The 57671-nt window shown below is 40.8% G+C and carries 51 protein-coding genes and 1 pseudogene (2 of these 52 running past the window's edge); 27 read left to right on the plus strand and 25 right to left on the minus strand.

Going from position 1 to position 57671, the window contains the following annotated elements; all coding sequences use genetic code 11:
• The 7 genes from AC4CU0_RS04765 to ahcY all read right to left on the minus strand — a co-directional run.
• On the minus strand, window positions 1–387 hold the 5' portion of the coding sequence (locus AC4CU0_RS04765) for a GNAT family N-acetyltransferase (protein WP_490742582.1). The gene continues 51 nt to the left of window position 1, outside the view; only the first 387 of its 438 coding nucleotides appear in the window; the start codon lies at window positions 385–387; its stop codon lies off the left edge, out of view.
• Window positions 388–557: 170 nt separating this feature from the next.
• Window positions 558–1793, minus strand: coding sequence for a multifunctional CCA addition/repair protein (locus tag AC4CU0_RS04770; protein ID WP_490742583.1), 1236 nt, complete (start codon window positions 1791–1793; stop codon window positions 558–560).
• An 81-nt stretch (window positions 1794–1874) separates the two neighbouring features.
• The gene (locus AC4CU0_RS04775; protein ID WP_490742584.1) at window positions 1875–4154 is read right to left on the minus strand and encodes an NADP-dependent malic enzyme; all 2280 of its coding nucleotides are present in this window, start codon (window positions 4152–4154) and stop codon (window positions 1875–1877) included.
• 140 nt (window positions 4155–4294) lie between these two features.
• Complete coding sequence (locus AC4CU0_RS04780; RefSeq protein WP_490742585.1) at window positions 4295–7171, minus strand: bifunctional diguanylate cyclase/phosphodiesterase; 2877 nt, start codon at window positions 7169–7171, stop codon at window positions 4295–4297.
• Between the two features lie 182 nt (window positions 7172–7353).
• Entirely contained in the window at window positions 7354–8067 is a 714-nt protein-coding gene (locus AC4CU0_RS04785; protein WP_180008364.1) for a 16S rRNA (uracil(1498)-N(3))-methyltransferase, read from the minus strand.
• A 32-nt stretch (window positions 8068–8099) separates the two neighbouring features.
• The gene (gene metF, locus AC4CU0_RS04790; protein WP_168378282.1) at window positions 8100–8936 is read right to left on the minus strand and encodes a methylenetetrahydrofolate reductase [NAD(P)H]; all 837 of its coding nucleotides are present in this window, start codon (window positions 8934–8936) and stop codon (window positions 8100–8102) included.
• A gap of 192 nt (window positions 8937–9128) precedes the next feature.
• Window positions 9129–10511, minus strand: a complete 1383-nt coding sequence (gene ahcY / locus AC4CU0_RS04795; protein WP_180008360.1) for an adenosylhomocysteinase — start codon at window positions 10509–10511, stop codon at window positions 9129–9131.
• A gap of 271 nt (window positions 10512–10782) precedes the next feature.
• Between ahcY and AC4CU0_RS04800 the strand changes: the two genes are divergently transcribed.
• Together AC4CU0_RS04800 and AC4CU0_RS04805 are read left to right on the plus strand one after the other, a co-directional pair.
• The gene (locus AC4CU0_RS04800) at window positions 10783–11730 is read left to right on the plus strand and encodes a DUF4424 family protein (RefSeq protein WP_490742586.1); all 948 of its coding nucleotides are present in this window, start codon (window positions 10783–10785) and stop codon (window positions 11728–11730) included.
• 65 nt (window positions 11731–11795) lie between these two features.
• Window positions 11796–12320 (plus strand): cysteine peptidase family C39 domain-containing protein, encoded by a 525-nt coding sequence (locus tag AC4CU0_RS04805; protein ID WP_490742587.1) that lies wholly within the window; start codon window positions 11796–11798, stop codon window positions 12318–12320.
• Window positions 12321–12384: 64 nt separating this feature from the next.
• On the opposite strand, the gene AC4CU0_RS04810 is transcribed toward AC4CU0_RS04805, so the two are convergent.
• The 6 genes from AC4CU0_RS04810 to radA all read right to left on the minus strand — a co-directional run bounded on the left by AC4CU0_RS04810 (window position 12385) and on the right by radA (window position 18151).
• Complete coding sequence (locus AC4CU0_RS04810) at window positions 12385–12897, minus strand: tetratricopeptide repeat protein (protein ID WP_180134620.1); 513 nt, start codon at window positions 12895–12897, stop codon at window positions 12385–12387.
• 102 nt (window positions 12898–12999) lie between these two features.
• A complete protein-coding gene (locus AC4CU0_RS04815) occupies window positions 13000–13338 on the minus strand; it encodes a DUF3325 family protein (protein ID WP_490742588.1) in 339 nt (112 codons plus the stop codon).
• On the minus strand, window positions 13335–15086 hold the full coding sequence (locus tag AC4CU0_RS04820) for a PepSY-associated TM helix domain-containing protein (RefSeq protein WP_490742589.1): 1752 nt from the start codon (window positions 15084–15086) through the stop codon (window positions 13335–13337). Before AC4CU0_RS04820 ends, AC4CU0_RS04815 begins: the two co-directional genes overlap by 4 nt.
• A gap of 1 nt (window position 15087) precedes the next feature.
• Window positions 15088–15435, minus strand: a complete 348-nt coding sequence (locus tag AC4CU0_RS04825) for a hypothetical protein (protein WP_180109446.1) — start codon at window positions 15433–15435, stop codon at window positions 15088–15090.
• Window positions 15436–15637: 202 nt separating this feature from the next.
• Window positions 15638–16639 (minus strand): Tim44 domain-containing protein, encoded by a 1002-nt coding sequence (locus AC4CU0_RS04830; protein ID WP_249706077.1) that lies wholly within the window; start codon window positions 16637–16639, stop codon window positions 15638–15640.
• A 123-nt stretch (window positions 16640–16762) separates the two neighbouring features.
• Entirely contained in the window at window positions 16763–18151 is a 1389-nt protein-coding gene (gene radA / locus AC4CU0_RS04835) for a DNA repair protein RadA (RefSeq protein WP_180026689.1), read from the minus strand.
• A 185-nt stretch (window positions 18152–18336) separates the two neighbouring features.
• Here radA and AC4CU0_RS04840 point away from each other — a divergent pair.
• A pseudogene (locus AC4CU0_RS04840) lies at window positions 18337–18693 on the plus strand (hypothetical protein); the annotation flags it as partial.
• Between the two features lie 243 nt (window positions 18694–18936).
• Here the strand turns inward: AC4CU0_RS04840 and AC4CU0_RS04845 are convergent.
• Window positions 18937–20298, minus strand: a complete 1362-nt coding sequence (locus tag AC4CU0_RS04845) for an alanine/glycine:cation symporter family protein (protein WP_490742590.1) — start codon at window positions 20296–20298, stop codon at window positions 18937–18939.
• Window positions 20299–20630: 332 nt separating this feature from the next.
• Between AC4CU0_RS04845 and AC4CU0_RS04850 the strand changes: the two genes are divergently transcribed.
• The 7 genes from AC4CU0_RS04850 to AC4CU0_RS04880 all read left to right on the plus strand — a co-directional run bounded on the left by AC4CU0_RS04850 (window position 20631) and on the right by AC4CU0_RS04880 (window position 27280).
• A complete protein-coding gene (locus tag AC4CU0_RS04850) occupies window positions 20631–22034 on the plus strand; it encodes an amino acid permease (protein WP_078192075.1) in 1404 nt (467 codons plus the stop codon).
• 344 nt (window positions 22035–22378) lie between these two features.
• Window positions 22379–22588, plus strand: a complete 210-nt coding sequence (gene lptM / locus AC4CU0_RS04855) for an LPS translocon maturation chaperone LptM (protein WP_373685428.1) — start codon at window positions 22379–22381, stop codon at window positions 22586–22588.
• Window positions 22589–22612: 24 nt separating this feature from the next.
• A complete protein-coding gene (lysA, locus tag AC4CU0_RS04860) occupies window positions 22613–23857 on the plus strand; it encodes a diaminopimelate decarboxylase (RefSeq protein ID WP_180089065.1) in 1245 nt (414 codons plus the stop codon).
• Between the two features lie 13 nt (window positions 23858–23870).
• On the plus strand, window positions 23871–24716 hold the full coding sequence (gene dapF, locus AC4CU0_RS04865; protein ID WP_111883917.1) for a diaminopimelate epimerase: 846 nt from the start codon (window positions 23871–23873) through the stop codon (window positions 24714–24716).
• An 84-nt stretch (window positions 24717–24800) separates the two neighbouring features.
• A complete protein-coding gene (locus AC4CU0_RS04870) occupies window positions 24801–25634 on the plus strand; it encodes an enhanced serine sensitivity protein SseB C-terminal domain-containing protein (RefSeq protein ID WP_490742591.1) in 834 nt (277 codons plus the stop codon).
• A 71-nt stretch (window positions 25635–25705) separates the two neighbouring features.
• Window positions 25706–26629, plus strand: a complete 924-nt coding sequence (locus AC4CU0_RS04875) for a tyrosine recombinase XerC (protein ID WP_180008330.1) — start codon at window positions 25706–25708, stop codon at window positions 26627–26629.
• Between the two features lie 279 nt (window positions 26630–26908).
• Window positions 26909–27280 carry a hypothetical protein gene (locus tag AC4CU0_RS04880; protein ID WP_490742592.1) on the plus strand — a complete coding sequence of 124 codons (372 nt, stop codon included), beginning with the start codon at window positions 26909–26911 and terminating at the stop codon, window positions 27278–27280.
• Between the two features lie 501 nt (window positions 27281–27781).
• On the opposite strand, the gene AC4CU0_RS04885 is transcribed toward AC4CU0_RS04880, so the two are convergent.
• Window positions 27782–28276 carry an Lrp/AsnC family transcriptional regulator gene (locus AC4CU0_RS04885; protein WP_078190405.1) on the minus strand — a complete coding sequence of 165 codons (495 nt, stop codon included), beginning with the start codon at window positions 28274–28276 and terminating at the stop codon, window positions 27782–27784.
• Between the two features lie 113 nt (window positions 28277–28389).
• On the opposite strand from AC4CU0_RS04885, the gene AC4CU0_RS04890 reads away from it, so the two are divergent.
• The 8 genes from AC4CU0_RS04890 to AC4CU0_RS04925 all read left to right on the plus strand — a co-directional run bounded on the left by AC4CU0_RS04890 (window position 28390) and on the right by AC4CU0_RS04925 (window position 36737).
• The gene (locus AC4CU0_RS04890) at window positions 28390–28995 is read left to right on the plus strand and encodes a LysE family translocator (RefSeq protein WP_078190404.1); all 606 of its coding nucleotides are present in this window, start codon (window positions 28390–28392) and stop codon (window positions 28993–28995) included.
• Window positions 28996–29520: 525 nt separating this feature from the next.
• Complete coding sequence (locus AC4CU0_RS04895; RefSeq protein ID WP_180126403.1) at window positions 29521–30273, plus strand: electron transfer flavoprotein subunit beta/FixA family protein; 753 nt, start codon at window positions 29521–29523, stop codon at window positions 30271–30273.
• Window positions 30274–30291: 18 nt separating this feature from the next.
• Window positions 30292–31224 carry an FAD-binding protein gene (locus tag AC4CU0_RS04900; RefSeq protein WP_490742593.1) on the plus strand — a complete coding sequence of 311 codons (933 nt, stop codon included), beginning with the start codon at window positions 30292–30294 and terminating at the stop codon, window positions 31222–31224.
• 401 nt (window positions 31225–31625) lie between these two features.
• Entirely contained in the window at window positions 31626–31901 is a 276-nt protein-coding gene (locus AC4CU0_RS04905) for a hypothetical protein (protein WP_490742594.1), read from the plus strand.
• Window positions 31873–32259: a hypothetical protein gene (locus AC4CU0_RS04910; protein WP_490742595.1), complete on the plus strand. Its 387-nt coding sequence runs from the start codon at window positions 31873–31875 to the stop codon at window positions 32257–32259. The genes AC4CU0_RS04905 and AC4CU0_RS04910 overlap by 29 nt, the downstream gene beginning before the upstream one ends.
• 290 nt (window positions 32260–32549) lie before the next feature.
• Window positions 32550–35534, plus strand: a complete 2985-nt coding sequence (gene gyrA / locus AC4CU0_RS04915; RefSeq protein WP_249732983.1) for a DNA gyrase subunit A — start codon at window positions 32550–32552, stop codon at window positions 35532–35534.
• A 91-nt stretch (window positions 35535–35625) separates the two neighbouring features.
• The gene (locus AC4CU0_RS04920) at window positions 35626–36096 is read left to right on the plus strand and encodes a hypothetical protein (protein WP_490742596.1); all 471 of its coding nucleotides are present in this window, start codon (window positions 35626–35628) and stop codon (window positions 36094–36096) included.
• A 197-nt stretch (window positions 36097–36293) separates the two neighbouring features.
• Window positions 36294–36737: a DUF3887 domain-containing protein gene (locus tag AC4CU0_RS04925; RefSeq protein ID WP_490742597.1), complete on the plus strand. Its 444-nt coding sequence runs from the start codon at window positions 36294–36296 to the stop codon at window positions 36735–36737.
• 67 nt (window positions 36738–36804) lie between these two features.
• Here the strand turns inward: AC4CU0_RS04925 and gltP are convergent, their stop codons facing one another.
• Window positions 36805–38100, minus strand: coding sequence for a glutamate/aspartate:proton symporter GltP (gltP, locus tag AC4CU0_RS04930; protein ID WP_490742598.1), 1296 nt, complete (start codon window positions 38098–38100; stop codon window positions 36805–36807).
• Window positions 38101–38560: 460 nt separating this feature from the next.
• On the opposite strand from gltP, the gene AC4CU0_RS04935 reads away from it, so the two are divergent.
• Entirely contained in the window at window positions 38561–39109 is a 549-nt protein-coding gene (locus AC4CU0_RS04935; RefSeq protein ID WP_490742599.1) for a hypothetical protein, read from the plus strand.
• A gap of 119 nt (window positions 39110–39228) precedes the next feature.
• Here the strand turns inward: AC4CU0_RS04935 and AC4CU0_RS04940 are convergent, their stop codons facing one another.
• From AC4CU0_RS04940 to AC4CU0_RS04955, 4 genes are read right to left on the minus strand one after another with little or no spacing between them, the layout of a single operon-like run.
• Window positions 39229–40347 carry an ABC transporter permease gene (locus AC4CU0_RS04940; protein ID WP_490742600.1) on the minus strand — a complete coding sequence of 373 codons (1119 nt, stop codon included), beginning with the start codon at window positions 40345–40347 and terminating at the stop codon, window positions 39229–39231.
• Entirely contained in the window at window positions 40344–41474 is a 1131-nt protein-coding gene (locus AC4CU0_RS04945; RefSeq protein ID WP_490742601.1) for an ABC transporter permease, read from the minus strand. Before AC4CU0_RS04945 ends, AC4CU0_RS04940 begins: the two co-directional genes overlap by 4 nt.
• The gene (locus AC4CU0_RS04950; protein WP_490742602.1) at window positions 41474–42637 is read right to left on the minus strand and encodes an HlyD family secretion protein; all 1164 of its coding nucleotides are present in this window, start codon (window positions 42635–42637) and stop codon (window positions 41474–41476) included. The genes AC4CU0_RS04945 and AC4CU0_RS04950 overlap by 1 nt, the downstream gene beginning before the upstream one ends.
• Window positions 42638–42658: 21 nt before the next feature.
• Window positions 42659–44146 carry a TolC family protein gene (locus AC4CU0_RS04955; protein ID WP_490742603.1) on the minus strand — a complete coding sequence of 496 codons (1488 nt, stop codon included), beginning with the start codon at window positions 44144–44146 and terminating at the stop codon, window positions 42659–42661.
• Window positions 44147–44493: 347 nt separating this feature from the next.
• Between AC4CU0_RS04955 and serC the strand changes: the two genes are divergently transcribed.
• Window positions 44494–45573, plus strand: a complete 1080-nt coding sequence (serC, locus tag AC4CU0_RS04960; protein WP_078190394.1) for a 3-phosphoserine/phosphohydroxythreonine transaminase — start codon at window positions 44494–44496, stop codon at window positions 45571–45573.
• A gap of 606 nt (window positions 45574–46179) precedes the next feature.
• On the opposite strand, the gene AC4CU0_RS04965 is transcribed toward serC, so the two are convergent.
• Window positions 46180–47112, minus strand: a complete 933-nt coding sequence (locus AC4CU0_RS04965) for a hypothetical protein (protein WP_180009976.1) — start codon at window positions 47110–47112, stop codon at window positions 46180–46182.
• Between the two features lie 267 nt (window positions 47113–47379).
• Here AC4CU0_RS04965 and AC4CU0_RS04970 point away from each other — a divergent pair, with 267 nt between their 5' ends.
• Window positions 47380–47868 (plus strand): YaiI/YqxD family protein, encoded by a 489-nt coding sequence (locus AC4CU0_RS04970; RefSeq protein WP_372491130.1) that lies wholly within the window; start codon window positions 47380–47382, stop codon window positions 47866–47868.
• Window positions 47869–47872: 4 nt separating this feature from the next.
• On the plus strand, window positions 47873–48778 hold the full coding sequence (locus tag AC4CU0_RS04975; protein ID WP_490742604.1) for a DMT family transporter: 906 nt from the start codon (window positions 47873–47875) through the stop codon (window positions 48776–48778).
• 7 nt (window positions 48779–48785) lie between these two features.
• Here AC4CU0_RS04975 and AC4CU0_RS04980 read toward each other — a convergent pair whose 3' ends face one another.
• Window positions 48786–49355: a PilZ domain-containing protein gene (locus AC4CU0_RS04980; protein ID WP_078192054.1), complete on the minus strand. Its 570-nt coding sequence runs from the start codon at window positions 49353–49355 to the stop codon at window positions 48786–48788.
• A 26-nt stretch (window positions 49356–49381) separates the two neighbouring features.
• On the opposite strand from AC4CU0_RS04980, the gene AC4CU0_RS04985 reads away from it, so the two are divergent.
• The 3 genes from AC4CU0_RS04985 to AC4CU0_RS04995 all read left to right on the plus strand — a co-directional run bounded on the left by AC4CU0_RS04985 (window position 49382) and on the right by AC4CU0_RS04995 (window position 53861).
• Window positions 49382–50617 (plus strand): lipoprotein-releasing ABC transporter permease subunit, encoded by a 1236-nt coding sequence (locus tag AC4CU0_RS04985; RefSeq protein WP_078190389.1) that lies wholly within the window; start codon window positions 49382–49384, stop codon window positions 50615–50617.
• Window positions 50610–51293, plus strand: a complete 684-nt coding sequence (gene lolD / locus AC4CU0_RS04990; RefSeq protein ID WP_180034388.1) for a lipoprotein-releasing ABC transporter ATP-binding protein LolD — start codon at window positions 50610–50612, stop codon at window positions 51291–51293. The genes AC4CU0_RS04985 and lolD overlap by 8 nt, the downstream gene beginning before the upstream one ends.
• Window positions 51294–51401: 108 nt before the next feature.
• The gene (locus AC4CU0_RS04995) at window positions 51402–53861 is read left to right on the plus strand and encodes a DNA internalization-related competence protein ComEC/Rec2 (RefSeq protein WP_490742605.1); all 2460 of its coding nucleotides are present in this window, start codon (window positions 51402–51404) and stop codon (window positions 53859–53861) included.
• A 35-nt stretch (window positions 53862–53896) separates the two neighbouring features.
• Here AC4CU0_RS04995 and AC4CU0_RS05000 read toward each other — a convergent pair whose 3' ends face one another.
• The gene (locus AC4CU0_RS05000) at window positions 53897–54865 is read right to left on the minus strand and encodes a lysophospholipid acyltransferase family protein (protein WP_490742606.1); all 969 of its coding nucleotides are present in this window, start codon (window positions 54863–54865) and stop codon (window positions 53897–53899) included.
• A 128-nt stretch (window positions 54866–54993) separates the two neighbouring features.
• On the opposite strand from AC4CU0_RS05000, the gene sppA reads away from it, so the two are divergent.
• Entirely contained in the window at window positions 54994–56019 is a 1026-nt protein-coding gene (sppA, locus tag AC4CU0_RS05005) for a signal peptide peptidase SppA (RefSeq protein WP_490742607.1), read from the plus strand.
• Entirely contained in the window at window positions 56016–56825 is an 810-nt protein-coding gene (locus tag AC4CU0_RS05010) for an alpha/beta fold hydrolase (RefSeq protein ID WP_490742608.1), read from the plus strand. Before sppA ends, AC4CU0_RS05010 begins: the two co-directional genes overlap by 4 nt.
• 75 nt (window positions 56826–56900) lie before the next feature.
• Here AC4CU0_RS05010 and purN read toward each other — a convergent pair whose 3' ends face one another.
• Together purN and purM are read right to left on the minus strand one after the other, a co-directional pair.
• Complete coding sequence (purN, locus tag AC4CU0_RS05015) at window positions 56901–57530, minus strand: phosphoribosylglycinamide formyltransferase (protein ID WP_490742609.1); 630 nt, start codon at window positions 57528–57530, stop codon at window positions 56901–56903.
• Between the two features lie 9 nt (window positions 57531–57539).
• Window positions 57540–57671 carry the 3' end of a phosphoribosylformylglycinamidine cyclo-ligase gene (gene purM / locus AC4CU0_RS05020; RefSeq protein ID WP_078190382.1) on the minus strand. Its footprint extends 939 nt past the window's final position, so the window shows 132 of its 1071 coding nt (coding positions 940–1071); the start codon falls outside the window, past its right edge; it ends in the stop codon at window positions 57540–57542.

Here is a 57671-nt window from a genome sequence, read left to right on the forward strand (position 1 = left end):
ATAAAAAGCATGTGCGGCATGTCGTTCCGGACGATTACCACTGTTGAGTAAAATACGTTTTAGACCTTGTCGCCGAGCGTTTTGCTCAATGGCTTGCATGAAGCGTCGCCCTAAACCTTGACCGCGGTAACGGTCATCAATGACAAAAGCCTGAATCCGAATAAATCTTTCCTCAAACTCCCAACTGTATTGTTGGATAAAACCTGCATAACCAATGACGCGGTCATCAGCCGTCATCACCAAGGTTTGATAATGCTGATCCAAATGAATCAACTGCCAATGCTGTTGGAGTCGCTCTAGTGGTATTTCATAACCCAATTGGAGTGTGAGTTGATGAATGTCGAGGAGATCTTTTGGGAGGTGTAGTGGACGAATTTGGGGATGCATATTGTCAGCTCGATGGTTTTTCTTAGAGCATAGATAAAAGTGCATAAAGGTGAATGCTGAAATTTTTCAAAGCTTATCTATATTTGAAAGGGTAAGGTGAAATATTGCAAAAGTTAAAGTTTTAAGAATATAGAAAAGGAAAATTAAAAAAGCACCCGAAGGTGCTCTAATTAAGCTTCAACTGCATATTGACTGGTTTTAAGTGCGGCAATGGCTTGGATACGTCGTTCAATCAGCATTTCACCAATATCCGGCCCTGATACATCAGGTGGAAGATCGGCAGCTTTAATATTACGAACCACTTGCATCGCATCTAAAACGTATTGAGCTTGCGGATAGGCACGATCCTCTAAACCTAAGCGACCACGTGAATCACATTCACAGGCTTGTACAAAGGCCTCTACGCGTTCAGGACGGCGTAGCACATCCATACGTTGTAACAGGCGCCACAAGGTACCCGGTTTTAAACTCAAGGCTTGATGGCATTTTAAATGCTCTTTACACACTGAGATGGCCAATTGTTTGGTATTGGTGGGTACACGCATACGGTCACAGACTTCGGTAACGGGTTTTACACCACGTTCTTCATGCATGATATGGCGCGGTAACTCATCCACTGGAGTGAGTGCTTTGCCCAAGTCGTGTACCAGTACAGCAAAACGAACATCCAAAGAATAATTGGCACGACAGGCTTGCTGCAACGACATCATGGTATGAATACCACAGTCTATTTCAGGGTGATATTCAGGACGCTGTGGAATACCGTATAACGCATCAATTTCAGGGAACAAGACTTTTAAAGCGCCACAGGCTCTTAAGACCTCAAAATATTCATCTGCGTGGTCTTCCATTAATGCACGAGACGTTTCCTTCCATACACGTTCAGGTGTAAGGGCTTCAAGCTCGCCAGATTTGGCAAGCTCTTGCATCAGTTCCAATGTTTCATCAGCCACTTTAAAATCTAAAGCTTTATAACGTGCCGCAAAACGTGCAATCCGCAGAACTCGCAAAGGATCTTCGACGAAGGCATCAGAAACATGGCGAAGGATGCGGCGCTCTAAATCTTGTTGACCATGGTAGGGATCATAAATTTGGCCAGCATCATCCATAGCAATCGCATTGATCGTGAGGTCACGTCGAATGAGATCTTGTTCGAGTGTGACATTGACGTCGGTATAAAATTCAAAGCCATGATACCCATGTCCAGACTTACGTTCTGTACGGGCTAAGGCATATTCGTCTTTGGTCTCTGGATGAAGAAAAACAGGGAAATCTTTACCCACAGGTTGATAACCTTGAGCAAGTAATTGTTCCGGCGTTGCACCGACAACGACATAATCTTTTTCGTGATAGGGGTGCCCGAGCAAGTGATCTCGAACTGCACCGCCTACTAAATAAACTTGCATGAAAAAACCTCTATTCTTAGAGCAATCATGCTACAGAACAGAGGTTTTCTCAAGTCACAAAGTGTGTTCAGGTCAACTAAATTAGAGTGCTAGTTTTTCGTTTTCTTGAATCTCTGCAACAGTTAATGCAGTCATATTCACTAAACGGCGAGTTGTCGCTGTTGGCGTTAAAATATGAACAGGTTTTGCAGCACCCAAAAGAATTGGGCCAATCGTCACGTTACTACCTGAAGTTGATTTCAACAAGTTGAACGAAATGTTCGCTGCATCCAGATTAGGCATAATCAGCAAGTTCGCAGAACCTTTAAAACGTGAGTTCGGGTATGCGAAATGACGAATATTTTCATCCAGTGCGGCATCACCATGCATTTCACCTTCAACTTCAAGTTCAGGTGCAATTTCTGACAAAATATCATAAACCTTCCGCATTTTTTGTGCGCTAGGATCATTTTGGTCAGAACCGAAACTTGAGTGAGAAAGCAATGCTACACGCGGCGTAATACCAAAACGGCGTACTTCTTCAGCCGCTAAAATAGTCATTTCAGCCAGCTGTTCAGCTGTTGGATTACGGTTAATGTAAGTATCGGCAATAAACAAGTTACGATCTTCAAGCATCAATGCATTCAAGGTAAAGAAGTTATTACGACCGTCTTTTAACCCAATCACATTGCTGACGAAGTCTAAGTGAATGTCATAGCTAGAATAAGTACCACATAGCATACCGTCAGCCACACCATGACGAACTAGCATTGCAGCGATCAGGGTAGAACGACGACGTGCTTCACGCTGAGCGTATTCAGGCGTTACACCTTTACGCTGCATGATGCTGTAGTAATCGTCAGCAAACTTATCGTAATCAGGGTTTTTCTCTTGATCGACGATAGTGATGTTCACGCCGTCTTCAAGACGTAGACCTAATTTCTTGATGTTCGCTTCAATGACTGCAGGACGACCGACAAGAATTGGTTTTGCTAAACCTTCATCAACAGCAATTTGCACCGCGCGAAGTACACGTAAATCTTCACCTTCAGCATATGCAATGCGTTTCGGATCAGTTTTCGCTTGCGCAAAAATTGGTTTCATCATAAACGCAGAGTTATAAACAAACTCAGATAAACGTTGACGATATGCAGAGAAGTCTTGAATCGGACGAGTTGCAACACCAGAATCCATCGCTGCTTGTGCAATTGCAGGTGCAATTTCAAGAATCAAACGTTGATCTAATGGGCGCGGAATCAGGTAATCACGACCAAATGAAGCAGATTTTTCACCATACGATGCAGCATCAGCTTCGACATGCGCCATGCGAGCAATCGCATGTACACAAGCAATCTTCATCTCTTCATTAATCGTAGTTGCACCAACATCTAGTGCGCCACGGAAGATATAAGGGAAGCAAAGCGCATTGTTCACTTGGTTTGGATAGTCTGAACGACCAGTTGCCATAATCACGTCTGGACGTGCTTCATGTGCATGTTCAGGAAGAATTTCAGGGTCAGGGTTAGCAAGGGCAAAGATGATCGGATCTTTCGCCATGACTTTAACCATTTCTTTGGTCAAAATACCTGCTGCTGAAAGACCGAGGAACATGTCCGCACCTTCCATTACATCAGCAAGCTGAGAGCCTTCGATGTCTTGAACGTATGCCTTTTTCGACTCATCCAAGCCTTCACGTTTAGTCGTCAATAAACCGCGTGAATCTGCCACAACGATGTTTTCTTTTTTTACGCCAAGTGCGCAAAGTAAGTTCAAACATGAAAGGGCAGCAGCACCTGCGCCAGAAGCGACAATTTTGATTTCTTCAATTTTTTTGCCATTGAGTTGAAGTGCATTCAGTAATGCAGAACCCACAATGATTGATGTACCGTGTTGGTCATCATGGAACACAGGAATATTCATGCGTTCACGAAGTTTTTGCTCGATGTAGAAACACTCTGGGGCCTTGATGTCTTCAAGGTTGATACCACCGAAAGTTGGTTCTAATGCTGCAACGATATCTACGATTTTGTCTGGATCGTTTTCAGCAATTTCAATGTCAAAAACATCAACACCAGCGAATTTTTTGAATAGAACGCCTTTACCTTCCATAACAGGTTTTGACGCTAAAGGACCAATGTTACCTAAGCCCAGTACGGCTGTACCGTTACTGACTACAGCAACAAGATTACCGCGCGCTGTGTAAAGTGCAGCAGTAGATGGGTCGCGTTCAATTTCTAAACAAGGTGCAGCGACACCTGGCGAGTATGCGAGGGCTAAATCGTGTTGGTTGACCAATTGTTTGCTTGGTGTAACGCTGATTTTCCCCGGAGTTGGAAATTCGTGATAATACAAAGCCTGCTGTTTTAAAGATTGATCGTCCATCTGTATCTCGATTGTGTTTTGTTTATCCAATATAAAGCTGCAATGCTTGCTTTATCCGCTTGAATATAACATTAGTTGCACAGTTGGGACAGTCGAAGTCGCGTCTTTTTCAGACAATCTTATAGCTCAGGCATAGTGACTTATATTAAGTAAGTATAAGCAGGCGAAGAGATATTATTTTCAAGGAACACGGTTGCCTCTTCTTGTGGCAGTGGCTTAGAGAAAAAATAGCCTTGAGCAATGTCACATTCTAAGTCTTGTAGATACTGTAACTGCTGTTCAGTTTCAATCCCTTCAGCGACTACCGTCATGCCCATCGCTTTACCCATGGCAATCATGGCACTAACGATGGCCAATTGTTTATTTTCACCAATTTTAGAGATAAAACTGCGGTCTATTTTTAAGATATCAATTGGAAAATCAGCTAGATAGGATAGAGAAGAATAGCCCGTACCAAAGTCATCAAGTGAAATATGGATCTTACGTTTTTTGATTTCATTCAATAGTTCACGTACTGAATCTAGATTTTCGACCAAAGAAGATTCGGTAATTTCCAGCTCCAGACTAGCACCATCAATTTGATTGGCATCTATCGCTTCATCGAGATCATTTAATAATTGTCCACGGCGCAGTTGCTGTGCAACAATATTGACGGATACACAAATATTTTGATAACCCAAATTATTCCAAAAGCGAATTTGCTGCGCGGTTTTTTGCAGGACAAAACGCCCGATATCGGAAATTAAACTGGTTTGTTCTGCTAAAGGAATAAATAAGCTCGGTGGTATTAAGCCTTTTTCAGGATGATTCCAGCGCACCAAGGCTTCAAAACCGTAAATATTTTTATCACGGAAATTGATCTTCGGTTGGTAATACACAACCAGCTCATTATTTTGAATGGCTTTACGTAAGTCTCGTTCCAAGAAGATACCTTGTTCTAATAATGCGGTATTTTCATTGGAATAATAACGTGTAGTATTGCCTCCCAAATTTTTGGCTTCACTCAGCGCTTGTTCCGCACAGTTATTTAGATAATCTAGCTGACGACCATGCTCAGGGTAGAACGCGACGCCCATCGATAAAGTGATGACATGATCTTGGCCAAAAATATTAAAGGGAATGCTAAAGGCTTTATTGATGCGTTCACAATGCTCTTGCACAGAAGGGCGGATGTGTGAAATTTCATACACAATCGCAAAATCATCGCCATTTAAATGTGAAACAAACAGAGCTTCGGCATTGGTCAGACGCAAACGCTGTGCGACTTGGCGTAACAGTTCGTCACCACCATTGTTGCTGAGATATTCATTTAATGGACGGAAACGGTCGATGTTTAAACGTATGACGGCCAACTGTTTAATCGAATCTTGTTGCGAAACTAAATACTGATGCAGTTGATAGTTGTAATAAAAACGGTTCGGCAAATCCGTTAAGGTGTCATAATTTTCTAAATAAGATAAACGTTGTTCTTGCAATTTACGTTCTGTTAAATCTGAGACAATTCCAATGTAATGGGTGACGCGATTTTGATCATCGGTAATCGCATTAATATGCATCCATAGCGTAAGTTCTTTACCTGAAAGAAATTTTTCGTGCAACTCACCATCATATTCACCAATTTTCAGCACTTGTTTAATGATCGAGTAGTGCATACTGCGTTGAATTGATTTGTAATTTGCTGTGATATCAAATAGATGTTTGCCAATAATTTGGTCGTAGTTAAAGCCGGTTAATTGTTCGTAAAACGGATTGACTTCGATATAGCACAGCTCTTCATTTAAAATGAAAATCCCTTCAGCAGCTTGTTCGAGTACGCTGGCTGCAAGTTTTAAACGTTCTTGAGACGTCCGTTCTTGATGGATATCACGACGAATACCGACCATGCGCAAGGGCTTGCGGTTATCTGGATCGCGTTGAATGACTCGCCCAATATCATGTACCCAACTCCATTTTCCTTGACTGTTTTGAATCCGATAGGTGGCCTCATAACGGTCTTTAAATCCACGAAGATGTTGAATCATTGCTGATTTAAAATGAGGAATATCATCAGGATGGATCACATGTTGTAACTGTTGCTGATGCTCTTTCGAATGTCTAAGGGTTTTTTCTTGCTTATAGTTGGTGACAACGATTTTACGGTCTTTGATATTCCAATCCCAAGGACGTAAACCGGCGATTTCATGCGCAAGGACTAAATTGGCTTGTTGGTTTTCTAAATCCTTGTTCATTTGCTCAATGTCGAAGGTTCGCTCTTTAACTTTCTGTTCAAGGATTTGGTTACCCAGTTGTAGCTGTAATTCGATGTCTCGTGATTTGTTGACTTCATCTTGGAGCTGCTGACACAGTTCATCAGTCCATTTGACTTGTTGCTTGGCACTATCGACCAGTAGGTTATTTTTAGCATGTAAGGTCGATACACGACGATGAATTCGATATGACGTCATGGCGCACATTAGAATCACAATGAGCCCAAAATTAATACTCAGGCTAAATAAGTGATTTGAACCATCTAAGAAAAAGAACTGTGCAATCAGATAGGGCACGATAGACGGGATAAAGGCTAAACAAAAATAATTGAGTTTTTGCGTCAAATAGGTCAAACCAAAGGTTTGCGTCACGATCAAGAGTAGGGCAGAGAGCGTCAGGGCTTGAATTGGTTCAAAGCTTTGATTGGTCGTAGGCAAATAATAAAAAATTAAAAAAATACCGCTCGCAATCAGTGTGCCGACAGAAAAACACTGAAATTGTAGCCAACGATGCGCAATCATCAGTGAATATTGTTCGGGTTTAAAATAAACGGTGCTCATCAGCCAGCATAAACTGACAAAAACTTCGGTAAAAATAAACCAAATATTGAAATACAAAGATGGTGATTTATAAAAAATTTGATATATCGAAAAAATATATAAGCAAATAATCAGGATACTGACTAAAAAATAGCGGCTATGGCGAATCGTGTTCGCAATTTGAGCAGTATGATTGTACTGCTTGATATATTCATCTTGTTTATACGTCATGAATATAAAAACCTGCCTTAACCAAATTTAGATCGTTGTATTTGTATTGTTCCTGAGAGTATTTGTTTATTCTTAGTAACAAATCATTTGTTTTTATTGACTCTAGGGTAATTGCGTTACAAATAAAAAGCAATATCAAGGATGCCATCATTGATGCTTTCAGATGAACTATCGAGTAAAAATTAAATAAATTTATAATTTAAAATTGAAAGTGCAACTACAGGTGCAGTTTCTGTGCGAAGGACACGTTCACCGATACACCAGTTCACAAAACCTTTCTCATTTGCGGCGCTGATCTCGGCTTCGCTCAAGCCACCTTCAGGGCCAATCAGTAAGGCAAAGTACGGGTCAGCATCAGCTAATACATCAACTTCATCTTTATTGGGTGCGAGTACCAACTTGGTTGTCGGCAGATCACTTTCCAACCATTTTTCAAGGGAAAGTGGCGCAAGTACTTTAGGGACAATGTTGAGACCACACTGTTCGCAAGCTGCAATAGCAATGCCTTGCCAATGGTCGAGTTTCTTTTGATCACGATCGTACTTCAAACGCATTTCACAACGTTCTGAAGTGAGTAGTTGAATTTCAGAAACACCGAGTTCCACCGCTTTTTGAATCGCATAATCCATGCGGTCGCCTTTGCTCATCACTTGACCCAAGAGCGCTGTAAAATGTGGTGTGCGATTGCTTGGATTGAATTGCAAAACTTGGACGGCAGCTGACTTTTTAGCGACTTCAACCAATTCAACATGGTATTCGCCACCTTGCCCATTGAACAAAGTGGCTGTTTCGCCTACTTGAGCACGTAAAACTTTTACCCAGTGATGAAACACTGTTTCCGTTAATTCAACAGTCGTATCAACAGTTAAATCAGCTTCAATATAAAAACGTGGCATTAAAGTTTTACTCTCAAAAAGGTCGAAATGTCTTATGCAAGACCGAGGTCTTTCACAAGTTGACGTGTAGGGTCAGTGGTGTTCATGGTGTAGAAGTGCAGGCTTGGCGCACCACCAGCAATCAGGCGTTCGCAAAGTTTTACAATCACTTCATGACCAAAGGCTTTGATTGACGCTGTATCGTCGCCATAAGTCGCAAGCTGTTTGCGAATCCAACGTGGAATTTCTGCACCTGTACCATCAGCAAAGCGAATTAAATTACTTGCATTGGTAATAGGCATGATGCCTGGAGCGACAGGAATGTTCACGCCTTCTTTTTGAATGCGCTCTACAAAGTAGAAGTATGCATCTGGGTTAAAGAAGAACTGTGTCAAAGCTGCATTTGCGCCCGCATTGGCCTTATCGCAGAAACGTTTGATGTCGAGATCAAAACTGTCTGCTTGCGGATGCATTTCTGGGTAAGCTGCAACTTCAATTTTGAAGTGATCGCCAGTGTGCTCACGGATGAAACGCACAAGATCTGTTGCATAAGGCAATTCGCCCAAGCCCACTTGACCAGACGGCAAGTCGCCACGCAGCGCAACAATACGGTCAATGCCTTGCGATTTATACAAATCCAGCAATTCAGCAATACGTTCTTTGCTGTCACCAATACAAGACAGGTGAGGGGCAACCGGTGTGCCTTTACCGTTGAAATCATTCAATGTAGACAAAGTGCGTTCACGGGTAGAACCGCCTGCACCATAAGTCACAGAGAAAAATTCAGGATTTAATAATTGTAGTTCTTGGTGTACAACTTTAAGTTTTTCCGCGCCCGCATCAGTTTTGGTTGGGAAGAACTCAAAGGAAATAGGAATCTGTTTTGACATGTTCAAATCCTTTTTTATAAATACTATTTGTTTACCCTCTCCCTGACCTCTCCCAAAGGGAGAGGAGTATTCATTACTGAATTATGCAGGGTTAAACACCCAGCTTATTAAATTGATAAGATTTTAATCCTGAATACAATTTAACGAAGCTGTCACCCTCTCCCTCTGGGAGAGGGATGGGGTGAGGGTCAATTAATATTTATAAGCCTCAGCTTTGAACGGGCCTTCAACTTGAACACCGAGGTAGTCCGCTTGTTCTTGAGTCAAAGTCGTCAATACGCCGCCGAAACCTGCAACCATTGCAGCAGCAACTTCTTCGTCTAATTTCTTAGGAATAAGTTCTACGCGGATCGCCGCTTGTTTTTGATCTTCAGGAAGATCAGCAAATTTTTCAGCGAATAGGTGCATTTGACCCAACACTTGGTTGGCAAAAGAACCATCCATAATACGTGAAGGGTGACCGGTTGCATTACCAAGGTTCACCAAACGGCCTTCAGAAAGAAGGATTAAGTAATCGTTTTCATTTTCTGTACGATACACTTGGTGAACTTGTGGCTTCACTTCAACCCACTTGTAACCACGTAAGTAATTTGTGTCGATTTCAGTATCGAAATGACCGATGTTACAAACTACAGCGCCAGCTTTTAATGAATCAAGCATTGCAGCGTCACATACGTGGTAGTTACCAGTTGTTGTTACGATCAAGTCAGTATTTTGAAGAAGATCAAGGTTGATGTCTTCTTTCTTACCCGTTTGAATGCCATTTTTATACGGAGCAACAACTTCGAAACCGTCCATGCATGCTTGCATTGCACAGATAGGGTCAACTTCAGTGACACGTACAATCATGCCTTCTTGACGAAGTGATTGAGCAGAACCTTTACCTACGTCACCATAACCGATTACAAGCGCACGACGACCAGATAAAAGCATATCTGTACCACGTTTGATTGCATCGTTAAGTGAGTGACGGCAGCCGTATTTGTTGTCGTTTTTAGACTTAGTGACAGAGTCATTTACGTTAATCGCTGGAACTTTTAAAGTACCGTCGCGGTGCATTTCGTAAAGACGTTGAACACCTGTAGTGGTTTCTTCAGTAATACCGTGGATTTTTGCAATCACTTCTGGGTATTTTTCGTGAACAAGTGCAGTTAAGTCACCGCCATCGTCCAGAATCATGTTGGCATCCCAAGGTGTACCGTTCACATTGATTTGCTGTTCAAGACACCACATGTATTCTTCTTCAGTTTCGCCTTTCCAAGCAAATACAGGAATACCTGCAGCAGCGATTGCAGCAGCAGCGTGGTCTTGAGTAGAGAAGATGTTGCATGAAGTCCAGCGAACTTCTGCACCTAATTCAACTAGAGTTTCAATTAAAACTGCAGTTTGAATGGTCATGTGGATACAGCCAAGGATTTTCGCGCCAGCAAGCGGTTTAGCCGCTGCATAGCGTTTACGAAGGCCAATAAGCGCTGGCATTTCTGCTTCAGCAAGTTTGATTTCTTTACGGCCGTAGTCAGCTAGTGAAATATCGGCAACTTTGTAATCTGTAAATGAAGCATTAACCGCGTTCATCACGATCTCCTTAATAAAAACAATTGATCATTCAGTTCGCGGATGCCGTTGTTGATTGGAACGAGTGTCCAACCGAATCGTCGAGCCTAGCGATCTTATATTTAGTGCCTATAAGAAAGTCGCAGCATCCCTCGACTAGCGGTGTATTGTACTTGGAATTACGTTTTGTTCCAATCTGAAATTGGTTAATATCTGACTTATAGATTTCTTGATATGTAAAATTACGTCGCGAATATTTAAATTTCATAAATCGGTCAGGAGTATAAGAATAATGATTAAACCCGTAATGGCTTTATTGATGTTTTGGCCTGTTCTTGCCATATCCAATGACTCAACGGGTTATGTGGCAACAGGCGGTGTGCAATACCTGAAAAATAAAGATATTCAAATGTTCAGTGAAGACCTGTTTATTAGTAAAAAAATTATTAAGGTTGATTACCAGTTTAAAAATTTAAGCAATCAAGATGTGACTGAAACGGTCTTATTTCCGTTGCCAAAAGTAGAAAACTTCTTTGAATCTGATTTTGCCAATACAGAAAAGCTGCTCAAAAGTTTTAAAGTTCAAGTGAATGGAAAAACGATTCAGCCTGAAATGCACGTGCGCACTTTTATTCAAAAAAATGAGAAAACAGCCCCGATTGATATGACGGAGAGTTTTAAGCAATGCGGGTTTACGGAAAAAAACATGCTGAATCCGTGGAGCAGGCAAGATGTTGAATATGAAACTTTCGAAACAAAACTCAGACGCTGTAAAAATGTAGCGCTGCAAAAAGTATTGCCCAAAGATCCGAATGAAACCATTTCATGGTCGTCTCAGGTGATTTATAGCTGGAAGCAAACGTTTAAAGCCAATGCGCTCACACGTGTACAGCATCAATATGCACCGCTAGTGGGTGGGTCTGTGGCTTTATATCCTGATGAATATAATAAAAGTTATTGTATGGATCAAAACTTTAAGGCAGGACTCAGAAAGGCTAAATCACAGCATGCACCATTTCAAGCGCTGGGCTATATCTTAAAAACTGGTGCCAATTGGGCAAAGCCTATTCAAGATTTTAAACTGACTATCGAGCGTGATGCAGGAGAGTTGGTTTCTTTTTGCTGGGCAGGTAAAGTGAAGAAAATCAGCGCTACGCAGTTTCAAATGGTTGAAAAGAATTTTGTGCCCAAACAAGATTTGGACATTATTTTTGTGCATGTGAAATCAGGTCTGGATTAAAACTTGCAGGCAAAACTGCTGCGATTTGTTTATCATCGTCCATAAGCAATTTTGAGTTTTGATATATGTCGATGGAAATACCTGATGAGTTGGCAAATTTAGAAGCCAATGGCGGCATTTATGCAGTGTGGATGTTGCTGCAGCATTTAGGTATTGATGCGGATGTTCAACAGTTGATCGAAGTTTGCGCTTATGAAGCTGACCATGGCACAACAACCATTGGTTTGGCTGTAGGACTGAAAAAGTTTGGCTTTCTAGTAAAGTTTTACACAGAGCATGATCCTGAGCTGCAAGACAGTGAAAAACGCAGTTATGCAGAAGCAGACCAATTGGAACTGCCTATATTGCCTGCAATTGGCTATGCACAAATTCAGCAGGCTTTTGAACAAAATCAGTTTGTGATTGTGTATTACGATACTCTAGAGGGCGTGGGGAACCATTCTTTGGTGTATGACATTGACGAAACTGAAATTAGTTTCTTTGACAGCTTTGATGCCATGCCAGCAGACGTATTTGAACAGCAGCGTGGAGCAGAAGGCATTTGCCGACAAGTGATTACTGTTGACGTAAATAGCTATGTAGCGAGCTGAGCCATTTTGTTAAAAGCAAAAAGCCCATCATGAGATGGGCTTTATTTTTTAGAAAATAATTGGATTACTGCTCAGCCACATTGGCTTTTTCATTCCAAAAATCTGCTTTTTCTTCATCAGCGTCGATGCCTAAGCCATTGGCATAAATAAAAGCTAAATCACGCATGGCTTGAACTTCACCTAATTTTGCAGATTGTTCAACCAGTTCAATGGATTTAGCAACATCTTTTTCCACCACATCGCCGCGACGGTAAAAATTGGCCAATTCTAAAATTGCAGCAGGATGGTCATGTTTTGCCGCTTGTTCTAACCAGCGGTGTGCATGCTCAAAATAGGTATTAGATTCTTCAGGATCTTCTTCGAGCATATCTTTGGCATAGACTGCATAACCTTCACCCAGCCAATACATCGCTTCTACATGACCTAACTGAGCTGCTTTGAGTGCCCATTCTTCAGCAAGTTCAACATGCTCATCATTTTCACTTTGCATATAAATTTCAGCCAGTTCAAATTGAGCATCTTTATTGCCTGCCATGGCACGGTTATATAAAGCAGGAGAGATCGAAAGTTCAGACATGTGTAATCCAAAAGAGCAGAATAGGCATAGCCTAATCGGTTGGCATGAAAAAAGCCAATCCGAAGATTGGCTTTCAATGTTTAGAGAATGTCGTCTAAAGAATTAAAATTTCAATAACACTGCTGACAATACAAAGATGACAACTAAAGCACCAATAATTTTCCAAAAATATTCAGCGATATAACTAATACATAGCCCGACAAATAAAGCCGCAATGGTCAGCGCGCCAAAGCAATAACTGATGTTATTGCTCGGCGTGCCAAGTGAAAGGCAAAGTAGTAAGGCGATGATCAATAGCGCCCAGCCGACTAGCGTGGCTAACCGTGTTTGGCCCACACTTAGTTCTTTGCTGTAGAACTGCTTTTGATGTTTAGACATGCTGCTTGCCAAGGCAAAAAAACCTAAGCTACTCAGTGCCCAAATCAGGAGAAAGAACTTCATGCTTCAACCTCCTTTGTGCTACGTGCTTTTTTAACAGGCAGTCCTTTATGCTTTTTCACTTTGTAAAATGAATAGGCAAACAAAACAGCTAATAGCCACATTGCAAGGTCAAAGGATGCAATTATCCATTGGCCATTTGCCATGGTATTCCAAAGCGGTTGACCTCCAGTCATGAAGTTTACAATCGGCAGTAAGGCAAAAATTGCTGTGGCAAAAGCTAAAAGTTCCAACCACGCTTGACGGTGCGTACGGAACATCGCATAAATAAGCGTTAGTAGCCAAACAATAAAGAAACTACGAATTTCTAATTCCGAGCGGTTTTCAAGCTGTGCTGGAATAAAACGGTTGGCATAGAAAAATGCTGCACAGGCAATCGGCAAACCAATAATCGCTGCAATATTGGTCACTTCAACCGTGCGGTAGCCAAATGATTTAAAGCCTTGTTTTTGCTGTTGCGGCGCACGTTTTACACACCACAGAATGAGACCTGTAGCGACCATCAGTGTGCCTACAATCCCTGAAATAAAAAGCAGCCAACGTAGTGCTAAATCTACACCGCGTGCTTCATGCAGCGTAGTCATTACATTGTAAATACCCATCGGTACAGAAGGGTGCTTTAACTTGGCACTTTCGTCAGTTAAGTCTTTGCCTGTTACGCCATCAAATTGTTTGCTTGCATAGACATTTCGATACGCGACACTTTCACCATGTAAGGCGCGTAGTTCAATTTTAGCTTGGTCTGCATTCGGTGCAATGATGCTAACGGTACTAATCGGATTAGTTTTCCATTCAGTCTGAACCGCAGTCACGATTGGCGCTAAGTTGGTCAACGGCGCAGCAACGACAGGTTGCTCTTCACGTTTAGAGCGACGATCTCCTCGACCTTCACCACGGCTCTCAGCACGATTTTCGCCTTGGTTTTGTGCAGAATTGGCACGGGCTTGCTGTGGGCGTTCACCACGTTCATCGCGTCCTTGAGTGGATTCACGTCCTTCAGGTTTATTTTCCTGAACCAAGGCACGATTTTGTTCTTGTAAAAATTGTCCACGGTTTTCATAAATACGCTCAATCCCCCAAGGCATGATCGTAAATAACAGCAGCAACAGGCCACTAAAGGTGATCATGATGTGGAAGGGAAGCGCAAATACTGCGGTTGCATTATGTGCATCGAGCCAAGAACGTTGTCCTTTGCCTGAACGGAAGGTAAAGAAATCTTTAAAGATTTTTTTATGAGTAATCACACCACTAATGATGGCAACTAACATCAACAGTGTGGCTATCCCGATAAACCATCGCGTCCACATACGTGGCATGCCATATAGTTCGAAATGGAAACGATAGAGAAAATTACCACCACGCGTATCGCGCGGCTCAAGCACTTCACCTGTGGCACTATCAATGTAGATTTGTTTACCACCACGGCGTGCGCGAGGGTCTTCACCTTGTTCACGAACGGTAATTAAGGTGGCATTTTGACGCGTATTCGGCAGCAAAATATTCCAAGCACCTGCATTCGGATGATTTTGCTGTAAATAATTCAGTGCGACTTCAGTTTGTTGGACTTGTGAACTGGCTGGAACAGATTGATGCAGCTCAGGTGTCATCCAAACATTGATTTCATTTTTAAAGAAGCTCAGGGTTCCGGTCAGGAAAATAGCATACAGCAACCAACCTAAGATAAGGCTAGCCCATGTATGCAGCCAAGACATGGACTGGCGAGGCCCCTCTACTTTTGCATCAACACGCATTTTAGCTTCCCATCATCATGTAAATGGCATACAAACACACCGCAGGGATCACAATGCCTAAAGTTGCTTTGAGGGTTTTATTCACCATAAAGACCCAAATAAATGCACAGCTCCACAGGATAAATGAAATTAAAGTTGCACTCATGGCTGCACTTCCACGGTCTTCGCTAAATACATCTGCAATTACGATGGCAGATAGCATTGCGACAACATATCCGCCCACTAAAGCGAGGGCAAAGCGATAGAAAATCATCAAGCGATAGGTCAATAGAGAAGGAGTGTCTTTACGCGTTTTAGGCAGCGCAGATTTGAGGGGTGTCACGAGTGCCTCAGGTGGTGAGCTATTCATAAAATACTTAAGCGCTTGGAAATTGTATTAAAGTTAATCTAAATGATAACAATTATTATTAATAATTAGAATAATGTGTTCACATAATTATTGATATTTCAGCATGCTGAGTAGAAATTGATTTAAAAAGAGGGGAAATAAAGGCAAAAAAATAGCGACCGAAGTCGCTATTTTAGAATGCAAGAATGCTTAATTGTCTACATTATTGCTCTTGTTGAATGCCTGCAACTAACCAGTCTTGATCAGAACCCGCAGGTTTAACAAAATGCCATACTTCAGCAAAAGGCTGTGGCAGGCTATTTAAGTCTTCACTTACCGTACCTGTAAAACGCACACTTACAACGTATTGACCATTTTCGTTAGCAGAATCGACCACCATAGCATTTAAGTTAGAAAACTCAGCAACGTCTTCATCTTTATTCGCCATAATGTCGTTATACATAGACTGGTAAAGATCAGGCGTTAAGTAACGCTGAATTTCAGAAATGTTGCTTGCCGTATTCATCGATTGAATGTGGTTGAAACGCTGACGCGCAACACGTAAAAATGTTGCTGGTTCTGTACCATCAGGCAATTGATTACCGCTATTAGTATAAGCAGCACCAAAAGGCGCGTTCGTTGCTGCAGCTGCACCAAATGGAGCATTTGAAGCTGCTGAATTACCGCCTACAGAATTACCAAAAATATTCGTATTGTCATTGCCTGCACGAGGTGCAGCATTTTGTTGGCCAAACGGTGCATTGTTTGCACCGCTGTTTGGCGCATACGGATTGTTAGCGGCTAGTTTTTTTTTTGCGCCCATCTTACGGAAAATGAAGAAGGCAACAGCAGCGGCAAGTAAAATCCAGATCCAGCCTGGAATACCACCTTTCTCTTCCTGTTGTTGAGCTTGCGCTTCAGAAGCTGCTTGACCGTTATTGTCATCGGCCATCGCATTTGCAGCGACAGCACCAATAGCAGCACCAGCCACACCAGCAGCAACCATTCCGCCCACATTCGAGCCAGATTTTGCTGGAGCGCCAGCAGTTGCAGGCTGTTGAACAGGAGCAGATTGACGAGGTTGCTGATAAGACTGAGTTGGAGCAGCTTGACGGCTCATACCATGGCTTTTACCACCACCGGCACGTTTCGCTTCTGCAATCGGCGTTACCAAAAGGGCTGCTGTTAAAAGAGCAGTCATCAAACCACGCTGTCGAACTTCCATCAAATTTTCCTATATCTATATAAAGTTAAAATAGCCATCTAGTTATGCCGCCATTTGTACTGAATTTCAATAGAACATCGGTAAAAAATTGAAAATTCATTCAAAATAAACGATTCAACGTGACTAAGACTCATCGGTCAGCGTAATTGCCTGACTCAACGCCTCATGTAAACGTGCCACAGAAATAATCTCTACACCTGAAATGGGTTTTTGCGGTGCATTCCCACGCGGTAAAATAATGGTTTTAAAACCATGCTTAATGGCTTCTTTGAGTCGTTCTTGTCCATTGGGTACAGGGCGGATTTCGCCTGAAAGGCCGACTTCACCAAATACTGCCAAATGTTGTGGCAGGGCTTTAGCTCTTAAGCTAGAGGCACAAGCTAAAAGTACGGCAAGGTCAGAACCTGTTTCTGTGATTTTTAAACCACCCACGACATTGACATAGACATCTTGTCCAGCGGTTTGTACGCCACCATGACGGTGCATAACGGCTAAAAGCATGTTTAAACGGTTTTGTTCTAAACCTAAGGCCACGCGTCGAGGTTGTCCGTGCGCATCATCTACCAAAGCCTGAACTTCAACCAAAAGTGGACGTGTACCTTCACGGCTAATCATGACAATGGAACCCGGAATGGCTTCATCATAACGACTCAGGAAAATAGCGGATGGGTTTGATACCTCGCGCAGACCTTTATCGGTCATGCCAAATACACCAAGCTCGTTGACTGCACCAAAACGGTTTTTCACTGCACGAATCATACGGAAGCGCGAGTCAGACTGACCTTCAAAATACAAAACACAATCGACCATGTGCTCAAGCACGCGAGGGCCTGCCAAAGAACCTTCTTTCGTTACGTGACCGACAATAAACAGTGCAGTGCCACTATTTTTGGCAAAGCGAGTCAGGAGTGCAGCCGATTCACGAATTTGGGAAACACCGCCCGGCGCCGACTGGAGTGTCTCGGTGTATAGGGTTTGGATCGAATCTAAAATGGCAACGGCAGGGCGTTCATGTGCCAAAACTTCACAAATACGCTCGACACAGGTTTCGGCCATGACTTTGAGTTGATCGGTCGGCAAATCTAGGCGCTGGGCACGTAGAGCCACTTGAGACAAAGATTCCTCACCAGTGACATATAAGGCAGAACTTTTACTCGCCGCCATATAGGTTGCGGTTTGTAGCAAAATAGTGGATTTACCAATGCCGGGGTCACCACCAATCAGCACAACTGAACCTGTGACAAGTCCACCGCCGAGCACACGGTCAAATTCACCAATACCTGTTGCCATTCGAGTTTCATGCGAAACTGAAACTTGATTTAAGGTGGTCACAGCAGCAGCTTGACCTGCATAGCCACCGCCCATTTTCGGCTGTGCACGGTGTGTAACGGCGGGAGCAATACTGACTTCGACTAATGAATTCCATTCACCACATTCGGTACATTGACCGGCCCATTTGGGATGATCAGCACCACATTGTTCACATCGATAGACACTTTTTGCTTTCGCCATAATATTTACTGTGCACAAACTCAAATTGAGTCACAGCATAGCGGTGAATACATCGAAAAACCAAGTTTTTATCGCAAGAAATGACTGATGAAGGTCAATTGATGTCGTTTTATTTTCAATAGCTGCACTTTTACATAGTAAGCACTTTATAATAGCGCATTATATTTTTTGAAATGGGTCACCACATGACTGAACTATTACGACATATCGATGCCATCGCACGTGAAAAAAATCGTGATGTGTTATTTGTGCATTTTGAAGAATATGATCATCAACATCCTGAAAAAAATACGGTGCGTAATGATGTTATGCACTGGTTTGACCTGCAAAATATCGACTATTTCCCTTGTATGGGGCTAGAAGGTGAGTCTTTGATCGATAGCTATACAGGTGATTTATACCTTGACGTACCTTTTGATGAAAGCAGCCCTGCATATAAAACTCTCAGTGAATATCTTGAAGATGAACAAGGGAACATGAAAATTCAGGGGGTATTGTTCTTTTCTTTATCCTTGGAAATTGCCTTAGAAATCGAAGCGGATCTGATGGAAGCCAGTGCTGTAGATTCTGAATATGCTGAAAATGAGTTTGGTGACCAATTTGGCGAAGGCTTTATTGAAGATGCTGAGTCAGATCAAAAGGATGAATCCAATGAAAGCAACACGAAAAACGACAAATTTGATGATGGTCAAATTGGTACAATTCAATAAGTAAATATTGATTTTCAGTCCGAATAAAAAAGCCACGTGAATTCACGTGGCTTTTTGTTGAGCAGGATGGAGGGATTAGTACAACTCACCTGATTTACGACGTTCAATAAAATCTTTCGATTCTTTTACAATGATGCCTGAGAGCAATAACAGTGCAATACAGTTTGGTGCAGCCATCAAACCGTTAAAGGTATCGGCAAATAACCAAACGAGATCGAGTGTTACGACACAGCCGACAAAGACTGATGCGATGTAAATTAAGCGATAAATCAGTACTGACTTTTCACCTAAGAGGTATGTACAGCATTTTTCACCATAATAGCTCCAACCCAGAATGGTTGAATAAGCGAAGAAAATAATACCGAAAGTCACGACCCAACCACCGAAGCCAGGAAGTAGTTTGTCAAAAACACTAATCGTCAGTACGGCACCCGTTTGATCACCAAAGCTTTGTCCCGCCATGATGAAGCCCATCACCAGTACGATACCTGTAATTGAGCAAACAATGATGGTGTCTAAGAACGTACCTGTCATAGAGACAAGACCTTGACGTGCTGGGTGGTCAGTTTTTGCAGCCGCAGCGGCAATAGGTGCTGAGCCCATACCTGCTTCATTAGAGAATACACCACGTGCCACACCATAACGAATCGCAGCACCAATCGCACCACCCGCAGCAGCTTCGCCCGTAAATGCATAGCTAAAGATCATTTTTAGTGCAGGGATCACCAATTCAAGGTTGGTGAAAATAATGATTAAGCCACCCAATACATAACCTACCGCCATAATTGGAACAATAAATGAAGAGGCTTTAGAAATGGATTTGATGCCGCCTAAAATAACGAGGGCAGAGAATATGGTGATGACGATTGCAGTGGTGAGTGTGCTGATCCCTAAGCCGTTTTCCACAGCAAGCGCGACAGTGTTGGACTGTACTGAGCTACCAATACCAAAGGATGCCAAAGTACCAAATAGGGCAAATACCACTGCCAACCATTTCCACTTAGGCCCAAGTCCACGTTCGATGTAATACATCGGACCACCGTTCATTTCGCCATTTTCATTTTTATGACGAAACTTTACAGCGAGTACACCTTCACCATATTTGGTTGCCATACCAAAGAGCGCGGTTATCCACATCCAAAACACTGCGCCCGGACCACCGAGCACACAAGCGGTGGCTACACCGGCAATATTACCTGTACCAATGGTGGCTGAAAGTGCGGTCATGAGTGAGGCAAAATGTGAAATATCGCCATCATGTTGATCTGCTTTAGGATGCTTGCCAAAGACTTGTTTGAATGCGAAAGGCAACATGCGAAATTGCCAGAAAAGCAGTCGGAAGGTGAGGAATACACCTGTTCCAACAATGAGGACCAACATGTATGGGCCCCAGACCCATCCACTGAGTGTTTCCATGATATTTTGAATTTCTTGCATAGTATCTTCTTCTTATCGGCCCTGAGTGAGTGAATGCTACATTTTTGATATCTCTAGCAATTGATATGCCATTGTTAGAAACTTCCATGATTTTTGGCATAAATTTTTATCGTTGGTAAAATATTTTTTGCATAAAATTTAAGTTATTACAAGTAAATTGTTGTTTTATTGGTCGCTTTAAAATGTGAATTGGCGCTAAGATTTTTATATATAAGAAAAATAAATTAACTTTGTCACTTAATCCGAAAATATAGATGATGAAAAATAATTTTGTATTTTCTGAAATTTTTACGTTAATTTGTCGCAATTGGAACGCGAAGTTGAATTAAATAATGTCAAATGAAATTCATGGATCGCACGCTGATAGCGGCGATTTGAAACGAAGCTTGTCCAACCGACACCTGCAATTGATTGCGATTGGTGGTGCGATTGGTACAGGTTTATTTATGGGGTCAGGAAAGACCATCAGTTTAGCTGGTCCGTCCATCCTTATTATCTATATGATTATTGGTTTTATGGTTTTCCTCGTCATGCGTGCATTAGGCGAGTTATTACTATCAAATCTTGAATATAAATCTTTTATCGATTTTGCAACTGACTTAATCGGCCCGTGGGCAGGTTATTTTGTGGGTTGGACCTATTGGCTGTGCTGGATCACTATAGGGATTGCAGATTTATCGGCCATTATTTATTACCTGCAATTCTTTAATGGAGGTAACCCGTTCTCGCCGGAAGAAGGGGTGATGATCAGTGTTGCCGCCATTGTATTTATCATGGGTTTAAACCTTGTTACGGTTAAACTTTTTGGTGAGTTAGAGTTCTGGTTTGCACTGATTAAGATTATTGCAATCGTGGTGCTCATTGGTGTCGGTCTTTGGATGATCTTTACCGGTTTTACCTCATCGACAGGTGAAATCGCATCATTCACACATTTATGGTCACATGGTGGTCTATTCCCAACAGGAGTAACTGGCTTCTTGGCAGGTTTCCAGATCGCCATTTTTGCCTTTGTCGGCGTAGAACTCGTCGGTACTACGGCAGCAGAAACCAAAGATCCAGAACACAACTTGCCTAAAGCTGTGAACTCGATTCCGATTCGTATCATTATTTTCTATGTGCTTGCACTTGTGATTGTGATGTCCGTTACGCCATGGAATGCCATTGACCCAAGCATTTCACCATTCGTGAACTTGTTTAGCCAAGCCGGTATTGCTGCTGCTGCGATTATTATGAACTTGGTTGTGTTGTCATCAGTTATGTCATCGATGAATAGTGGTGTGTTCTCGACTTCACGTATGTTGTTTGGTTTATCTCGTGAAGAGCAAGGTCCAAAAGCGTTTGGCCGTCTAAACTCACGTGCAGTTCCGGCAAATGCGTTATATTTCTCGGCAGTTTGTTTGTTGTTAGGTGCTGCATTACAGTATTTCGTACCGAACACTGTTGAAGCCTTTACATTAGCAACCACACTTTCTACGATTTTATTTATCTGCGTATGGCTCATGATTATCTGGAGCTATATCGTTTACTATAAAACTCGTCCTGAGCTGCATGCGAAATCAACCTTTAAATTACCAGGTGGCTTATATACTTGCTGGCTTGTGATTATCTTCTTCATCGGCATGATTTATGTCTTGTCGCTAGAAGCAGATACCATGAAAGCGCTCATGGTGAGCCCAATTTGGTTCATCATTTTGATTATTGGTTATTTTGGTTTTTATAAGAAAAAGCACCATTAATTTACATTTTTGATCTGATGTAAAAACATAAATAGCTGCTCCTGAGGGGGCAGCTTTTTTATTTGGATATGGACTTATTTTAAGTTAAAACAGACTGTTTATTAGCGTTTCGATTTGTATTAAATAGCATTCAAATTGATATGCTATTTCAGTGAAATCAATAGCCTGATCGAGCTAGAAATAAAGACAAATAAGGATTGAAAATAGCACCATCAAAATTTGCTTAAATTTAGTGCAGAATGGCAAAAAGCTCACTTGGAATTACAGGGCTTTTCTTTTATCCGCGGGTTGATCACGTTATACTCGGAAAAATCTTTTCATTAGGTACGTTTATGTATCGTTTTATGAATTATAAAATTATTGTATTAGCAAGTGCTGTGCTGCTGACCGCTTGTGGTCAGTCTGGTGCATTGCATTTACCTTCAGATGCAAATGCAGATAAGCGCGCAAAATATCTGATTTATCTAGATACGCCGGCACAGCAAAAGCAGGAAAAACAAGCGGCTCCTGTTGCAACTGAATCGGAATCTTCAAATTCTAACCCTACACCTTAATGCTTTTATAGAAAGGATACTTTCATGAGTTTCACCCGTACGAATGGGGTATTGCATGCAGAGCAATGTTCTTTACAACAGCTTGCACAGCAATATGGCACACCGCTTTATGTTTATTCAAAAGCTACTTTTGAAAAGCATTATTCAGATATGGATCGTGCATTTAGCTTTATCGACCATCAAATTTGTTTTGCGGTAAAGTCAAACTCTAATCTTGCGGTGTTAAACGTACTTGCCAAGCAGGGCGCTGGTTTTGATATCGTGACGGGTGGTGAACTCGCACGTGTATTAAAAGCCGGTGGTGAAGCTTCTAAAATTGTATTCTCTGGTTTGGGTAAAACTGAAGCTGATATTCAAAAAGCGTTGGACGTAGGTATTGCATGTTTTAACGTGGAATCACATGCAGAGTTGGATCGAATCCAAAAAGTTGCTGCGGCAATGGGTAAGAAAGCACCGATTTCATTGCGTGTAAATCCAGATGTGGATGCCAAAACCCATCCTTATATCTCTACGGGTTTAAAAGAAAATAAATTCGGTATTCCTTCAGACAGCGTTTTTGACACCTATGCATATGCAGCGTCGTTGCCAAATCTTGAGATTATCGGGATTGATTGTCATATCGGCTCACAGTTGACTGAAACACAGCCTTTTGTTGATGCACTTGATCGTGTCATTGTGATGATCAATCAACTGAAAGAGATGGGTATTCAGCTAAAACACATCGATATCGGTGGTGGCTTAGGCGTAACGTACAAAGACGAAGTTCCGCCTACCGTTGAAGAATATGCTCAGGCAATGCGTCCAGCTTTAGAGAAATTAGGCCTTAAGGTATATATGGAGCCGGGGCGTAGTATTTCTGCAAATGCAGGTGTGTTGTTAACCAAAGTTGATTTGCTCAAACCGACCAATCATCGTAATTTTGCCATTATTGATGCCGCAATGAACGACTTAATCCGTCCTGCTTTATATGAAGCATGGATGGATATTCAGGAAGTAACGCCTCGTACTGATACAGAAAAGAAAGACTGGGATGTGGTTGGTGCGATTTGCGAAACCGGCGATTTCCTCGGTAAGCAACGTCAGTTGGCGATTCAAGAAAATGACGTGCTTGCAGTATTGGGTGCGGGTGCTTATGGTTTTGTCATGAGTTCAAACTACAACAGCCGCGGACGTGCTGCTGAAGTGATGGTTGATGGTGATCAGTCTCATTTGATTCGTGAGCGTGAAACCATCGAATCATTATGGGAACGTGAACGTTTATTGCCTTAAGGAGAAATTCGAGATGTTATTAGAATTTACCAAAATGCATGGCCTTGGCAATGACTTTATGGTGGTCGATCTGATTAGCCAACGGGCTTATTTAGATACAGTGACGATTCAGCGTTTGGCCGACCGTCATTTTGGTATTGGTTTTGATCAGCTTTTGATTGTAGAACCACCAGATTTACCCAACGTCGATTTTAAATACCGTATTTTTAATGCAGATGGTTCTGAAGTTGAACAATGCGGTAATGGCGTACGTTGTTTTGCGCGCTTTGTGCATGAACGTAAGTTGACCAGCAAAACCAAAATCAAAGTACAAACCAAGTCAGGTATCGTAGAGCCTGAATTAGGTGCAAATGGTTGGGTGCGCGTTAACATGGGTTATCCTCGCTTTTTGCCGCATGAAATTCCATTTATTGCGGAAGAGCCTGAAAACTTATACGACATTGCATTGGCGAATAATGAACAACTCACCATTGATGTGGTGAGTATGGGTAATCCGCATGCAGTGACGATCGTTCCTGATGTCATTACCGCAGACGTTGCTAAAATTGGTCCACAAGTCGAATCGCATGAGCGTTTTCCACAGCGAGTAAATGCTGGCTTTATGCAAATTGTGGATGAGAAACATGCACGCTTACGTGTATTTGAACGTGGTGTCGGTGAAACGATGGCCTGTGGTACAGGTGCTTGTGCAGCGGCAGTATCAGGTATGCGTCGTGGCTTATTAGCCAATTCGGTCGAAATAGAGTTGGCAGGTGGTAAGCTGCAAATTGAGTGGCAAGAAGGTGGTGTGGTCTGGATGACCGGACCAACCGCAACAGTTTACGAAGGACGCTTAGACTTAAGTTACTTCCAAGGTTAAACTCCAAGCCCTGATTCATTCAGGGCTTTTTTCACAAAATAAAAAGTGAATAAAAAATTATAATTCAATGGGATTGGAATCAACATGGAACAAATAAACGAAGAAATAAAAGAAGAAATCTTAGAGCAACTTTTTCATAAAGCCTTACATGAACCCGCGTATCGCCCAGAATTTTTAGCTCAGTTATTGGCAGCCAAAGTGTATTGTGTGGGAACAACAGGGGGACGTGATTCACACATTGCCGAAGATTTGATCTTGGATGAAGGCGACAGTATTCAATTGAAATCATGGGAAGATGAAACATATGATTGCGTCATCCCATTTTTTACGTCCTTGGAAAAAATGCGGTTGGCAATATCTGAAGAGGAGTCGTATATCCGGCTACCAACCAAGGCATTATTTGAAATGACCATGGGGGCAAGGCTTGTATTGAATCCACAATCACCTGATGCGACGAAGGACTTTGTACCAGAAGAAATTCAACATTTGCTGAACGGGCAGTATATTCAGCCCTCAGAAAACTATGAAGTTACGGAAGATACGGAAGTTTTAATTGGTCAGCCGGCGGAATATCCGCAGTTTATGATTGATCAATTAAGCATTTTTTTCGGCACAGAGCGTGTGGTAAAAGCTGCCTATTTAGCGCAAATGCTGAATCAAGCTCGAGATGATTCACCGACTTTGTTGATCGGATTAGATTTAGAAGCAGGATTATCTGAACAACAAATTCAAGAATTGCACAGTAAAATTGGTCGTATCACACAGGATAGTTTAAAAGAGCAATGCCCAGTGGATTTAATCCATGTCAATCCACACAGTGCGGATGGTGTAGAAGGGTATTTGCTTAATGAAACGCAAGCTTTTTACCAACGTGTTGATGGTAAGCCTAAGGGGTTCTTTGCTAGACTCTTTTCATAAAACAGATATGTAAGATCGCTTTAGAGAACGTACAACAACGCTAAAGCACATGTTGAAATGGGAGAAGACAGATGACGATGGATCAGAGTCAACTACTGACTATGTGGTTGAAGGAACGTGAAATTCAAAATCAGTCTAAACATACCTTGCAAGCGTATGAGCGCGATGTCAGTGATTTTCTCCAATTTTGTACAATACGCAACTTGCCACTGCATGATGTTGAAAAGTCAGATCTGCGTGAATTTGTTGCTCATAAAGTGGAACAGTTTCAGCTCAGTCCAAGTAGTTTGCAGCGCATGTTATCTTCGATTCGCCAATTTATGAAATGGGCAGAACAAGGGGATTATCTTAGTTTCAACCCCGCAGATGATTTTCAGCTCAAACGCCAATCACGTCCTTTACCTGGATTGGTCGATATTGAAACCATTAAACAAATCATGGAACAGCCTGAGCCAGAAAGTGAAACTCAACGGCAACTTTGGATACGTGATAAAGCGATTTTGGAGTTGCTATATTCAAGTGGTTTACGTTTGGCTGAAGTGCAGGGCTTAACCATTCGAGATATTGATTTTAATCGCCAACTGTTACGTATTACGGGTAAAGGCAATAAAACACGCATTGTACCTTTTGGTTCTAAAGCCAAAGAGGCTGTGATGCATTGGTTGCAATTATATCCTGCATGGCATGGTGATTTTGTCCCAGAAGCCCAAGTTTTTATCACCCAAAAAGGTAATCCACTCGGGGTAAGACAAATAGAAAATCGAGTTAAATTTCAAGCCCAACGTGCAGGTGTAAATGTTGATTTACATCCGCACTTATTGCGTCATTGCTTCGCCAGTCATATGTTGTCTAATAGCGGTGACTTGCGTGCTGTTCAAGAAATGTTGGGGCATAGTAATTTAACCACTACACAAATTTATACCCATGTGGATTTTGATCGATTGGCACAAGTGTATGATCAGGCCCATCCAAGGGCACAGCATAAAGATTCGTAACAATTGCAAAAACGACTTTGGTACTCAGTGGTCTAAATTTTGCTTAAATTCACAGGCTAGATTTCACATTTTGCATCCTAAAGTGGTCTACTTCATGAAAATTAAATAAGGATGTGAAAAAATATTGGTAAAATTGACCGACATTTTGAACTATTGTCGCATTATAAAAATTCAAATTATCGGGTATAAAAATTGTCCATTATTGAATTGACGTAAGTGCCGAAGTGAAATTCGCCATTTACTAAATTGCTGTACCGTTAAAAATATATAGGCCATACCATGATTTCAGATATTCAAGAAAAATATGACCAGTTAAATGGTCAGCAAAAAGAAATTTTTGCAGGATACGGCTTACGCCAGATCAAACACTTTGTTGAAATCAGTTTGCCTGAAGTAGAAGCTGTATTACCAGAAGGTTCACAGCTTCAAGGGATTAATGCCGATGGTAAAGTTCAGGCGTTTAATGCGGCGACGGGCCAATACTTTATTTGGATTTCGGATAAACAATGGCAGCTTACCAATAAAGCAACTGCTAAATTTGACAGTAAAGAAGATGCCCTCACCATTTGGCGTATTTTTGATTTGGCAAAGTATGAACTTATTGACCTAAGCCACATCCATCGTGACTTTTTGGAAAATCAGCCAGCCTAAACCATTGGTCAAATAAACAACTCATGGGCTATCTTCATTGGTTTTGGATGTTTAGCCCTTATATCACCCGCACCATGACATGTTGTGATGCTTATGAGCAGAGCGTTAAAGTGTCTACCTCGTTTGGTTTTAAGCTTTCAAATAAACATTTGAGATAAGCTAGTGGACGTCTTTGCAAAACTTATGATGCTAAACAAAATCTCTAAATGTAAACCCATTTTGCTGTTCAGTAATCAATTCGCTCAGTTTTGATAGCGAGAGCCTGTAAATCCAATCAGTCGTATTCTTGTTTAAGAAATTAAGCTCAAAGGCTCCTTAGATTGTGTTCGTTCATTTGCCGCAAATCATTATTTTTCTTTGCTTAAAATATAATGAAATACCGCATAGCTAGGTTTTTGCATTCGAGGCTGTGAATAACTGCGTTACTACGTGGTCATTCTTGTAGTATCAGCCTCGTCGTTTCTAGTGCTTGAGTTGCTCGTTGGCAGATCAATTGTTTGGTTACAAATCTTCTAACGGTAACTGGAAGCTTTGTTTGATGATTTGGCTAGGTAAATCAGTCTTTACACTAGTGATGCCATTTTTCTTGGTTAAGTGAGTAGACTGAAATTTGCGGTAACTTTCTAGGTCAGGAACTACAACTTTGAGCATTGCATCGCACTCACCCAAAATAATGTAGCACTCCATGACTTGAGGAAGTTCTTTCATCGCTTCGATAAAAGTATCGATGGTTTCAGCATCTTGCCCAGTCAACCAAATACGAGAGAATAAAATCAATTGAAAGCCAATCTTTTGTGGATCGACCACGGTGGTGTAATTCTGAATCACACCTGCTTCTTCGAGTAATTTGACCCGACGTAAACAAGAAGAAGGCGAGAGTCCGATTTCCTTGGCTAAGTCATTATTTTGCATGCGGCCATTATTTTGAAGTGCGCGAATGATATTTTTATCGATGCGATCTAGTTTAACTAGAATTGACTTAGAAGATGTCTTCATAAAATAGAATATAATTCTAAAAATAATATCTATTATAGAATATTTGATATCCTATTTTAAAGCGATTCAAACATACTAATTTCACTTTCAGGACATAGAAAGGGAAAATTGAATTGTCTGTATTTGCTTTGTTTGCCTTAACGGTAATTCCCCTTATTTTCACACCAGGACCTGATATGCTTTTTATCCTGTCACAAGTGATGGGTAAGGATGCAAAAGCAGGCATGATGGCAACAGTGGGGGTGTGCTCAGGTTATTTGGTTCACTCGATTTTAGTGGCATTGGGTATTGCTGCGATTATCGTGTCATTTCCACTACTGTTTGAAACAATCCGCTGGTTGGGGATTGCTTATCTTTTATATTTGGCAACGCATTTGCTGCGTTCAGTATTTAGCAGTAAAAAATTAAGTATTGAGAAAAAGTCAGCGTCCAACCCGATTAAAAAAGGCTTTTTTACGGCTTTACTGAACCCGAAAGGAATGTTGATATATTTTGCAATTTTGCCGCAATTTATCGATAAATCAGCGAATACTGTGAGCCAAGGTTTGATTTTGTCCTTCATTTTTATTGGGCTGATTTTTGTGGTGTATTGTAGTTTGAGTGTGGTCTTTGCACGTATTACACAAAAAACGGAAATTGATGAACGCAAACAAAAGTGGATCGATGGTACATCAGGTGGTTTATTGGCTCTTGCTGCGACGTGGTTAATTGCCAATTAAAACAGCAAATGTAAATTGAGATAAATGCCTTAACTAAAACCTTCGTGAAAGCGGAGGTTTTTTATATGTGCTGAATATCGACAGATATTAAGAATAAGAAAGGGAGAAAAACACGCCAATTAGCTTCGGAAAAGTGAAATCAGAGCTAAATTCATTATGCTTCTATCTTAAATGACAAGTTTAGATATGTTGCCGAATGTGTAGAGGGAAAGCTCTATTTCAGAAAGATTGATCGAAAATTGATATTAAATCAGATCTTTTGATGAGCTAAATCAAGTAAAAAAATAATAAAAATCAATGCTTAAAAAATAACTGAATAATGCGTTTTTTTGGATAACTGAAGCATTCTTTAAAAAATGTGAACGATAAGTTCAAGGAAATTACGCTTTTTTACAGGTCTTTCGATAATTGTGACTTGACCGAAATGCCGTACACATTGCAAGATAGGGCACCTAAAAAATTTAAAGTGAAGAGTTAATATAACTTTTCTCAACATTTACATTTGCTAAAACAGCCGAGGATTACATGAAGGCTCTTGTTGCTGTAAAACGTGTGGTTGATGCCAACGTTAAAGTTCGCGTTAAGCCGGACAACAGTGGTGTTGACTTAACGAACGTTAAAATGTCAATTAACCCATTCTGTGAAATCGCAGTGGAAGAAGCGGTTCGTTTAAAAGAAAAAGGAACTGTTTCAGAAATCGTTGTTGTTTCTATTGGTCCTAAAGAAGCTCAAGAACAAATCCGTTCTTCTATGGCGCTTGGTGCAGACCGCGGTATCCTTGTTGAAGCTGACGACAGCCAGTTAGGTGCACTTGAAGTTGCAAAAATCCTAAAAGGTGTTGTAGAAGCTGAACAACCTCAATTGATCCTTCTTGGTAAACAAGCAATTGATGACGACTCTAACCAAGTTGGTCAGATGCTTGGCGCGCTTTTAGGTGCTGGCCAAGGTACTTTCGCTTCAGAAGTTAAAGTTGAAGGCGACAAAGTACAAGTGACTCGTGAAATTGACGGTGGTTTACAAACTGTTGAACTTGCACTTCCTGCAATCATCACAACTGACTTGCGTTTGAATGAGCCACGTTATGCTGCTCTTCCAAACATCATGAAAGCGCGTAAAAAACCGCTTGATACTAAGTCACCTGCTGATTATGGCGTTTCACCTGCAACTAAGCTTAAAACTGTTAAAGTTGAAGCTCCTGCAGAACGTAAAGCGGGCGTACAAGTGAAGTCTGTAGACGAGCTTGTAGATAAATTGAAAAACGAAGCGAAAGTGATCTAATACAGAAGGATAAAAATCATGAGTATTTTAGTTATCGCTGAGCACGACAACAAAGCACTAAATGGTGCAACTCTTAACGTTGTTGCTGCAGCGCAAAAAATCGGTGGTGATATCACTGTATTAGTAGCTGGTTCAGGCGCTCAAGCAGTTGCAGACCAAGCAGCTAAAGTTGCGGGTGTAAGCAAAGTATTACTTGCTGACGACGCTGCTTATGCTAATCAATTGGCTGAAAACGTTGCTAAATTAGTTGCTTCTATCGGTGCGGGTTACACTCACATCCTTGCTGCTTCTACGACAACGGGCAAAAACGTACTTCCACGTGCTGCTGCGCTACTTGACGTAAGCATGATCACTGACATCATTGCTGTTGAAGGTCCTAAAACTTTCAAACGTCCAATCTATGCAGGCAACGCGATTGCAACTGTAGAGTCTGGCGAGTCTGTTGTAGTTGCGACTGTTCGTGGTACTGCATTTGATGCTGTTGCAAGCGAAGGCGGCTCTGCTGCAGTTGAAGCTGTTGCATCTACTGGTGATGCTGGTATTTCTAAGTTCGTTTCTGAAGAAATCGTGAAATCTGAACGTCCAGAATTAACAGCTGCGCGTATTGTTGTTTCAGGCGGTCGTGGTGTTGGTTCAGGTGAAAACTATCACACTGTTCTTGATCCATTAGCGGACAAGCTTGGTGCTGCGCAAGGCGCATCTCGTGCAGCAGTTGATGCTGGTTTCGTACCAAACGATATGCAAGTGGGTCAAACAGGTAAAATCGTTGCTCCTGACTTGTACATCGCTGTAGGTATCTCAGGTGCGATTCAGCACTTGGCAGGTATGAAGGAATCTAAAGTGATCGTTGCGATCAACAAAGACGAAGAAGCGCCAATTAACTCAGTAGCTGACTACTGGTTAGTGGGTGACTTGAACACTGTAGTTCCAGAATTAGTATCTAAACTCTAATTTCTGAACGCAGTTCAAAACGCTCCTAAGCTTATGGTTTAGGGGCGTTTTTTTTGTGTGGAATGAATGCCGTTGTAGATATTCTTGATCATGCTTAATGGGATGAGGGATTCTTAATTTCGTACTTCAAAATTCTTACGATATTATTTCTTGTTGTCAGTATTAGGCACTACTGTAGCATAAGCTAAACGTATGTTGAAACTTAAATGGTAAGTAAGCAGGCGCAATCGCTTGGTAATAGAATAGAAATTAATAAATTATAAGAAATACAGAGATTTAAAAGAAAACAATCAAGACCTATTCTTCAAGCTTGAATCTTAAACTTAAAGCAAGCTTAAAGGATTGTATACTTTGTGTTAACATTTTTTTTATTGAACTTGCCCTTTAGGCGGAGTCTCCCTTTGAAATTTGATTTTCAGTTACCAATCAGTGTATTGGTGCTGATGATCTGCTGTTTACTTTTTCCTGTTTTACAAAGTATCTCTTTTCCTTTATTTGATGGAATGACTGTTACAGCAGTTGAATCGGTCCAAGCATTGTTATTGCTGTTTTTTGCGATTTTTACTTTTTTCTATATTCGACCACTTGAAATGCAAGATGGAAAGAAACAATTTTGGTTGTGGGCTGTCGCATGGTGGTTGTTGCTATTTGGTCGTAGCATTAGCTGGGGGGCGTGACTATTTTCCTGATGTGCCTAAACCGTATTTTCGTTTAATTTCGGTATTCATGATTGCACCTGTCGTCTTTATGCTGTTTTCGCCGTATTTACGCCAAGAAATTGCTCGTAAGCTAAAAACCTTGGCTTTACCAATTTGGCCATTGGGCTTGGTGATATTGGGCTTACTGATTTCTGATGCAGTTGAACATAGTCGAAGTCTCAGTTTTTTATTTTTGTACGATTTGGCTTATAAAGATTTCATCGAAGAAGTTTATGAATTTCCGCTTATTTTAGGTTTGTTTCTAACAGCATACCCATGGATGCAGCAGGACCATGTACCTCAAGAATTAGAGGTTATGCAATATCATAAAGAGTGATTTTTATCACATTTATGCCCCTAAATTTGAAGCTTCGAAAAGAAATCTTTTGAACATTAAACAACCTCTATTCGTAGAGGTTTTTTTCACAGCAAATAAAATCAAAATGCTTAAAATAAATACAAAAAATCATGGTTCTAGTGCAAGATGATTGGCACAAAAATCAGGGTTTTTATGCTATACTGTCCGACTTGATTTTTGATATTGGTTCAGTGTTTTTTGAACTAATTTTTACAGATTTACGATATATAAATGCGGGCAGAATTCTGCTTGTATAACAAGGAGTATGCATGAGCGTATCGGAAATTAGACCGATTGCCATTGAGGATGAACTGAAGAGCTCATATCTCGATTATGCAATGAGCGTGATTGTGTCACGTGCGTTGCCAGATGTCCGAGATGGTCTCAAACCTGTTCACCGTCGTGTGCTTTTTGCAATGCACGAATTGGGCAATGACTACAACAAAGCTTACAAAAAGTCTGCCCGTGTAGTCGGTGACGTCATCGGTAAATATCACCCACATGGTGACTCAGCTGTATACGAAACTATTGTTCGTATGGCTCAAGATTTCAGCTTACGCTATCAATTGGTTGATGGTCAGGGTAACTTCGGTTCTGTCGATGGTGACAGTGCAGCAGCAATGCGTTATACCGAAGTTCGTATGCGTAAATTGACCCACGAACTTTTAGCGGATCTTGAGAAAGATACCGTAGAGTGGGAAGACAATTACGACGGTTCTGAACGTATTCCACAAGTAATGCCAACACGTGTGCCTAACTTGTTGATTAACGGTGTAGCTGGTATTGCTGTAGGTATGGCAACGAACATGGCTCCGCATAATATGACAGAAGTCATTAATGCATGTCTGGCTTATGCCAACGATCCGCATATCAGCATTGAAGGGTTAATGGAACACATTTCTGGTCCAGATTTCCCTACAGGCGGCATCATTTACGGTAAATCAGGCATTGTCGATGCGTACCGTACTGGTAAAGGCCGTTTGCATATCCGTGGTAAATATCACATTGAAGAAGATCAAAAATCGGGCCGTAGCACGATTGTCTTCACTGAAATTCCTTATCAAGTTAACAAAGCAAAAACCATTGAACGTATTGCTGAGTTGGTTAAAGAGAAAAAACTTGAAGGTATTTCTGAACTTCGTGATGAATCAGATAAAGAAGGGATGCGTATTGCAATTGACTTGAAGCGTGGTGAAAACGCTGAAGTGATTGTAAATAACCTATTCCAAAATACCCAATTAGAAAATTCATTCAGCATTAACATGGTTTGCCTCGATAATGGTCAGCCTAAGCTAATGAACTTGAAAGATATTATTGCAGCGTTTATCCGTCACCGTCAGGAAGTGGTTACACGCCGTACTATGTTCGAATTGCGTAAGGCACGTGAACGTGGACATATCTTAGAAGGTTTGACGGTTGCACTCGCAAATATCGATGCGATCATTGAAACCATCAAAACATCTGCAAATCCAAGCGAAGCGCGCGAACGTTTACAAGCGGGCGAGTGGGCAGGCGGTGGTGTTGTTGCATTGCTTGAAAAAGCGGGTGCGGTATCTGTCCGTCCAGATGAAATTGAAGGCGAAGATCCAGCACGTCCATTTGGTTTAACAGGTGATATTTATCGTCTGTCTCCAACCCAAGTAGGTGCGATCTTAGAACTTCGTTTACATCGCTTAACCGGTCTAGAACAAGACAAGTTACAAGCTGAATATACAGAAATTCTTGGTCAAATTGCTGAATACACGGCAATTTTGAACGATTTCAACTTATTGATGAACGTGATTAAAGAAGAATTGGCTTTAATCCTTCAACAATATGGCGATGCACGTCGTACCGATATCGTGGAATCACGTATCGACTTCTCTCGTGAAGATTTAATCCCTGAAGAGCAAATGGTACTAACTGTTTCTAAATCAGGCTATGCAAAAACTCAACCTTTGTCAGACTACGCTGCACAGCGTCGTGGTGGACGTGGTAAGTCTGCAACTTCAATGAAAGAAGACGATTACATCCAGCATTTGATCGTGACTTCAAACCACGCAACAGTGCTTTGCTTTACCAATGTGGGTAAAGTTTATCGTTTGAAAGTGTATGAAGTACCTCAAGCATCTCGTGGTGCGAAAGGTCGTCCGATGGTGAACTTATTGCCATTAGATGAAAACGAAACCATCACCGCTATTTTACCTGTGGTTGATGCGCCGAAGAAATTTAAAGAACGTTTGGCTGACTTTAAAGCATTTGTAAAAGCCAATAGTGCACAGCTACAAACCAATGAAGTGATTAATAGTCATTTTGCTGGCTTAGAAGCTGCGCTTGCTGAGACTGAAGACGGCGCAGATGATTTATCTGACGCACTTCGTATTCAGTTGAAACAATTGGGTCTAGAGTTATCTACGACTGATCTTGATGATGAAATCATCAATGACTTTGCACAGCAAGCGGAAGCCGTTCGTAAAAACTTCTACGTATTTATGGCAACAGAATACGGTACGATTAAACGTGTTGAGTTAGAACAATTCTCGAATGTTCGTTCAAACGGTCTACGCGCGATTGAACTCAATGGTGATGACACCTTAATCGGTGTTGCCATTACCGACGGCGAACAACAAATCATGTTGTTCTCAAACGAAGGTAAAGCCATTCGTTTTGCAGAAACTGACGTGCGTTCAATGGGTCGTTCTGCCAAAGGTGTTCGTGGTATGCGCGTGACCATTGGTGCAGCAGCTCAAGCTGAAGACGCTGAGGATGCGGATGTAGAGTCTGATGATGAAGATACCTCTGATTCAGCTCTCATTAGCCGTATAGTGTCATTGGTGGTTGTTCCAGAAACTGGTGAAGTACTTTGTGCTTCAGCTAATGGTTATGGTAAACGTACACCAGTAGATGACTTCCCAACCAAGAAACGTGGCGGTAAAGGTGTTATTGCAATTAAAACATCTGAACGTAACGGTGAACTTGTTGGTGCGGTAGCGATTGATGCGTCTAAAGAGCTAATGTTAATTTCAGATGGCGGTACGTTGGTTCGTACACGTGCGTCTGAAGTGGCACAAACAGGTCGTAATGCTCAAGGTGTTCGTTTGATCCGTTTAGGTGAAAGCGAAATTTTAGTCGGTGTTGTGGCGATCGAAGCAGTTGAAGAAGACGAAACTTTTGAAGAAGTGGAAGCAATCGAAACTGAGCAGCTTGTAGATGACTCAACGATTATTGATCAAAATGACAATGAATCAGATCTCAATGAGCCTGAAGAAGACTAATTGAAGATTGAGAAAAGAGGGCGCTACGGCGTCCTTTTTGATAGATGAATAGTATTAACAAAAATTTATATAAACAAGAATAGTGACTTAAATGTATTTCAAAAAATTAATTAGAACCAAAGGAATAGTCATTTGTTTTGCATTAATGGGATGTAGTGAGCCGACGTCTGTAGAGTTTAATGAAGGTATAAAAAAAGAATCATCTATTCCTTATAAGCTGACACCTTTGCAACTTAAACACATCGAGCAATTGTATGTTGCTATACGTGATAAAGATTTAGATCAAATCCAGAAAATAACAGATGAGAAGTTTTATCAAGGTTTGTTAGAAGATCCAACATTATTACCAGAAATATCTTCATATATTCCATATTTTGAAAAAGTTTTAGATTATAAAATGTTGGAATATAAAAGTATTAAAAATAGTGTGCATGGTGAACTAATTGAAGCAAACTTTAAGTATGAATACGAGCAACAAACTGTATTTTACACCGTATTATTTAAACAAGATGATCCTTTGTCTAAAATTATCGGTAGTCATCTAAAGTTAGTACTTAAATAAACCCTTAGAATTTTCAGTGGTACTTTATTTAAATACATTAAAAGTGAAGCTCATTTACCTTGCGTAAGTGAACAGAGTTTAATTTAATGTACTGTCAACAAGTTGGAAAGAGAAAAGTTAAAGAGATATCTTAATTTTAATATCAACTTTGAAGTTTTATATATACTCAAAAGCTTAAATTAGGAATAAGTGTGGTTATGAAGGCAAATTTTTTGTTACTAGGTTGTGTTATAGCGTTGTCAGGTTGTGACCAAATTGGCCAAAAAGCATTAAATGCAATACCAGACCCGAGTGCTGAACAGACTGTAGTTGCCCAAGCTGCCTATGATCAGTTGCGTGAAGGCAATTTTGAAAAGCTGTACACCTACTTTGAACCAGAACTCAAAGCCAAGTTTGAACAGAATGAAAAAGAGCTGCGTAAATTTGCACGAGGTATTCCGAAACAAGATTACTCACGCAAAAATATAGTAGCAAAGCACATTGAAAAATCGACTGAAAAGCCGTCTTTATATACGGTCACTTATGAGTACGGTTATACCAATAAAAACCTAGTACAGTATGATGTAAGTTTTGATAAACCCGCAGGAAGTAACAAAATTCGAGATTTTAATATTTCAGTTTTTGGTGAAAAAAATAAATAAAATTAGGTAAAAAATAAAAAAAAGCTGTAAAAAAGGACGCCTAAGCGTCCTTTTTTATGACATAAAATTAAGCGGCATCTTTTAGATTAGCAGCATAATTTTTTTGTTTTTCAGTATCAAATTGGCCTTCCCATTTACTGATCACCAGTACCGCAAGAGCGTTACCAATTACATTCAGTACAGTACGTGCCATATCTAAAATACGGTCAATACCCGCAATAAATGCCAGACCTTCAAGAGGAATACCGACACTGCCAAGAGTCGCCAGCAAGACCACGAAAGAAACGCCAGGTACACCTGCAATCCCTTTAGAGGTAATCATCAAGGTCAGTACTAGAATCACTTGTTGGGTGATTGTCAGATCGATCCCGTAAAGCTGAGCAATAAAGATAGCCGCAATACTTTGATATAGGGTCGAACCATCGAGGTTAAATGAATAGCCAATTGGAATTACGAAACTGGTAATCGGTTTCGGAGCACCGTAAGCTTCCATTTTTTCCATAATACGGGGGAGGACAGTTTCAGAACTTGCAGTTGAATACGCGAGAATCAATTCATCTTTTAAGATCTTGATAATGGCCCAAACACTGAAGCCACAGAATTTAGCAACTGCACCTAATACAATGAAAATAAAGAAGAAGATTGCACCATAAACTAAAACTGCAAGTTTAAGCAGTGGCACAAGTGAGCTGAAGCCGAAATTCGCAACAGTTGCAGCAATCAAGCCGAATACACCAATAGGTGCAAACATCATGATCATGTGCGTAACTTTAAACATCGTTTCAGAAACAGCGGTCAACACTTTAATTAAAGGTTGTTTTACTTCCTGATCAAGCGCACCTAAACCTACACCAAACATCACAGAGAAAAAGATGATTGGGAGCATTTGACCACTAGTCAAAGCTGCAAAAAAGTTAGATGGAATAAGTGAAAGTATTGTTTGAATCAAACCATGAGAATGTTCACTGACTTCATGTGTTGTTTCTTGATACTTTGAAATATCGACTTGCGTCAATGCAGACATATCAATGCCGGCACCAGGTTGGAATACGTTGGCTGCAACTAAACCGACTAAAATAGCAACGGTAGTAATGATTTCAAAATAAATAATCGTTTTGAAACCTAGTTTACCTAAGTTACTACCGTGACTTGTATTGGCAATACCTAAAATAAGCATCGACACAACAAGCGGAATAACGATCATCTTAATGAGGTTAATAAAAATTGAACCCAAAGGCGTCAAAAAGTTATTAACTAAAGCATCACGATATTCAGGAGAATAGTGTAGGAAAGCACCAACAAATATACCTAGAATGAGAGCAATCACGATTTGCCAGGCAAGGCTCACCTTAATCTTTTTCATACATCAGCTCTTATGTCAGATTTGGGAGAAAAAAGCCCACAGTCATCCACGAACAAAAGTTGCAGACAGACTGAGTCCGCCATGACAAAAAGTTCTGAATAATTTGGGAGATAAATACGACAATATTTTGCAGTTTATATGAGAATACAGCTAACGATTTTGATCAAAACCAAACTGTTTGATCGATAAATTATCATTTTTAGTTGTATAAACGATTTGATTATTAAGTTTAATTTATAAAATGAATAAAATTGAGTTATTAATAAACACTTCACAAAATCTCTGATTTGCCTAGAAAGATCGAAAAACTAAATGTGAGCCTGTATTTTTCATTTTTATATAGAAGTTTGCTTTATACTTGTGAGGCAAATAAATCAGTGAAAATTCTATAAATCACACAGACCATCCGAACTAAATTTTAACTTTATATATTATTAATAATAAGCAGAGGGCTTTTACGGTGTTGAAAAAATTAGTCGTCATCATCGCTTTAATCTTACCTATAACGGCTTGTGAAAAAATTGGCGATTTCTTGATTGCAAAATTCGAATCAAGCCTACCAAGTGAGACAAGTTCACAGCGTGCGAAGTCAGAAAAATTATTCGTCGCGCTACACGAACCCCATCAAGACACCTTTTTGGCATTGGTTGAAGAAAATGTTCGTGATGCGATGCTGGCAGATCCAGAGCTGTTTTCACGTATGAAAAAACTGATTCCTGCAGGTCAACCTAGCGCTGAGGCGGAAGTGATTCAGCGAATGGCAAATACTCGGCTGGGAGAAGGTGAGACCACAACAATTGTGTATAAATATGATTATCCGCAAAAAGAACTGTATATGAGTGTGGTCTTTGCAGGTCATGATGGGGACGATAAAGTGAAAGGATTCTGGCTTGAAAACGCTGCAGAAAAAGAATCAGATGATTTGGTTACTGAGATCACCTCAGATGCAGATGATTTTGATATTCAAGTGGATGAAGCATCGACTGTGACGCCAAATGCATACAGTTAATTGGCGACAGAAAGCATTAAAATTTGAGACATGCTAAGAAGCAAAGCGTTCGAGTCCATGATGAATAGATTTGAACGCATTTCGTTTGATACTCGATATGTATAACAGCACAAACAGTTTTATCTTTTGGCAAACTTTAAACGCCGGACAGCAAGACATAAAAAAATCAGTCCAACACTGGTGAGGTAAAGCAGTTTAGGGATGACAATTGCTGTAGGCACACCCATCTGATTGAGTTGAAGGAACATTTGAATGCCTTGGGTTGACGGCAACACCTGAGCGAGTATTTGCATCCATTCAGGCATAGCTGCATGTGGCCATGCCGTTCCCGAAAGTAGAAATAGCGGAATAGAACTAAAAACGATGACATGTCCTGCACGTTCTGGCAGGTCAAGAAAGGTGGCTAGATAGAGCGTCATCGCAATAATACAACTGAGGAAGATGGGTACAGCAATGAACATGCCACAAAAATTTCCACCCCGTGGATAATCGTTCAGCCAAAAGGTAAAACCAAATAAATAGAAGCACCCTAAAGTCCCGATAGTCAAAATACACAAGAAAATGCCAGCTAATTGTGAATAGCTTGGACGCCATGTGGTGTTTTGTCGATAGGTCGCAATCAGCATGCACAGACCCAATAAAATCGTCTGATGAATAATTAAGGGAGCAACCGCTGGGAAAATATAGCTGCCGTAGCCTGAAAGTGGATTAAACAATGGAATCTTATGGATAGATAAAGCTGGGCTAAAATCGGATATGTTCTGGAATTTTTCTGCATATTCGCCGAGAGCATTTTCCATCGAACTGGCTAAACCTAAGCCAATTTTTTGCGTCTTTAGAAAGTTTGCAGCACTGAGATATAAACCAATTCCACCGGTTTCACCACGGCGAATGCTATTTGAAAGATTACTCGGCAACAGTAAAATCCCGTCAGCTTGCTGACTTCGGAGCATATTTTCAGCTTCCGCAAAATTACCAGTCACAGCTCGAATTTCTACATTGGGACTATTCGCTACAGCACCAATAATCGTATTGGTGAGTATGCTTTGTTCCTCATCCACCACAATAATGGGGAGCGATTCTGCGTGTTCCGCTTGATAAGCAATGGGATAAAAAAAACTGTAAAGAAAAACAGAAAGCACTAAGGTGGTAAAAATCGAACTGTGCTTAACAATATCTTTAAAGGTTTGAATATAGTGTCTGAGCAAAGTTGATAGAAATGACACGATTTTATTCATATGCTTTGCTCCTTCAGTACTTTCCGTAAAAAGAAGCTGGCAAGAACCAAATAGAACAGACAGTAAATGATCAGGGTGACAAGCGGTGTGATTGAAATGGAGATTGGGCTACCAATGACCCATTGTTCTGTTTGTAATTTGGCATAAGGCGTATAGGGAATAATATTGGCCCAGAATTTTGTAAACATCGGCGCGTTATTCAGCGGCAATGTTACCCCTGCAAAACTCAGTGATGAGCCACCATATACCGCAATAAAACCAAAAGATTTGGTGAGATCACGTGTCGCCAAAACTACAGTAGAACTGATAAAGGCATAGGCTGTATAAAAAAACAATTGCCCGAGCAAAATTAGCAGTAATGAACCCTGAACAAACCACCCTCGAAACACGATTAGCCAGAACATCCACGCCCATGTCCAAGCGGTAAAAATGAAAACATAACTGAGATTTTTAGCGATTAAAGCTTGAAAGACAGAAGTCGGTTTCACCCATTGATTTACAGTGCCATATTTGATTTCTTGACCGACTGAAAATGCGACACAGCAACACAGTAATAAATGCAGAATCGCAGGAATCATGTAGGGCTCTAAATAGAACTCGTAATTTAAACCAGGATTATATAAGGGTGAAATTTTGACATTGGGTGTCGGTGCATCAAGGTAGGGGATGCTATTTTCTAAATACTGATGACCACTAAAATCGGCTATAGCTTGTAATGTACTTAGTAACATGGCTGATGAAATACTATTGCCGACACTAAAATAGCTTTGGTTATAGGCAATGCTGACTTCTGCATCTTTTGCTTGAACCAGTCGTTGCTCTGCACCAGCAGGAATATGAATATAGCCCCAAATTTGAGTCTGATTTAAAAGCTTTTCAGCATCATCCATACTGGGTGTAATGGTGGTTACTTTTAAGGTATGGTTGAGCTGCGCAAAATGACTAATGTTACGGCTTAAACTGCTTTGATCTTGGTCTATGATCGCGATGGGTAAATGATCTGGTTTGCCTTGAGCAAACATATTAGTAAAGAGCAAAATCACAAGGGCAGGGGCAAGTGTGACCATACACAAGTCCCATTTATGCTGCATCAAATAGCGAAACTCACGCAGAATGCCCCTAAACATTATTTGCGCTCTTCAATTTTAAACAACACGCTCATACCCACTTTTAAGTCAGTAATCGGCTGAGCGGGTTTCAGTTGGACTTTAAAACTACGAATGTCATAGCCGCCCGTTTGTCGCGTGGTTTTAATCGTTGCAAATTCACCTTCGGCTTCGATGTGATCAATTTTAAACTCGGCAGATTTGTTTAGCGCCGGTATAAATCCTTGCATGGTCTTGAGTTGATACACTTGAGCATACTGGTCTTCACGGACATTTAAGCTAATCCATAAGCTATCATCTTGAATCAGGCTTACAACGGGCACACCCATCGCAACTAATTCTGAAACTTTGCCATAGGTTTTTGAAATGGTGCCATTGGAGGGTGCAAACAATTTGGTTTCAGCCTCAAGTGCATTGGCTTCAGCCAACGCGGCTTGCGCAATCTTGACTTGGGCATCTGCCGAGCTTTGTTGTTGTGGTGTACTGCCACGTTTTGCACGCGCATATTGTTGATAAGACGCTTCTGTCATTTGTGCAGCAGACACTGCGGCAGCTTGCATTTCATCACGGCGTTGTCGTGAAATCACACCTTCTTTATAGAGGTTTTGACCACGTAGGTAGGTGGTTTGCGCCAATTGTTGCTGTGCTTTTAGACTTTGCCAATTGGCATATAAACTATCAATATTTTCTTGTTGAGAGCCGCGTTCAGCTGTGGATTGCAGTGCTTGGGCAGATTGGAGTGCAGCTAAAGCCTGTTGTTTCTTTGCATCGACTTCAGGACTGGTTAAACGAACCAGCGCTTGACCCGCTTGTACTTTTTCACCGTCATGCACATATATTTCTTCGATACGGCTAGGTACTTTGGTACTAATGTGGATGGTTTCAGCCTCAACTCGACCTTGTAATTCAACCTGTTTGGGCTGATAACTTTTCCATAAGCCAAATGCAATCAATGCCAAAAGCAGAACTAAGACAATGCCAATCACGAGCTTGATCAAAGCAGATTTATTGCGACTTTGCACTGAGCTTTTTTTCGTCTCTGCATCAGTATTGGTATTCACTTTCTTTGGAGTATCCTCAGCAGTATTTGCTGTAGACGAAACGTTTGAACTCGAGACATTGGATTGGGATGTTTCAGCATTCGCAGAGGCATCTTCTTGGTGATCAGTTGGTTCCTGATTCATATTGTTTCCCCTCGGCTAAACTTAGCGAATATAGTCGGTGTGTGATTGATTGATATAGCTTTGGAACTGGTCAATGCTCCCGTGACTTTGTAGCAGTGTTGCGAGTGACATCACGTATTTATAAGCATTGAGCGCCATTTCACTTTGTAGCCCGCTCAGTGCATTTTGTGCATCAATCACTTGTGTGGCTGTTCCCATATCTTCTTTAAATGAAAGCTGTTGAATTCTTAAATTTTCTTGAGCAGCTTTTAGGTTTTGCTGCAACAACAGGTGACTTTGTTGAGCGCTGGTGACTTCATTAAATGAGCTATAGATCAGGCTTTCAATTTCTTGTTTCGTACGCTCAGTCATTAACTCAGATGCATAGCGTTGAAGTTCAGCGGCTTGTATGGATTTGTTTTTATCAACACCTGAAAATAAGTTGTAGCGAGCGGCAACACCAACGATCCAGTTTTGTTTATCGTCGAGACTATATTCGCCAAATGCAAAGACGTTGGGTTTTTTTGCTGCGCTTTGGGCTTTCACATTGGCACCGGCCAATTGACTGTCCAATTGCATTTTACGCACCAAACTAGACTGATCCTGATAACTTTTTAGTAAGGCGGTTATATTTTGATTGTGTTGCTGATTGATAAATAATGGCGTTGTAAGATCAGTAATTTGGCTGCTTTGCATTAAGTTGTTTAACTTAAATAAGCTAGAGCGTAAATTCGCTTCAGTATTTTGAAAAGTTCTGAGCGCATTATTCTTCGCCACTTCAAATTGCATACGCTGGCCTTTACTAATGAAACCCTGTTGTTCCATTTTGAGTGCATTGGCATAGTGTTGTTGCATCGCATTTAAATTGAAGCGGCTGCTTTCGACTAATTTTTTTTGTAATTGAGCATTGAAGTAGGCTTGGATTAATTCAAAACGTTGCACATCTTGTTGTTGTTCACTGCTTATCGCGCTGCGTTTGGCTTGGATATTGGCAATTTCCTTGGCGCTAGACGTTAACCCACCGGTATACAGCGGCATCATTACGGAAACGGTAGGGCGGATCACTTGATCATCTAAGACCACTTGGGAAGAATCTGGAATTAATCCGACACCATCACGGATTGGCTGTTGTAGACTGTCTTTTAATGGGTCTGCCAAATCACTCGGTAAGCTTTCATCAATTTTATTATTAATGCCATTACTCAGCGTTTGTTCTAAGTTATTTTTTAGGGCACCGAGAGGAATATCGAGTTCATTATGAAAGGCATAGGCACGGACGTTTAAATCCACACGAGGTAAACCAAGGCCTTTAATGGCCTGAGCTTGAAGTTCGGCAGATTGTTGTAGCGCTTGGTTGGCCTGAGTACTATACGAACTAGTGAGTAGACTTTGTTCTGCTTGGCTATAATTGATACTTTGCGCAAGTACCGTGGTGCTAAAAAAGCCACTGAAACAACCAAGGCCAAGCAGTAAACCTGAACGAAATGTATGTTTAATTTTTATAGAATAATCTGTTCGAGGTAAAGGCATAAAAATACACTCACAGCTAGGATGGGTTCATTATAGTCATTGTGATGAAGTTGGGTAAATTCACTAAGTTGTTGTATTGTTTCATATACATATGTAAATAAATTTTATCTTCGCAGCGCACGTCATTTTCGCACATCAAGACCTTAAATTAGCATCAATTCAAGGGATAAAAAATATCAGTAAATCTAATAATTTGAATTAAGAAGAATTAATTTTGATCTTTATTGAAATTTTGACTTTAAATGTCAGACAGCATTGGAATATTTTCAGCTTTAACTACTGCAAGCACGCGTCAGATATGGTTAAATGCCATCATTTTATTGTGTTTCACTTTGAAAGGAAAACTCATGCGCGCGTACAACTTCTGTGCTGGTCCTGCTGCATTACCCACTGCCGTTTTAGAAAAAGCTCAAGCTGAAATGCTTGACTGGCAAGGCAAAGGCCTTTCGATCATGGAAATGAGCCACCGTAGTAAAGACTATGTCGCTGTGGCAGAGAAAGCAGAAGCTGATCTTCGTAAGCTGATGAATATTCCAGACAACTATAAAGTGTTATTCCTTCAAGGTGGCGCATCACTTCAATTCTCTGCGATCCCATTAAACCTATTGGGTAAAAACAGCAAAGCAGACTATATCCACACGGGTATTTGGTCTGAAAAAGCGTTGAAAGAAGCACAGCGTTATGGCGACATTAATGTCGTTGAAGCGGGTACGAGCATTGACGGTAAACTTGCGATTACTGATCAAAGCACTTGGAACTTATCTGATGATGCGGCTTATGTGCATTATGCAGATAATGAAACTATTGGCGGTCTTCAGTTTGCCAACATTCCTGAAACAGACAAGCCATTGGTTGCCGATTTTTCATCAAGCATTTTATCTGCACCATTAGACGTCTCTAAGTTCGGTTTAATCTATGCAGGCGCTCAGAAAAATATTGGTCCGGCTGGTTTAACTTTGGTGATTATTCGTGATGATTTATTGGATCAGGCGAAAGCAGATATTCCAAGTATCTTGAAATATTCAGCTCAAGCGAAAAATGGTTCAATGGTGAATACACCTTCAACTTATGCATGGTACTTATCTGGCCTCGTTTTTGAATGGTTACTTGAGCAGGGCGGTGTAGACGCAATTTATAAAGCGAATATGGCAAAAGCTGAATTGCTTTATGGTTATATCGATTCAAGCGATTTTTATGCAAATCCAATTGCAAAAGAATTCCGTTCAATCATGAACGTACCATTTACTTTGGCAAATCCAGAATTGGAAAAACAATTCTTAAAAGAAGCTGAAGAAAACCACTTGCTTAATTTAGCCGGTCACCGTTCAGTGGGTGGTATGCGTGCAAGTATTTATAATGCTGTTCCACTTGAAGGCGTTCAAGCACTCGTTAACTTTATGGATGACTTTGCGAAACGCAACGCATAATTGTAGAGGCATAAAAAAACCGGCCAATGCCGGTTTTTTTTATTGAATAGATTAAAAAATAAAAGTATGTAAAACGTATGCACAAATCAGCATACCTAACATAAAAAATAAGCAGGACATTGGCTCGATTGGATATCGAGATTCCATGTGATGGTCAACTTGCGATAAGTTTTCTTCTTGCACGACTTTCATAGATATTCTTTCCGATCTATTTATCGTTAATTACTATTTCTTAAACGCATTTTTAACATAATTATTTGATTAAATAAAGTACTATCTGCCATAAACTTACTAAACTATTTAGTTTATTTAAAAATAAGCAACCGAATTGCTAAATTTAGTTTCATAAATTCCCTATGTTATTTATTTATATTAGTTTTTTATATTTTATCTTTTGCAGATGGATTTATTTTTGGCATTATTTTGAATTTAATATTGTGGATAAGTTATTTTAATTTGAATTTAAAAATAGAATAAATCGACTATCTTGTGGATAAAAAATATTCAATTATTTAAATATTCAGCGAATACACATGATTAGCGAGAAATAAAAAAAACCGCACTGAGGCGGTTTTTTTTATTTGAAATAGGGTTTTTGAATTCAAATTAGGCAGATTTCGCGTAAATATTGGCTTGTATCCACAGGTTGCCACGAATATATTGCCCAACATTGAAATCTTTATGCGCCGGATTTCGTGTTGCAACACGAACAATCACCGCTTCTTGGTTTTCTTCGTGGATTAAGGTCACATCATACAACGTATAGTCTTGCTCTTTAAATTGCATGGCGGTTTTGCCAACAATATGCCCTTGGAACCATGCTTCGTCTTCTTGGCCAAGATTTTCACCATATAGGTATGCAACCATTTTAGAAAAATCGACGGTCACTGGCGCTTTGTCATCTTCAGACTTTGGTTGCCACGCTTTAATCTGTTCGTGTAAGTCAGCAGGGGCAACACCATTATTTGCTGCCAATATATCGTTTAAAGCACGATGATGTTTAATCGATGCAGGATCGTCAACAACAAGCTGTTCATGTTCTGCGACAGCTTCGAGTTCATAGGCCCAAGCATTGAGTTGCACACTGTAGCTTGCATCTTTTTCATATTGGTCGTGATTGACGCTATATAAACTATCAAAAGCATACACACTGGTATTTGCGCCTAAGTCGAGGCAAAGCACTGCTTGTGTATTGGATTTACAGGTAATAATACGTTCAATGGTGGCTTTGGTTTTATATGGGCTATCAAAACTTGGAAATGCAGTTTTAACGGCTTTAGGTTTATTATTTTCTACCGCAATTACTTGGCACAGTTGAATCGACGCTTGTGATGGACCTTGAATCAGCCAGGTACTTTGATCCATATCAGATTCTTGTGCGCATAAGCCCATTGGCATAATGGGTGCATCCAATGCCTGACCCAGCCAAACTGGTACATCCGTTGTCGGGTTGCCGGTGAGCAAATTCCAATGTTCAACATGACTACCAAAAGTTTGATCTTCAATAGTGATAATTTCAGGGCTATTTTGTTTTTTCATATGCACAATTGATATTGGGTTGGTTTCATAATTAATAAATCGAGGGTTATTTGAAATTTTCAAGTCACCGACGTCATATTTATCATGAAATCATGCATAAAAAATGTTTTCAGTAGGATTTAAATGTAAAAGCATTGGAAAATAAGTCCAAGTTGGAGTCATTTTGCAGCTTTTTTTATTCTCATGATTAGAGAAATGTAGATCCATTCAGCGGATGCAGATCCCCAAATTGTCATGTAGATTTGTTACTATGAGTCATGTTTAAAAGTGAATGGAAAATCAGTGCTGCCATTTAAATTATGGGTGGATGCAGATGCGTTACCACGCATTTTACGTGATGTAATTATTCGTGCTTCTGATCGTTACCAGTTAGAAGTCACTTTTGTCGCCAATCAAAATGTTGGGATAACGCCGTCGGTGCGGATTAACTCGATTCAAGTCATGAGCGGGGCAGATGCAGCGGATAAAGAAATTATTCAGCGCATGAAAGAGCACGACATCGTGATGACACAGGATATTCCGCTTGCTGCTGAAGTGATTGAGCGGGGCGGTATAGCGATACATCCACGCGGTGAGATTTATACCACAGCAAATGTCAAAGCTCGTCTACATTTACGCGACTTTATGGATACATTACGGGGCGCAGGTGTGCAAACTGGTGGTCCAGCACCGATTTCAGAACGAGATAAGCGCGAATTTTCTAGTAGCTTAGATCAAACCATTCAAAAGCAAAAACGAAAAACGGCACAGAAATAAAACCATGCCATCTAAAACAAACCTCGCGACGACCTATGCGTTGTTGGTGTTCATTTGGTCGACCACGCCACTTGCCATTGTTTGGAGTGTCAGTGATATCAATGCGTTTTGGGCACTGACATTACGCTTTTTTATCGCATTACCCTTGGCTGTCGCATTATTGTTTATTTTTAAACATAAACTGCCGATGGATAAAACCTCGCTGCACAGTTATTTGGCAGGGGCGTTTAGTTTTATTGGTTCTCAGATTTTTACCTATATGGCAACGGCCTATCTCAGCTCAGGTATTATTGCCTTGATGTTTGGTTTAGCGCCAATTATGACGGGTCTGATCGGTCGTTTCTGCTTTCACACCTATCTACATCGCTTGCAATGGATTGGGATGTTGATTGCCGTCTGTGGTTTAGCCATTATTTGCTTGGGCGGCAGTGATCAGCACGTACAGCCTGTTGGTATCTTCTTAATGTTAATGAGCGTATTCGTCTACTGTATGTCGATTTTTTGGGTGAAAAAAGTCAATGCACCATTACAGCCTATGTCTCAGGCCACGGGTTCGATTCTTATCTCAGCACTATTTTCTGCCGCGATGCTACCGTTTATTTGGCAGTATGCACCGACACAGATGCCTTCGACCAAAGCACTCATTGGCTTATTTTATGCAGTGATTATGGCTTCATTGATTGCAATGTTTTGTTATTTCAAACTGGTACAAAACATCAAGGCGACAACTTTGTCTTTAACAACGGTACTCACACCCATGCTTGCTATGCTCTTTGGTGCTTTACTGAATGATGAAAAATTATCATTGATGGTTTTACTTGGTGCTGTGATTCTATTATCAGGCTTGTTTGTTTATTTTTATAAAGATTTTCGGGCGAACAGAGAGCTCGCCCACAAATTAAAACATTGATTAAAAATCACTCTTTGTTTTGGGTCAGTGCGATACACTCTGCAAGTTTGACGCGGTCTTGAGGGAGCAGTGTGATAAAATAGGCACCCGTACGGTATAAGTTGCTTTCTTCTTCACGGCTATAAACCACTTGCGCAGTTGCCGCAATATGGAAGAAATTTTCAGGGTGGCTTAAGGTCACATGGATATAAGTACCTTCTTTAATTGCGCGTTCGCTAAAAAAGCTCAAACCAGTCTCTGAAAAATTCACATGCTCAGGCACTGGTAACATGCTTTGTACAATTGCGTCGTATAAAGAACCCGTTATCAGGTTTAACTTTTGGTTAAATAAGGATAAGATTCGAGCAATTTGTTGATCTTTCTCAGCTAATTGTTCTAATTCGTAGTTGAGTGCATGATCAAATTGATCTAATTCAGCAAGTAGTAGAAAATAGCGCGGCAATACAAAATTAGGATCGTAAGGATCATTCAGTGCAACATCATCAGAGATAATCTGATAGTTGATGCGCAAAGCAGCATCGATACGCGACATTACACGGCGTTCAGTTTGAACGCTTTGATGCTGTAAGTTTTCCATAATATATTACCTCGGACTAGATGGTTATGTTTAAACCAATCTCGCTGTATATAGGGTTGAGATACACTCGCGCTCGGCGCAGTAACCACTTTATTTCTTTTATTGCTCTGGTATCCATGATCGGCCTCACGCTTGGTGTGGCAGTCCTTATTACAGTTTTATCTGTGATGAATGGTTTCGATCGTGAGCTGAAAACTCGTGTCTTAGGAATGATACCTCAAGCCACTGTTTCTTCAACACAAATTTTAACAAATTGGCCTGAACTTGCAAAAAAAATTGAGCAGCATGAGCATGTTCAAGGGGTCGCTCCATTCACCCAATTACAGGGAATGTTGACGGCACAAGGTCAAGTGTCTGGCATTATGGTCAGTGGGATTGAACCGCAGTATGAAAAAAAGGTATCAATTATCCAAGACCATATGGTGGAAGGCAGTATCGATAACCTGAAAAAAGGTGAGTTTGGTATTGTCCTTGGCAAGCAAATGACAGATGCCTTAGGTTTAGGCTTGAATGACAGTGTGACCTTAGTGCTTCCTGAAGCAACTCCTTCGCCGGCTGGGGTCGTTCCGCGTTTTAAACGATTTAAAATTGTGGGTATTTTCAGTATTGGTGCAGAGGTTGATTCGATGATGGGCTACGTGGCCCTGAACGATGCGTCGACTTTATTAAGACTGCCAGATGGTGCGCAAGGCATCCGTATGAAGTTGGATGATATTTTTGCAGCGCCACAAGTGTCTCAAGAAATTGTGCGTGATCTACCTGCAAACTTCTATGCTTCTGACTGGACTTATACACACGGCAACCTATTCAGCGCGATTCAAATGGAAAAGGCAATGGTGAGTTTATTGCTGTTCCTGATTGTATTGGTTGCAGCATTTAATATCGTGTCTTCATTGGTGATGGTGGTTACTGATAAAAAATCCGATATTGCCATTTTGCGTACTCTAGGCGCTTCACCGGCTACAATCACGCGGATCTTCATGGTGCAAGGTACAGTGATTGGGGTGATTGGTACGGTGTCTGGGGCGATTTTAGGGATTATCGCTGCATCGAGTATTAGTAATTTAGTCGGTTGGTTGAATACAACATTGGGCTTAAATATGTTTGATGCTTACTTCATCAACTATTTACCGTCTTATTTAAGATGGCAAGATGTTGTGGTGATTGTATCTTTATCATTGGGTCTTAGCTTTATCGCGACTATTTATCCGGCATTACGTGCAGCTAAAGTTCAACCTGCAGAGGCTCTACGCTATGAGTAATTTAGTTTTAGATGCCCAAAACATTACCAAATCTTTTACCGATGGGAAGTCTACAGTCGATGTGATTCGTGGACTTTCATTACAAGTCAAAGCAGGTGAGTTTGTTTCGATTGTGGGGTCAAGTGGTTCTGGTAAAAGTACGTTGTTGCATGTATTGGGTGGCTTAGATCGTCCAACATCGGGTCAAGTGATGATTAATGGTCAACGCTTTGACACTTTAGGTGAAGCAGAGCGTGGTTATATCCGTAATGAGCATTTAGGTTTTGTGTATCAATTCCATCACTTGTTGCCTGAATTTACCGCCTTTGAAAATGTGGCAATGCCATTGATGTTACGTAAGTCGAGTAACTTCAAAGAAGTGAAGCAGCAAGCTGAATATCTTTTGGAACGCGTTGGACTTTCCCACCGCATGACGCACAAACCTGGTGAGCTTTCAGGCGGTGAACGTCAACGTGTGGCTTTGGCTCGTGCATTGGTAGCAAGACCTAAGTTGATGATGGCTGATGAGCCAACAGGGAACTTAGACCGCAAAACCGCTGTGAAGATTTTTGAGTTGCTGTCTGAGTTACGTAAAGAATTTAACATGGCAATGCTAATTGTGACCCATGATGAATATTTAGCTCAATCTGCTGATGCGATTTTGCATATGCAAGATGGTTTATGGGTAGATGACTAAGCGCTAAATTGATTTTGTAAAAAAAATTAGTGGATTAAGATTGTTTGATTGAAGCTCACCGCGGTGGGCTTTATTATTGCCAGCACATAATAAAAATAATGACGACTCATGTTACAAAGTTTTTGTATTGGCTGGATTTTAGGCATTTCTTTTATGGGTTTCAGGTTTTGGAATCCACAACTCTCGACAGCTCAGTTGCTTTTTATTGTCCTGATTTGGCTAGGTTTACAGCTTGGTATTTCACCAAAACTAAAAAGTATTTTTTCGAAAATCTTACAGCTCAGTACAAATTTATGCATGGGTGCAATTCTCGGCTTTAGTTTCGCTAATACTCAACTCGATCAGCGTTTGGCATTGGTTGAGCATCAGAGCAGACAAGGCGAGTTTATTGTGTATATCCCACAAATCAGCCAACTCAAAGACCAAGCGATTCAGCAAAAAATCGAAGTGCTCAATCTGAATCAGCAGATTCAATATTTTATGGCGTATTTACCCAATTCAATTTTGCAAAGTCATGAGCAGACGATCCAGTTGGTCCCTGGACAGTACTATCGTATGTATGGTGAGTTAAGGCCTACGCAGAGTTATGTGACCGAAGGTGCATTTGATCAAGAGCGGTGGAGCATACAGCAAAATATACATGCCAGTTTAAAGGTGAAGTCGGTCGAACTTATACCACCTCAACATATGACTGCGATGGGTTATGGTCAACAGTATCAACGGCATCAAGGTGTGTTACATCAGTTCAAAATACAAGTCGAACAACAACGTTTATATTTAAGAGCGTTTGTATATCAACAACCGCTGCGGAATCATGGCTTGTTGTTAGCACTGCTTACAGGCGATAAAAGTTTACTCACTGAAGGCACTAGTGAATTATTTCAACGTTTTGGCATGAGTCATTTATTGGCAATCTCTGGTCCGCATGTGTTGGTATTTGCCAGTATGCTCTGTTGGGCGATACAGTTAGCTATTCGAAAATATTGTCCCAAAATCTATCTCAAATGGCCCAAACAGTATGTTTTGGTCGTGCCCTTTATCTTCTGTGTCCTTGTATATTGTGCATTTACCGGTTTTGAAATACCGGCGCTGAGAACGCTGACGATCTGCCTTGTCGCCAGTAGCATGCTGTTGTTACGGCAAACCATTCAGCCTTTTCAACTGCTGGTTTTTAGTGCAGCTATTTTATTGCTCGTGGATCCCTTTAGTATTTTATCTGCGGCATTTTGGTTGTCTTATGGCGCATGCTTTATTTTACTGCGGATTTATCAAACCTTAAGGAAGCATTTACTGGCTCAAACGGACGCCAGTTTTTGGCAAAAGTTAAAGCATTCAATGTGGTTGATGGTGGAATCACAATGGAAAATCTTTGTCGCTTTATTTCCATTGATGGTGATTTTTTTCAAGCAAGTGACTTGGATTAGCCCACTAAGTAATTTATTTGCCATCCCGTGGTTAGGGACTGTGGTGGTTCCTTTAGATATCATCGGAGGGGCACTTTCTTATATTTCTACACCTTTGGCGCATTTGGTTTTTTTATTCAATGATCTGTGTTTAGAAGTGTTACATGTATTTCTCTATGGCTTAGATCGACTCTTTGCACCAAAAATGCACGATGTCGCATTGACGTCAACTCAAATCATACTGTTGATACTCGTTGTAGTAATCTTATTTTTACCTGAAGGTATCTTGCCAAAATATTGGGCGGTCATTGCCTTTTTTGCTCTGTTTATCCCATGGAGAAATTCAGCAAACTTTCAACTTTCAATTCTAGATGTGGGGCAAGGGCAGGCGATCTATATCCGTTCTGTAGATCATCATATGATGGTAGACTTCGGTGGAAACTATGATGAAAGTCAATTTAGTGTCGGGCAAAATATCATCCGGCCATTTTTGAGTGTGAATGGTGTCCATCGACTAGATCGGGTGTTATTGACTCATTTAGATCAAGACCATAGTGGTGGCTTTTTCTCATTGGAGCAACAGCTTGATATTGGGCAGCTTTCAAGTAATGAACGGGTACAAACCACGAACCAAGCTCCACAGCGTTTATGTCAACGTGGTCAGCAGTGGAATTGGGATCAGCAAGTCTATTTTGAAATACTCTCGCCAAAGCCTGAAGATCTGACAGATGCCAAATGGAATGCCAATGAACGTTCTTGTGTTCTATATGTCACGGTCAAAGGCGTCAATGGCCCACGACATTTTCTATTGATGGGGGATGCCGGTTGGGAGACGGAATATCAAATATTAAGTGATTATCCAGACCTAAAAGTCGATGTCTTGGTGCTTGGACACCATGGTAGTCGGCACAGTTCATCCTATGCATTTTTAAACCATTTTAAGCCCAAGTTGGCGATTGCTTCCGCAGGGCGTTTTAATCGTTATGGACATCCTGCAAAGATAACCAAAACACGGCTCAAACAATTAGACATTCCACTCTTGCAAACTGCACAAAGTGGAAGTATCCATTTCAAGCAAAATAAACAGCAAATTGAACTAATTGAAGAGCGGACAAAGTATAAATGGCTCGATCTATATCGCAGGCTATCAAAAGAATCCGAATAGAGAAACTCACTCAAGGGCAGCAGGGCTTGAAGATGTTATTCAGCCACTGTCATTGCTTGCTGTTGTTGATATTCCTCACGAATATCACGAATGCGTTGAGCGGCTTCTTCATCACTAATATTGTATAGATTTCTCAATTTTGGATTGGCTTTAAAGCGTTTATAGCTCCAGTGATAATGCTCTGGGTAACGATGGATTAAATCTTCCACTGCTTTAAAGATAACCATCGAGCCATCATCTGCATTACCTTGATAAATATTGTCATCGATAGGTTCGATATGCATATCAAAACCATGATTATCGTTACGAATGGCATATAGTAAGAGCGCACGTGCTTTGGTTTTTTGAATTAGTTTTGCACTTAAGTTGCTGGTTTTTAGTGGAATACCAAAGTATGGAATCATTTCACCGCCGGCATTGGGGGTATGGTCTGGCAAGATCACAGTCGTCCCACCTTGTTTTAAGGCTTTGAAAATCTGACGTACACCTGATTCATCCGTAGGAACCAATATTGCTTGCTCACGGCTTCGAGCAGCACGGACAAAATTGTTGGCAGATTCGCTTTTTACCGGCTTGTACATGATGGTCATTTGAGTGTACTGCGCAACCCATGCATTCATGATTTCCCAAGTACCAAAATGTGGTACTACGAGTACAACGCCTTTTTGTAGGGCGAGCGCTTCATGTAAATATTCAGCGCCATGTACGTGATGAATTCGTTGAATATTTTTTTCTGTACTTGCACCCCAAATATTAAAAAATTCAAAATAAGAACAAAGTTCGTTTCGAATCGCTTGTTTAGTGAGTTGAATGCGAGCTGACTCTGATAATTCAGGCAATGCAATTTTGAGATTGCGTTGAATCGTAGAGTAGGTTTTAGAGATTTTTAAAACATTGACTAACCCAGCCAAACCTTTTGCAATTAATCTTGAAATTTGAATAGGTTGACGGCTGATAAATTTTAACAGGTGATATGTGGTGTCCTGTGAATTTTGGTCGGTCATCTTGTTTAAGTCTGATACAAATGAAAGAAAATTTAAAATAATTATAGGGGAAAATGAATTGATTAGACAGTTATAGCGATTAGCATGTATATAATGACTACAAATTAACGATTAACTAGGTTTTTTTTATGTCCGAATGGCCACCAAAACCTGAAGAAAAACAGCAAAGTTCTTCAAACAATATCCAGCAGCCAACTGGAAATGAATGGAAAATATTAGAAAAAGCCGTGCTTTCTTCTGTTGAGGAACAACGCAGAGCACGTAGATGGGGTATATTTTTTAAATTTTTAACCTTTGCTTATTTACTATTTATTATCATTGCGATGGCAAAAAGTTGCAGCATGTCGTCATCTGATCCTGCAGCAACAGCGGGTTCACATATTGCCGTGGTTGATATCATTGGGACCATTGCAGCGGACAAGCAAAGTGTAAACAGCGCAAATACCATCAAAGCCTTGAAAAAAGCTTATGAAAATAAACAAAGCAAAGCGGTTGTTTTAAATATTAACTCACCGGGTGGTTCACCTGTTCAGTCTGATGAAATTTGGCAAGAAATTCAGTACTTGAAAAAAGCCCATAGCGATAAAAAACTATATGCCATTATTGGTGATACTGGTGCTTCAGGCGCGTACTATATTGCTTCTGCTGCAGATGAAATTATTGTCAATCCTTCAAGTTTAGTGGGTTCGATTGGCGTGATCATGCCGAACTATGGTGTGAGTGGTTTGATGCAAAAGTTTGGTGTAGAAGATCGCACCATGACTTCGGGTGAGAACAAAGCGATTTTATCCATGACTCAACCTGTCGATGCAGCACAAAAAGCACATGTTCAAGGTGTACTCGATAACGTTCATGCGCATTTCATTAATGCCGTGAAAGAAGGTCGCGGTAAGAAATTAAAATCGAATGATCCGGCTATTTTCTCAGGTTTATTTTGGACGGGTGATCAGGCTGTGAAGCTGGGTATTGCTGACCGTACAGGTAGTTTAAATAGCCTGAAACGTGAATTGAAAACTGAAAAAGCTGTGAACTATACCATTGAAAACAGCCCATTTGATTCTGTACTTGGTCGTATGGGAAGTTCATTTGGTCAAGGTTTGGTAAGTGCATTGTCACAACAGGTTCAATCTGAAAATAGCACGAAGTTACAATGAAACCGTTAATTCATTTTGCGCACGCCAATGGCGTGCCATCACAGGTTTATCAAAAATTGTTTGATTTACTGAGTGATGAATATGATGTGATCTATGTACCGTTACTTGGGCCAGATAAGCGTTACCCAATCGATAACCATTGGAAGAGCTTAACGCAGCAAGTCATTGACAGTATTGTACGTCAGGCCAATGGTCGTAAGGTGATTGGATTAGGTCACTCATTAGGTTCGGTTTTAACATTTCAGGCTGCATTGCAACGCCCAGAATTGTTTGAACAAGTGTTAATGATTGATCCGCCTATGATCATGGGTAAAGATTCTTTTGCTTTGCACATTGCAAAACTCCTCAAACTCAAGGTCGTGGATAAAATGTCCCCAGCAGGTTTATCGAAGCGTCGTCGTGATCATTGGGACAGCCGTGAACAAGCAGCAGAGCTTTTAAGGCCGAAAGGTTTTTATAAAGATTTCGATCCAGACTGTTATCAAGCTTATATTGATCATGCCTTGATGGACGATAAACTGCGTGGTGGGGTGGAATTGACGATTTCACGTGATGATGAGGTTCATATTTTTCGAACCAATCCTTCACTGTGGTGGTTACCTCATGCTCAACCGCAAGTACCTGTACAGCAGTTAATTGCAGAGCAGGGACCATTTTTAGCTCGGCACTTTCCACAAAAGGTTGAGAAAAAATTTGGGATTCCATTTAAAGTTGTTAGCGGCAGTCATATGTTTCCATTAGAAAAACCAGTAGAAACGGTTGAGTTAATCAAACAAATGTTAGCGGTTCATGCCAAACATGAATGATTGAATGTACTCAAATAAAAAAACGCATCCGAGGATGCGTTTTTTATTTCTATTTAAAATAGATAAAAACTGATTTTAAAACTTGCAGAATTGAACAGGTGCTTGCATCGGTTGATTGCGATATAACACCCCATCAGCAGTATGTTGGATCGTACCATTACAGATCCATTCTGCCACTTGAGGGTAAATCACATGCTCAAGCACGTGAACCCGATCTGCAAGACTTTCAGCATGATCATGCACATTGACTTTAAGTATGCCTTGAGCAAGCGCTTGGCCGGCATCTAGCTCTGCAGTCACATAGTGAACTGTACAGCCATGGAAGACATCACCGGTGTTTAAAACACGTTGATGAGTATGCATACCTTTATAATTTGGCAGCAGAGAAGGGTGGATGTTAATCATTTTTCCTTCCCATGCTTTGACAAATTTTGCGCTTAAAATGCGCATAAAGCCTGCCAAAATGACCAAATCAACATCCCAGTCGAGCAGTTGTTGATGCATCACATCATCAAAAGCTTCACGACTTGGATATTGCTTATGTTCAATGACTGCAGTTGCAATCTTTGCTTTTCTTGCACGTTGCAGTGCAAAAGCGTCAGGTCTATTGGAAATCACCCCAACGATTTGACCTGATAGATTGGCATCGATCAGGGCTTGCAGGTTAGATCCGCTGCCTGAAACAAGTACAGCAATTTTAATCATGAACGTTGCTTATGCGAAAACTACACGGATTTTTTCGTCAGCGCCTTCAACAGATTCAGCATTGTCTGCAATGTGACCCATTGTGAATGCTTTTTCGCCAAGGCTGTTGAGTAATTCAACAGTTTTGTCAGCATCTGCTGC

The organism is Acinetobacter sp. LipI_15 (assembly GCF_058242865.1).

Bases quoted from the DNA above. Each gene is read 5' to 3' on its own strand.
- AC4CU0_RS04770 (WP_490742583.1), bottom strand. From the start codon at position 1,793: ATGCAAGTTTATTTAGTAGGCGGTGCAGTTCGAGATCACTTGCTCGGG.
- AC4CU0_RS04775 (WP_490742584.1), bottom strand. From the start codon at position 4,154: ATGGACGATCAATCTTTAAAACAGCAGGCTTTGTATTATCACGAATTT.
- AC4CU0_RS04780 (WP_490742585.1), bottom strand. From the start codon at position 7,171: ATGACGTATAAACAAGATGAATATATCAAGCAGTACAATCATACTGCT.
- AC4CU0_RS04785 (WP_180008364.1), bottom strand. From the start codon at position 8,067: ATGCCACGTTTTTATATTGAAGCTGATTTAACTGTTGATACGACTGTT.
- metF (WP_168378282.1), bottom strand. From the start codon at position 8,936: ATGTCAAAACAGATTCCTATTTCCTTTGAGTTCTTCCCAACCAAAACT.
- ahcY (WP_180008360.1), bottom strand. From the start codon at position 10,511: ATGAACGCGGTTAATGCTTCATTTACAGATTACAAAGTTGCCGATATT.
- AC4CU0_RS04800 (WP_490742586.1), top strand. From the start codon at position 10,783: ATGATTAAACCCGTAATGGCTTTATTGATGTTTTGGCCTGTTCTTGCC.
- AC4CU0_RS04805 (WP_490742587.1), top strand. From the start codon at position 11,796: ATGTCGATGGAAATACCTGATGAGTTGGCAAATTTAGAAGCCAATGGC.
- AC4CU0_RS04810 (WP_180134620.1), bottom strand. From the start codon at position 12,897: ATGTCTGAACTTTCGATCTCTCCTGCTTTATATAACCGTGCCATGGCA.
- AC4CU0_RS04815 (WP_490742588.1), bottom strand. From the start codon at position 13,338: ATGAAGTTCTTTCTCCTGATTTGGGCACTGAGTAGCTTAGGTTTTTTT.
- AC4CU0_RS04820 (WP_490742589.1), bottom strand. From the start codon at position 15,086: ATGCGTGTTGATGCAAAAGTAGAGGGGCCTCGCCAGTCCATGTCTTGG.
- AC4CU0_RS04825 (WP_180109446.1), bottom strand. From the start codon at position 15,435: ATGAATAGCTCACCACCTGAGGCACTCGTGACACCCCTCAAATCTGCG.
- AC4CU0_RS04830 (WP_249706077.1), bottom strand. From the start codon at position 16,639: ATGGAAGTTCGACAGCGTGGTTTGATGACTGCTCTTTTAACAGCAGCC.
- radA (WP_180026689.1), bottom strand. From the start codon at position 18,151: ATGGCGAAAGCAAAAAGTGTCTATCGATGTGAACAATGTGGTGCTGAT.
- AC4CU0_RS04845 (WP_490742590.1), bottom strand. From the start codon at position 20,298: ATGCAAGAAATTCAAAATATCATGGAAACACTCAGTGGATGGGTCTGG.
- AC4CU0_RS04850 (WP_078192075.1), top strand. From the start codon at position 20,631: ATGTCAAATGAAATTCATGGATCGCACGCTGATAGCGGCGATTTGAAA.
- lptM (WP_373685428.1), top strand. From the start codon at position 22,379: ATGAATTATAAAATTATTGTATTAGCAAGTGCTGTGCTGCTGACCGCT.
- lysA (WP_180089065.1), top strand. From the start codon at position 22,613: ATGAGTTTCACCCGTACGAATGGGGTATTGCATGCAGAGCAATGTTCT.
- dapF (WP_111883917.1), top strand. From the start codon at position 23,871: ATGTTATTAGAATTTACCAAAATGCATGGCCTTGGCAATGACTTTATG.
- AC4CU0_RS04870 (WP_490742591.1), top strand. From the start codon at position 24,801: ATGGAACAAATAAACGAAGAAATAAAAGAAGAAATCTTAGAGCAACTT.
- AC4CU0_RS04875 (WP_180008330.1), top strand. From the start codon at position 25,706: ATGACGATGGATCAGAGTCAACTACTGACTATGTGGTTGAAGGAACGT.
- AC4CU0_RS04880 (WP_490742592.1), top strand. From the start codon at position 26,909: ATGATTTCAGATATTCAAGAAAAATATGACCAGTTAAATGGTCAGCAA.
- AC4CU0_RS04885 (WP_078190405.1), bottom strand. From the start codon at position 28,276: ATGAAGACATCTTCTAAGTCAATTCTAGTTAAACTAGATCGCATCGAT.
- AC4CU0_RS04895 (WP_180126403.1), top strand. From the start codon at position 29,521: ATGAAGGCTCTTGTTGCTGTAAAACGTGTGGTTGATGCCAACGTTAAA.
- AC4CU0_RS04900 (WP_490742593.1), top strand. From the start codon at position 30,292: ATGAGTATTTTAGTTATCGCTGAGCACGACAACAAAGCACTAAATGGT.
- gyrA (WP_249732983.1), top strand. From the start codon at position 32,550: ATGAGCGTATCGGAAATTAGACCGATTGCCATTGAGGATGAACTGAAG.
- AC4CU0_RS04920 (WP_490742596.1), top strand. From the start codon at position 35,626: ATGTATTTCAAAAAATTAATTAGAACCAAAGGAATAGTCATTTGTTTT.
- AC4CU0_RS04925 (WP_490742597.1), top strand. From the start codon at position 36,294: ATGAAGGCAAATTTTTTGTTACTAGGTTGTGTTATAGCGTTGTCAGGT.
- gltP (WP_490742598.1), bottom strand. From the start codon at position 38,100: ATGAAAAAGATTAAGGTGAGCCTTGCCTGGCAAATCGTGATTGCTCTC.
- AC4CU0_RS04940 (WP_490742600.1), bottom strand. From the start codon at position 40,347: ATGAATAAAATCGTGTCATTTCTATCAACTTTGCTCAGACACTATATT.
- AC4CU0_RS04945 (WP_490742601.1), bottom strand. From the start codon at position 41,474: ATGTTTAGGGGCATTCTGCGTGAGTTTCGCTATTTGATGCAGCATAAA.
- AC4CU0_RS04950 (WP_490742602.1), bottom strand. From the start codon at position 42,637: ATGAATCAGGAACCAACTGATCACCAAGAAGATGCCTCTGCGAATGCT.
- AC4CU0_RS04955 (WP_490742603.1), bottom strand. From the start codon at position 44,146: ATGCCTTTACCTCGAACAGATTATTCTATAAAAATTAAACATACATTT.
- serC (WP_078190394.1), top strand. From the start codon at position 44,494: ATGCGCGCGTACAACTTCTGTGCTGGTCCTGCTGCATTACCCACTGCC.
- AC4CU0_RS04965 (WP_180009976.1), bottom strand. From the start codon at position 47,112: ATGAAAAAACAAAATAGCCCTGAAATTATCACTATTGAAGATCAAACT.
- AC4CU0_RS04975 (WP_490742604.1), top strand. From the start codon at position 47,873: ATGCCATCTAAAACAAACCTCGCGACGACCTATGCGTTGTTGGTGTTC.
- AC4CU0_RS04980 (WP_078192054.1), bottom strand. From the start codon at position 49,355: ATGGAAAACTTACAGCATCAAAGCGTTCAAACTGAACGCCGTGTAATG.
- AC4CU0_RS04985 (WP_078190389.1), top strand. From the start codon at position 49,382: ATGTTTAAACCAATCTCGCTGTATATAGGGTTGAGATACACTCGCGCT.
- lolD (WP_180034388.1), top strand. From the start codon at position 50,610: ATGAGTAATTTAGTTTTAGATGCCCAAAACATTACCAAATCTTTTACC.
- AC4CU0_RS04995 (WP_490742605.1), top strand. From the start codon at position 51,402: ATGTTACAAAGTTTTTGTATTGGCTGGATTTTAGGCATTTCTTTTATG.
- AC4CU0_RS05000 (WP_490742606.1), bottom strand. From the start codon at position 54,865: ATGACCGACCAAAATTCACAGGACACCACATATCACCTGTTAAAATTT.
- sppA (WP_490742607.1), top strand. From the start codon at position 54,994: ATGTCCGAATGGCCACCAAAACCTGAAGAAAAACAGCAAAGTTCTTCA.
- AC4CU0_RS05010 (WP_490742608.1), top strand. From the start codon at position 56,016: ATGAAACCGTTAATTCATTTTGCGCACGCCAATGGCGTGCCATCACAG.
- purN (WP_490742609.1), bottom strand. From the start codon at position 57,530: ATGATTAAAATTGCTGTACTTGTTTCAGGCAGCGGATCTAACCTGCAA.